Raw genomic sequence first — 57,671 nt, 5'->3', positions numbered from 1 at the left:
ACCAGCATGCTTTGCATGGTGCTCATTACGTGCAACAACACCATATTGTGTGATGCTCTTGCCATAATGATATAAAACTGTCCTAGCGCCTCAGCTTGGGCACGCTTGCTTTCGTGCGCTTTCGGCGTAGGTACGTCGTTCAATGCTTGCTTCAATGCTTCATAGTCTTCAGGTTGACCACGAAGTGCCGCGTAATAGGCCGCCATGCCTTCGAGGGCGTGACGAAATTCAAGCAAATCGAATTGAGTCTCAGGGCGCTGGCTTACAAGGTCCATAAGCGGGTCTTTCATGGCTGAATTCAAGTTGCGGTTAACAAATGTACCGCCGCCCTGCTTACGCTCTACCAGACCGCGCGCTTGCAAATTACCAATAGCTTCCCTTAAGGATGGACGCGACACATCAAACTGAAGCGCAAGTTCTCTTTCTGGCGGTAACTTTTGCCCAGCCAATAATGTACCGTCGAGTATCATTGACTCGAGTTGCTCGGTAATTACATCAGAGAGTTTTTTTCGCTGCTGACGCATGCGCTAAACGTATCCTTTTATTTAAACCATGCTCTTGTAACGATAATGGAGCTATAAGAGCCGTGAATGTGAAGAATAATCAGGAAAAATTTAAACACAAACACAATTGGTAATACCATTTTACCTATCTAGTTTAAGGCAGATCGATTTCGAGGTAAATACTCCCAAGCATAGCAAAGCCTACATGATTTGCTGGGTGTTAAGCTTTATTATTGAATTTGTTAAGAAAAGTATTTTTTAATGAACTGGTCTGATGAGAGATGTGCGGGAGAAATATCTAAGCAAAGCGTCTGATCTACATACAATTAATAAATAGACCAAACGCCTTTTTAAGCCAAGTAGACTAGTAAATGTTAAAAATAATGATTATGCCAGACTGCCTACAAGGGTTAGCGCTGCCGTTATTACAAGTAGAAAAATAACATTACGTTTTGCTAACTTTACAAGCACCTTTGGTTCAACTGCTGCATTATCAGACTGTAACAGCTGTTCCTCTGGTGTTAACACCTCTGCCTTCGAGGATATTTGCGTAAGTACATCGTATGCAGGTACATCGAACTGAAGCGCATGTTTCAGCCATTCGGGTAACGCTCTTGAGAAGTGTCCCATCATTAGCATGCCGAAGGCAGTAACGCGAACTGGAATGTAGTCAAGGGCAAACATCATTCTACCTGCTGCCCCCCTCAAAGGATGATTAGCGCCACACAAAGCCTCAGTAGTACTTCTACTTAGGCTGTAAAACACTGCGCCTGGGGCGCCGAATGCAATAAACCACAGCATAACTGCAGCGTAGTGCTGGTAGTTAAGCCAAGTAAGATGTTGACCAAAGCTTTTCCCTTCCGCACCTGCGCTTCCATCACTATCCGTTTGACTTTCACAGTGCCCTAATTGGTCTGTATACATACTGCACGCCTGGAGGTCGCCTCTGTCGGCAGCATTCAGGAAGTTTTTATAAATACCCCTTAATACCGGACAGCCAATGCATATAAACAAGACTAAACTTTGCTCAATAAAAGTAAGGAATGCGCCGAGCAACCAGTACTCGATAGCACCTAGCACGAGTGCGGGAAGTAAAAGGTAGAAATAAAGCGCAGTAGACGATGCCTTCTTACCCTCTCTTTCCTCATCTGTTTCTTGGAATTTGATTAAACTTTTATCTTGAAGAAAAGCTCGATATTGAGCGGCATATCTTTCAATATGCCAGTTAGGTGTTTTCGTTATCAGTCGCTCAAGACTGAGAACTAATAAGAGGCTCATTAACATCATAGGTATTGCGTTCCCTTTTTTCTTGGCGACCTGGATTAATCGGTCTTCTTAAACCCAGTAACGCGCATTCTGTATCTTGCCCAATCAAAAGCAACACCAGGGTCGGTTTTTCGCCCCGGCGCAATATCATTATGACCTACGATACGCCCTAAAGTGATCCGAGGATAGTGTCGTGTAATAAAATCAGTGAGTTCGCCGAGAGCCTGATACTGCGCATCGGTAAAAGGCAGCGTATCAGTGCCTTCCAATTCAATGCCGATTGCATAATCGTTACAGCGACTGCGGCCTTGAAATGAAGACAGGCCCGCGTGCCATGCCCGCTGATCAAAAGGTACAAATTGTTCTATTTCACCCGTTCGATAAATTACACAATGTGCTGAGACCCGCAAACCAGCTATTTCTTTGTAGAAAGGGTGATCATCTGAATTGAGTGTGCCGGTAAACAATTGTCGTATACCCGGCGTACCAAATTGTGAAGGCGGCAAAGAAATATTGTGAATCACCAATAGACTGACATCGGTATCGTCAGGACGAGCATCATAATGTGGACTTTGGGTGTACTTCGCTTTGTTATAAAGCACCATAGTATTTGCTTCGGTAATTGATTTTCTATTTTATAGCCTACATTGTATAGGTTTATAAGTGTATAGGGCCGCAAGCGCAATGTGGCGTTGCTAGCTCGATATTTTCTGCCACTGCTTTAATCGGCAGCTTTCACAAAAGCGTAATTGGAAAACAGTGCACCGCTGTTATGCATAAGGCAATTATTAATAAGGTAAAAACATGAATGAACAACAAGACCCGACAACATCAGCGGGCAAATGGATGGTTGCCCTTGCATGGATTTGCGGATTCGGTTTACTTGTTTTTGTCTTCTCTGACTTACTTGAAAAACAAATAAATCCGAACAGCGAGCCCACGTCAGAACGCATTGGTTCACAAACCGAGGTACGCCTTAAACAAAATCGCCAAGGCCATTATGTAACAACTGGCTATATCAATGGTGAGGAAGTGGTATTTCTTGTTGATACAGGGGCGACAGATGTAGCGGTCCCCGCACATTTAGCCAACAGGCTTCAACTAAAAGCCGGGCGAGAAGGTTTAGCCAGCACTGCCAATGGCGTAGTGAGGGTTGCCGAGTCAACGATTGATACCTTGCGCATTGGCGAAATAGTAGTGCGTAATGTAGACGCAAACTTGAACCCCGGTATGCAAGATGACCATATACTGCTTGGAATGAGTGTTCTTCGCCAATTAGAGTTTACTCAGCGCGGAGATTGGTTAATATTGCGTACCCTCTAAATACATAGATAGCATAGATTAAAGCGATGAAAATGACATCACCAGATATGCAAGCGATCCGAGAGCAAGTATCAAATGCGCTTGTTGAAGATCTAGGCGGCGAATTAAATGCTGCAAACGACATTACCGCAAACCTGATAGATGAAAGTGTTAACGCACAGGCCACTATTATTACTCGCGAGCCCTGTGTAGTTTGCGGCATAGCTTGGGCCAATCAAGCATTTGCGCTTATTGACGAGTCAGTATCGCTAACTTGGCATGTAAAAGATGGCGACAAGGTTGAGGCTGACACGGTGTTAGTGAGTTTGGAAGGCTCTGCTCGCGCGATATTGACGGCAGAACGTACGGCACTTAATTTCCTACAAACTCTGTCAGCAACCGCAACTATTACTGCCTTTTACGCTAAGTTTTTAAATGGCTCCAACACTAAAATTCTAGACACCCGCAAAACCTTGCCCGGCCTGCGCTATGCGCAAAAATACGCGGTACGTTGCGGGGGAGGTCAGAATCACCGCGTTGGTTTATTCGATGCGTTTCTAATAAAAGAAAACCACATATTTTCTTGTGGAAATATAGAAAAAGCGATAAGCCGCGCAAAGTCCATGATGCCAGGCAAACCTGTTGAAGTAGAGGTAGAGAATCTAGCTGAATTTGAGCAGGCTCTTTCAGCGGGTGCCGACATTGTCATGCTGGATAATTTTTCTAACGAACAGATCCAACAGGCAGTAGCGCTTAACAAAGGCCAATGTAAACTGGAAGTATCAGGGAACATTACTGATGAACGACTGGCATCACTTGCTCAACTAGGTGTAGATTACATTTCATCTGGCGCCTTAACTAAGCATGTTCAGGCAATTGATTTGTCGCTGCGAATTACTCTGTCGTAATAGAGTAATTATTAGAGTCATTGTAGACAGCTAATTCGGAGTCAACACCTTAGTTGGCCGCGAAGCAAAAAGCGTGAGCTGTGGTATCACTAAAGATACTAAAGCTCACGAATATCCCCAGTTATTTCTCGTCATGTTTTTCTGTGTATAGATAGCTATACGTAGATAAGTCATTAACTTTTATACGAAAGTACAAGTGCCCACGCCTGCCATGGCGCAGCAAACCATGGCATACTGCAAAAGCTAGACATACGTATATTTGCCTATACTTGTCAGTGACAAATAAAATTCTATACTGAGTATCAAGTACCAGGGGCGTTAACAAGGACGACTCGGGTATAAACGTCAATTTGAATTAGATTTTAAACTTTACGTGTTATACACGTCCCGGAGAAAAACCATGATGAACATGAATTCTAAAAACCAAAAAGGTTTCACCCTAATCGAGCTAATGATTGTTGTAGCAATCATCGGTATTCTTGCAGCAATCGCATTGCCTGCTTATCAGAACTACACGCAGAAAGCGAAGTTTACGGAAGTGACTAATGCTACTGCTGCTGCGAAGACTGCAGTTGAGATTTGTGCGCAGACCCTTGGTACTTTGGAAGGATGCTCTGGCGGTGCTAACGGTATTCCAGCAGACATCGCAGCTGACGGTGACGGAGTTACTGATAATACCGTTCTTATAACTACTGAAGATGGCGACATTACTGCTACTTCATCAGTTAACTCTGGTCTTGACGGAGCTACTTATACCTTAGATGCAACAATGGAAGGCAACCGTGTAGTTTGGAATGCATCGTGCGACCCAGCAACCATCTGCTAGAAGATTTCTATTCCGAAAGGCCCGGTTTTACTGGGCTTTTTTTGTTTTAATCAACAGAAGGTTCTGGGTATGGCAAAGGCAGCGACAGTATTCACTTGGCAAGGGAAAGATCGCCATGGCCAAGCTCGAAAAGGAGAAATTTCTGCAACCTCACTCTCAGAAGCCAAAAACCTTCTCCGTCGACAAGGCATTTCTGCAAATAAAGTTAAAAAGCTCGCTAAACCTTTGTTCGGCGGTGCACAAAAGATAAAACCTGCCGATATTTCTGTCATTTCTCGTCAAATCGCCACTATGCTCGCAGCAGGCGTTACTCTTATCCAATCTTTAGAAATGATAGCACAAGGCCATGCAAACTCGTCAATGCGCAAACTGCTTGGCGAAATAACCGAAGAAGTGAAGTCGGGTAATCCACTTTCTTCAGCACTCAGAAAACACCCCCTTTATTTTGACGACTTGTATTGTGACCTAGTTTATACTGGCGAGCAGTCGGGTGCCCTTGAAACCATTTACGACCGAATCGCCACCTATAAAGAAAAGGCTGAAGCACTAAAATCAAAGATCAAAAAAGCGATGTTTTACCCTATCGCCGTTTTGGTTGTTGCTTTTATTGTTACGACTATTCTTCTTATTTTCGTTGTGCCCCAGTTTGAAGAAATCTTTAGCAGCTTTGGCGCTGAGTTGCCAGCATTTACACAGTTGGTTCTGGCTATTTCCCGGTTTGTGCAGGACTACGGTATTTTTATCGCCATGGGTGTTGCTGCCGCCGGCTTTATGTTTGTGCGCGCACACAGACGCAGCCAGAAGCTGCGCGATAGCGTAGACCGCAATATTTTAAAAATTCCGGTTATTGGTGAAATACTTAAAAAAGCCAGTATTGCCCGCTTTACCCGTACCCTTGCAACTACCTTCGCGGCAGGCGTCCCGCTTATCGGCGCGCTAGAGTCCGCAGCAGGAGCCTCCGGTAACGCGGTTTACCGCGAAGCGATCTTGTATATACGAAAAGAAGTGGCGGGCGGTATGCCTATGCACGTGGCCATGCGAGCGACACAAGTATTCCCCGACATGGTAACCCAAATGATTGCCATTGGTGAGGAATCGGGTGCCGTTGACGAAATGCTGAGCAAAATAGCTACAATTTATGAAGCTGAAGTTGATGATATGGTAGACGGGTTAACCAGCTTGCTTGAACCTATGATCATGGCCGTACTAGGCGTAGTTATCGGCGGCTTAATTGTGGCTATGTACCTGCCTATATTCCAAATGGGTAACGTGGTATAACTTGTATATATTGCTAGCTTCGTGATTATTAGTTTTACGATTCCGAGCTCTATAAATGTGAACGATTTGGGCAACGCTTTTTAGTGGCGCCCATACACAAGACTTAACACCCGAATTTTTCCAGCCACTATTAAAACTAAAAAGACATGCACTTCATGGATGCCATAATAACACTTAGTCAGCTCTACCCTGCTGTATTTTATTCTCTTGTTTTTTTCATAAGCTTAATGGTGGGCAGTTTCCTAAACGTGGTGATTTATCGCCTGCCTATTATGATGGAGCGCAGTTGGCAGCAAGAGTATGAAAGCTATTTTAGTGATGGCGCAAGTGGCGGTGAAAATGATAGCGAAAATGATGTCTCCACTATATCTGCCGATGACAAGTCCCCGGTATCCACAGATACATTCAACCTCGTAAAGCCAGACAGTACCTGCCCTAGCTGCGGCCACAAAATTCGCGCATGGGAAAATGTACCTGTTATTAGCTATCTGTTCCTTAAAGGTAAATGCGCTAAATGCAAAGTTGGTATTTCAATACGCTATCCGCTCGTTGAGCTTTTCACAGCTATAGCCTGTACCTTCGCTGCTTATCAGTTTGGCGTGACGTCCCAGGCGCTGTGGGCCGTATTTTTCACCTATGTACTTGTTGCGCTGCTGTTTATCGACTTAGATAAAATGCTGCTACCCGACCAGTTAACCCTCCCCCTACTTTGGCTAGGCTTACTGTTAAGTACACAAAACATATTTGTTGGCACTACCGATGCCATTATCGGTGCAGCGGCCGGTTATTTAAGCTTATGGTCTGTCTATTGGCTATTTAAATTAGCTACGGGCAAGGAAGGCATGGGCTATGGCGATTTTAAACTGCTTGCAGCGCTTGGCGCATTTACTGGTTGGCAAGGCTTGCCTGTCATTATCTTACTGTCTTCATTTGTGGGTGCCATTGCAGGCATACTCATTATGGTTATTCAAAATAAGGGCAAGTCTTTAGCGATTCCTTTTGGCCCCTATTTGGCCGTGGCAGGCTGGCTAACGCTGCTTTACAAAGAAGAAATCATTACTGCCTATCTTAATGCAGTGCTTTAACTAAAAGACGTAACGATTATGGATAAACGACAGACGTTCGTAGTGGGCCTTACCGGCGGTATAGGCAGCGGTAAATCGGCTGCAACTGCCATTTTTGAAAACCTTGGTATTGACATTATTGATGCTGATGAAGTCGCACGAGAGGTAGTTGAAGTTGGTTCAGAAGGCTTACAGCAAATAGCCGCGCATTTTGGTGAAACCATTTTGCTAGAAGATGGTAGCCTTAATCGCGCCGCCCTTCGCGAAAAGGTGTTTGCCGCTGAAGAAGAAAAAATTTGGTTGAACAGCTTGCTGCACCCGCTTATCCGCTCTCGTATGCAGCAGCTTATTAGTGAGTCGACCTCATCCTATTGCATTTTGTCTGTGCCCTTACTTGTTGAGAACAAACTAACTGAAATGTGCAACCATGTTGTAGTGGTAGATTGTCCAGAAACATTGCAGCTTGAACGAGCATTAAAACGGGACGGCAGCACTGAGCAAACCATAAAAAGTATTATGGCTTCACAAGCTTCACGTAAAGAACGTGTTAGTGCTGCAGACGATGTGCTGGATAACAGTACAACGCTAGACGCGCTTGCCAGTCAAGTGTCAACGCTACACCGGAAGCTACTAAGCCTTGTTCCAGCTTAATCATAAGGGGTTTGCAAAATAGTAAACCCCTTTTTACATCTGTCTTAGTTATTTACCTTCCCTGTCTATCCTTCCTGTTTCATTTTTCGGTCTCCTTCTTCTTGCTTTCTTCGAGCCTTACCTTTCTTTGTTTAATCTTCCTTTTGTTAATCTTCCTTTTGTTAATCTTCCTTTTGTTAATCTTCCTTTTCTTAACCTCCTTTCTTTACAAAAAAGGGCTTCAAGGCCAACAGCACTGCTTTTTGAAACTTTTTTGACCAATTAGCGTCAAACTAAGCATTTGTCGAACAAGTAGACTTGGCTTAAATGCCTTGATGCTTTAGGCTTGCTGTTATTCGCCGCATTACAACTTCGTAGTGCAGTTTCTCTAAGTCTATGTGTTTTAAGAGGTTCCATGGGTAGCGCTGTATTCGAGTTTCCACTAAAGGAAAAAGTACGTAACTATTTACGTGTTGAGCAGCTGCTTGGGCAACTTAAAATTACGGCTAAATCAGAACATACTCATCTTCAGCTGGTTTTCTTTGAACAACTTTTTGAACTACTCGATCTCATTGAAAGACTGGATCTTCGTTCAGATTTAACCAAAGACCTCGAAGCCCACGAAAAGAATCTCGTGTACTGGTCAAAACATCCTAAAATAGACAGTACGGCGCTAGAGCAAGCGCTAAAAACGGTGCTTACCCTAAAGCAAAAGCTGAAAACAGACCGCCGCTTTGGTAGCACGCTAAAAGAGGACAAACTTTTAAGCGCCATAAGACAACGGTTTGCCATACCCGGCGGCGCATGCAGCTTTGACCTTCCTAATTTGCACTTTTGGTTACAACAGCCGCTTGAACAGCGTCAATCTGAAATTGAACAGTGGTTAGAGACTTTAGGGCTTCTTGACGATGCAATTGCGGTTAGCCTGTCGTTTATCCGCGAGCGAGGTCAGTTTATAAATGTGGTGGCCGAGAACGGCTTTTACCAAGGCGCAGCGGAAGATAAAAACGAACTGATACGCGTAAAGTGCAGTGTAGATGATGGCTACTACCCAACCTTAAGTGGCAACAAATATCGTTACGCACTGCGCTTTATGTTATTTTCCCCGCAAGAAGGCCAAAATAGCGCAGTAGAAAACGATATTCAGTTTCGTTTAGCAGCCTGCTAAACTTTAGTTCTCTTTATTACTTACCGTCTTAGGCTCGGTTAACTTTTCAACCTGTGCCGTTAAGACGTATTTCACTGGAGTCTATTATGGAAGTGAAATGCCCGATTTGTGCCAAACAGGTTGTTTGGGCACCTACTAGCGAGTATCGCCCTTTTTGCAGCAAGAAATGTCAGCTTATCGATTTAGGTGAATGGGCTGCAGAAGACAGAAAAATTGCCGGCAAGCCTGCAGAGGACGCCACGCCAAAACATATAGATGTAGAAGAAATCGAGGCTATGTTGGCACAGCAGTCTGATGACTTTTTTAAACACTAAATTTGTAGTCGCATTTTCATAATAGTAAAAAGGAATAGTAATGTTTAACTCTATCGCGCTTGTTGGTGGCACTCATGGCAATGAAACTAGTGGTATTCAGCTTATTCGAAACTGGCAGCAATTTGGGCTACCTTCGCGATTTAATGAGCTAAATATTTCGTTGAACATTGCCAATGAAGCGGCCCTTAATGCGAACATGCGCTTTGTAGAAGAAGACTTGAACAGGCAGTTTACTTTTGATCGTTTAGCCAGTAATAACCTGGCCAAAGAGGCAGTACTTGCCAAAACGTTGAATGAAAAATTTGGCCCAAAGGGCAACTCAAATACCGATTTTGTTATTGATATTCACAATACCACCAGCGAGATGGGTGCCACGCTAATTATTCTAGAAGCGGATGAATTTCACACTCAGCTAGCACGGTTTGTTAAGCAACAAATGCCAGAAGCGAATATTTTGGTGGAAGACGAGAAACCTTATCTTGAACACGGTTATTTGTGTACTACCGGTAAGAAAGGGGTAATGATTGAAGTGGGCGGTCAGCCTCAAGGCGTGTTGCGAGAGGATGTTTACCTTTTAACACAAACTATGGCCGAGGCCATTTTAGATTTTTGTATAGCTTATAATAACCAAGAGATAAAAACAGACGCATTGCCAGCGTGTGAAGCGTTTCGCTTGGGTGAAAACGTCGGCTTTCCTTTAGATAGAGATGGCGCACGTACCGCGATGATCCACCACTCATTGCAAGACAATGATTTTAAGCCGTTGCTACCAGGCTCTCCCATGTTTAGAACCTTTGATGGAAAAGATATCCCGTGGGGTGGGGAAAAGGAAACCTACCCGCATTTTATAAATGAAGCGGCGTACTTTAAGTTGGACGTTGCGTTTGCTACGTCTGAGCGTATTACCCTGTAGGCAATACAGGTTGGTCTCTCTGCAACTTTCAAACGTTAATGCCGAAACCAACTGACGATAACACGCAAAACGCTGAATCGCTTAAAGCGTTTAATAGCAAATGCCGGTCAGAGACCAACCGGCACTTTTGTTGTAGGTAGGCTCTTTCGCAGCTCAAACTAAGTTTCACGGCCGCTCACTTAGAGTAATGAACATAGGCAGCGCCTGAGTCAGAGTATGTTAAAAAAGCTCTATCTTAGGCTCTCGCGCCTCTTCAAACTCATTTTTTTCTTCTGGCGATGATTCATTAATATCGAAATGAATTTTGCGCTGGTCTTCCATTACATACTTTTCAAACATTTCTTTGGTGCTCAAGTTAAACGACTCATCAAAATGCTCTCTGTTATTAATGTATGACGAAAACTGCCCAAATAAACTTACAATAGCGTCTTGCTCTAATTTCACATGTTCGGTGCGCTGACGAATAATATCTTGGAACTGAATTTTCGCGATAGCTCCGCTTACTTTAAATGCAACCTCTGTTGCACTTTGTGAGAAGCACGCCAGCATCTCGGGGGTAAGATCTTCTAATACACGATAGTGTGTCGTTATATTTTCCAGCGATTCAGAAAACCCAGTTAATAATTCACACGTATCGTTCGCACGTGTTGAATTAAGCATTTTTTCACCTTGAACATGTGCAGCGTCCAGCGCTGATTTTATGCCCGACTCTATTTTTTCAGCCGCTTCTGAAGACTGTGACGATAATATACGTACCTGTTCAGCTACCACAGCAAATCCACGACCGTATTCGCCAGCACGCGCTGCTTCAATTGCCGCATTGAGCGCTAACAAGTTGGTTTGGGACGCAATATTTTTGACAAGTTCGGTAAGCTCTTTAAGATTTTCAACTTCACGCATTACCCCTTGAATAGCTTCAGTATCTGCAATTTGTTGCGCTCGCTGCGTGCTGATCATTTCTTTTATATTGGAGAGGCGCTGAGCTGCAATTTCAAATTCGTCCGCACTTTTTTCTTTACAGCTAATGGTATTTTTCTGACCTAATTCAACATTATCTATACTGTCTTGAATACTGCTTTCAATTTCGTACAGCGCTTTCATCAACTCCATTGAGGCGTCTTCGGTAATAGCGCTTATGCCGTCCATTTGCCCTTTGAGGATGGCTACATATTCGCTGACTTGAGTATGTGTTTCGTTGAGCTGCTCAGACGTTTCCTGTAAATAACTCTCCTGTTTATTCAGGCTAACGTTAAATACGTTTGTTTGCCTGTGCGAATACCACGTAATAAAACTCAAGAAACCCAGAATTGTGGCAACAGTACCAGCTTGCCCATTTAATAGTTGTGGCGATATGTTCAAGGAGATTGCCATTCCCAATGTAGACACACCAATCAAACCGCTCCAAAGTAAAAGTGAGTCCTGAACCTTTTTCATCTTATCCTTAAGCACTTTAAACTTCTCAGCGAGTACCAACTCATAATACTGCTTTGTTTTTTCAAGTACTTTCATATTTTTACCTTATGCAGTTGGTACCAACTGCTTTACTACACCTAACAATTGCTCTGGCTCAACGGGTTTGACGAGCCATCCTGTAGCGCCTGCCGCTTTCGCTTCTTGTCGACGACTTTGCTGCGATTCCGTTGTTAACATCAACATGGGGGTAAATCTAAATTTGGATTGCTGCTTTAATGTTTTTATTAACTCGATGCCATTCATACCTGGCATGTTTAAATCCGTAATAATCAACTTGGGCGATATTGATTCAAGTGCTGTCATAGCCGCTTCAGCACTTTCTGACTTTGTTACTGTATAGCCTGCCCGTTTAAGCAGCATTTCCATACTCATTAGCATGGTTGCTGAATCATCTACTAAGTGTATTGCGCTCATTGCATTACCTCTTGTTTTTAGCCGATTAATTGTTTACACAATTCAGTATAGTCGTGTGCGCCACGACTGTTAGGCGCATAGGCAAAAACCGGCTTTTTTTTTGCGAATGCTTCGGCTAATGTTATGTTTTTATGTATTGGACTAAGCACTTTATTTCGACCATAGCGGCCGTACCAGTTGCTCAATTCTTGGCGATGTAGCTTTAAGTTTTGCTCTACCATTACCGGCAAAATGGTTAAGCTTGTCGCTCTAAACTTGCGCTCTGCCATGGCCTTGCGACACGCATTTAACAGCTTTTGTACACCGTCGCTTGCAAGCGGCATTGGCGTAGCAGGTATAATGATATCCGTAGCGGCGGACAGTGCGGCCATTAGCTGAGAGCTTAACGTTGGCGGCGTGTCGATAATAACGATATCGAAATACGTCGATACTTGGTCGCTATCGCACCACAAACGGATAGCGTCTAACGCAATATCATCGTTAGTGTTTGCGCGCGTGGTGTCGACATTGGTGGCGTATATTTTTTCACTACATTTAACAATCGAAGTAAAAAAGCCTTCAAGAGGCATGGTGGTTATGATGTTTTGCGACTCAGTGCCAAGCGCCGTCAAGCCTTGCATCACGTGCCCTTGATTATCTAAATCCAGAACTAAAACACGGTTGCCATGTTGCGCCAAACCAAAAGCAAGATTGACCACTGTAGTAGTCTTTGCTGTCCCCCCTTTGCGATTTGCAACCGTGATAACTCTCATTCACACCACACCTTATTGTTGTCTGATTGAAGCATCTCTACTATCCAATATAGTTCTGATGATTCAGGCTGTACACTAACCTTTGGTCGTAAGCACAAAAGCACTTGGAAAACCGCGGTATGTGCGGTTTTTAACGTTTTTAAATTAAGCTGCCGCGAGGCGTCCTCTATCAGCCAACTAAATAAGGTTTCAGCCTCTTCAATTTCACAATGCCCGGTAAGCACTGCTACTTTTTTCTTGAACGTTACAGGCATGTGGATATGACCTCCTGCACATTGATAATGAGTAATACCCTTCCATCTCCAAGTAATGCTGTACCTGAGAAATGGGAATAGCCAGCAAGGACGCCTTCAAGGGGTTTTTGAATAACGTCAATACCTTCATGAAACTTATCAATAATAAGCCCGAACTCGCCCTGCGGCGTTGACACAACTAATACCGAGTGTTCCTCTTTACCGTAGTCAGGTTCGAACCCCAGCGCATTTCGCAAATTACAAAGCGGTATTAATTTATCGCGTATCACCAACACGTTTTCATTGCGAATTCGCTGAATGTCCTGTGTAGGAACTTTCACCGTCTCTACTACCGCATCCATACTTACGCCAAACATCTGATCGTTTACTTCAAACATCATGACGCGATTTACTGACATTGTCTGAGGAAGAAGCAGCTTGAACGTAGAGCCCACGCCAACCTCACTCTGCATTTCTATGCTACCGCCAGCCTGACTTACCATGGTTTTTACCGCATCCATGCCCACCCCACGGCCGGACAAATCCGACACTTGTTCACTGGTAGAAAACCCTGCGGCGAAAATCAGCTGAAGTGCCTCGTTATCGTCTATGCTCTCAAGCTGAGACTCTGTTATTACGCCTTTCTGAAAAGCGAGAAGCTTAATTTTATGGGGGTCAATGCCCTTGCCATCGTCACGTATTTCAATAATGACACTGTCATCAAGGGGAGTAGCGATTAAATCAATACGCCCAGTTTCTGGCTTGCCCGCCTCTATTCTGTCTTCGGGCGATTCAATACCATGATCAATGCTATTGCGCAGTAGATGAATGAGAGGCTCAGATAACGACTCAATTAAATTTTTATCGAACTCGGTGTCTTCACCCTGCATACAAAGTTCGATTTTCTTGTCGAGTTTTCTCGATAAATCTCTGACCAACCTTGGATAGCGCTGAAAAACATGAGAAACCGGCACCATTCGTATCTGCAGTACTGCGCTTTGTAATGATTCCGTTAAACGGTTAACAATTGAAAAATGCGCTTTTATCTGTTTGCTCAGCCTTTTACTTCCACCTTCTTCCTCAGCTTGCTTTGCCAAGTAAGGAAGTGAATTTTTTGCAACCGTTAGCTCGCCGACTATGTCCATTAAATAGTCAATTTTGCTTTGGTCGACTTTGAGCATCTTGACGGCTTGTCGTTCAGCTTTAGCCGGTTGAGAAGCCTCTTCTTCTGCTGTCTGCGTCTCTATTTCGTTTGTCGTGTCGGTAGTTTCAACAACAATGTCCTGCTCTTCAGCGGTGTCGTTTGACGCGTTTTCTAACGCAACATTAATTGCGCTTATTAGCTCCGCTTCATCGCTGTATGTTTGCTTTAGCACATTGCCGACAAGCATCGAAATTGAAGGAAACATAAATTCTGCGCTATAGCCTTCAGAGTTGATCAGTGCTAATTGTTGCGTTAATAACTCTTTTTCATGTGGTAATAAGCCCTCTTTACCAGGCTCAATAGCACCGCTGGCTGGGTCGCCCACAGAGTCCTCTGGACCGCCGACTTGTTTGTCGTCATCAAGAAACGTAAGATCGTGATCAGATGATAGAAATGACAACACCGCTTTTGTTGGCATAGCGTGTGTTTGCGACGCTAGTAAAAGCCCAGCGGTCGACTGCAGCATATTGGTATCACCAGTCTCACGAGCCGTTTTTAAAGCCTCATTTAACGCTTCATCATTAAGCTGCACCACGCTATCGAGAATCTTATCTTTACAGCGATATTTAAGCGCCTGCTGAGTAAGCTTATGTAATGTGTACTGACCTTCATAATAGGCCATATGCGTCACAATAGCGTCTTCGCTCGCCTCGCCAAGGGCCGTTATTTTTAAAACACATTGATAAACATCGGCATCAGCGGCCATCGCAGGGGCGTTGATTTCAAACGCGTGCAAACCCGGCAGCGCCAGTGCGACATTCACTGGGTCCTCACCGCGAAAAAAGCAACCTTCATCAGGCGTATATTCCATGACATACAGTTCCGATGATGCGCTTTTCGATAATAACGCTATATCCGCATTGTCATCGAACGCTTCAAGCGCAGTGGCTACTGAATCAACGATTTCGTTGGTACTGCTATCAGCGTGAGTGGCAGTGTCTTGCTCAGCTGTATTTGCACCAGCTTGAGATGGGTCGATGAAGGCTCTCAGTTGTGCACTTAAATCGCCAGAGATTGGCTGCCATTCAGCGAGCTTTTGAGTTCCATTTTCTAGCTCATCAAACCACATAGATATCTGGTCTAGCGCCTCGAGAAGTAGGTCACCAATTTCGTCGTTGTAATCAACCTCTTTAGCTCGCACGCTGTCTAGCAAATCTTCCGCGGCATGAGCCAAACGCGTTAGTGGTTTTATATCAAATAAGTCTGACGAGCCTTTGATAGTGTGTAAATCTCTGAAGATTTTGTCCACTTTGTCCGACGATGGGCCTGAAGCTTGAATCTCAATAAGCTCTTGACTTGCAGACTCTAGGTTCTCGCGAGACTCACCGATAAAGACGTCGAGTAGTTCACTCATTAGCTACCTCCCAAAACCGCACTGACCACAGACTTAAGTGCATCTGCGTCAACAGGCTTAGTCATGTAGAAGTTTGCACCACATTGATAGGCCCGCTGCGCGTCCTGGGTTGCAGACTCAGTGCTTATCATGATAATGGGAACAGCGCGCAGTAGCTCGTTTTGCCTGATTTCTTTACAGAGTCGGTAACCGTCCATTTTAGGCATATTTACATCGACCAAAAACAAATCGATAGGAGTGCCGATGGCTTTCTCCAGCGCTTCCACACCATTTTCAGCTTCTTCCACGACACGGTCGTCAGAAGATACCAACATTTTATGAAACATTCTGACTGTAGACGCGTCGTCGACTATCATTACTGTTTTCATGTTACGCCCCTCCTGCAAGTGGCTTTTGGTAGGCAATAACATCACCGAACTTACGCACTTTAAACATAGACGATATCCGGCTCATCGACTCACTATGCCCTAGAAAGATGTATCCACCTGGTTTCATCGCATCAAACAATACATGTGCTGCTTTTTTGCGCGACTCATCGTCAAAATAAATGAGCAAGTTTCGGCAGAATACCAAGTCAAAGTGTCGAAACCCCTTCATGTTTGCACCTGATAGAATGTTGGCTAGTGAAAATGAAACCGACTCTCGTATATCGTCACATAGCTGAAACTGACCGTTGGTCTCTATGAAATACTTTTTCACCAACGCGGTTGGAATGTTCTGCACCGAGCGCTTTGAATAAAGCCCTTTTTTAGCAGACGCTAGAACATTGCTGTCAATATCTGAAGACGCTATCTCTACATCTCGATGCGCTAGCCCTTTCCAGTTTTCTATAAGATGAATTGCTATAGAGTATGGCTCTTCGCCCGTACTTGAAGGCACCGACCAAACCCGTAAATCTTCTCCAGGAGGACGATAACTATCGAGTTCATCCATGATGTAGCGTGTCATTGCATCAAATTGGTATTCTTCGCGGAAAAAGTAAGTTTCATTCACTGTCATTGCGTTGACTAGGTTCTGAAACTCTTCCCCCGACGCTTGGAACCGCATAAAGGTAAAATAACTTTTGAAGTTAGTGTGCCCCGTAGCTTTCATTCGCTCGTGTAGACGTTTATCAACAAAATAACGTTTCGAATTTTCAAAATGGATCCCGGTTTTTCGGTAAAACATCGACCGAAAGCGCTCGAAATCAGCAACAGCAATTTTTTCCAACGTTTCTGGAGTCATTACGCACTCCCTAATTGATTTCGAATTAGGCTTATGACAAAGGCAATGTAGGCATGGTTGGGAAAGCGGCTCTCAACAGTTTGCAAAATGTCATAGGTAGAACTATCTGACACCTCTGCAAGCTTGTCTAAAGCTGTACCAACAACATTTTCATTGTCGTCATTAAGTGCAATGTGATGCAACCAATTCAACGCATCGGGATGTGCCACTGCGCCAATAATGTCAACACAAAAAATACGCGTATCTGGGTCATCATCTTGCATAAGTTTATGCACATTGTGTGCGAACAAATCAGGGTTTTGCTGCATAATTTCAATAGCACCGTTACGCAATTGTACTTGTTCGCTCTTCAACATGCCTATTAGTTGAGATGCATCGGCATCCGTCATATTGTGCTCAAGCGCACTAAATAATGCTTCGATAACTGTTGGGTCGTTTTCCGCTGGGAGTCGCTCTAAAAAAACCTTGTGCGCGTTCTCTTCACCACTTAAGTCACGTACGGCCCAGCGCCTTACACTGCTGTCTGGGGAGGCTAGATCGGCTACTAACTGCTCTGGCGTTCGTTCAGCACTGCGCTTTTCTTCTTGTTGAATTACTGTGTCGTCACTGGCATTTGATTTCTTTTTTAAACCCATAACACTTGCTCCTGTTATCGACAAAGTGCATTCAACTTTGACACTATTTTAGGACTGTCTAATACATGACTGGCGCAGCCGGCCTCAATTAGTTCTTTTGGCATACCAAATACAACAGATGTTGCTTCACTCTCAGCAATCGTTGTAGCACCACCTTTGTATGCTTTGCTCATTGCAGCTACACCATCGCTGCCCATTCCAGTTAGCTGTACACACAGCATGGCGAGTGGTTCATAGCAATTCAGTGCGCTATCTACCATACGATCGACACTGGGATGCCACAAAAAACTTGGGCTCGCTGGTACAGGTCGAACGTGAATATCAGCACCCGTTTTTGCAAAAGCTAAGTCAGCATCGCCCTTCGCCAAGTAGATTTTGCCCGCTTCAAGAACCATTCTTGAGTCAACTTCGACAACATTTAGTGGGCTTAATCCATCTAATCGCTTAGCCAATGCTTGGGTAAACGAAGCAGGCATATGCTGTGAAATAACGATGGGTGCTGGAAATGTGGGTGAAATATTGGTTACCAAGTGTTCAAGCTTCCGCGGTCCCCCGGTCGAAACCCCTATCATGACAATTTCAAAAGGCGTGCTTTTATTATTTCTCACCACACGCTGCTTCACGACGGGGGGCGGTTTGATAGTGGGCCGCTGTGCCCTTCCCGTCTTTGCTAACGCATTTATTTTGTTGATTAACGGCGTTTCTATATCAGAAATGTCTCGGCTTACAGTGCCCCCTGTTTTCAGTACAAAGTCGCTGGCGCCTAATGCTAATGCTTCAAGAGTAATAGCCGCACCTTTTTGCGTTAGCGAAGAAACCATAATAGTAGGACATGGATACAATTTTCTTAATAAAGCCAAACAGGTCATACCGTCCATCACAGGCATGTTAATATCAAGCGTGATACAGTCGGGTTTAAATTCGACCGCTTTAGAAAGCGCTTCTTCACCGTTTCTTGCAACCTGGACAGTGAACCCCTCTCTTTCAAACAATTGAGTAAAGAGTTTGCGCATTAGCGCAGAGTCATCCACTGCAAGCACTTTTACCGACATAGCATCTCCCATTAATCAACCAAGTAAGCTAGCCTACTTAACTAGAACTGCATTTGTGCTTGAGCCACCGCGTTGTCATTTAGCAAAACATTGGGCTCTATAATTTGAATAATGCGCTTTTCGTCGTTTAATTTTATTAATCGACTTAAAAATTCAGACTGCATTTCTGACAACGAAGGCGCTGTTTCAATGGTTTGTTTAACCACAGTTTTTACTTCTGCAACGCCATCAACAATAAAGCCTGTGCGCTGCTTATCTTTCGTTAGCACAACAATTCGCTGTCGTTCAGATGATTCACTGCTTGGTATGCCAAGGCGACATCTTAAGTCGATAACGGGCAGCACCGTGCCGCGCAGATTTACAATCCCTTTTAAATAATCAGGGGTACTTGGAATGCTCTCTAACTTTTCTGGTACACGGGTTATTTCTTGGGTGTCATCAATGCTTACCCCATATTCCTGACCATTAATCCAGAAAATGACGTACTGCTCGCAATCATCTTCGTTGATGGCGGCATCGTTATTCTCGTTCATCTGCGACTCCTGCTTTATGTCTTCATCTATTGAACTCAATGCTGTCATGAGCGCTCGACTGTAGACATTAGTTAGATTTATTATCGACACAAGACGCTTTCCACCGTCGCTTCTATATACCGCTTCGAGCAGCCCTGACTCCGCGCCGTCGTTGCAAACCGATGGCACAGCTTCAAGTTCACTTTCAGAGATTGAAACAACGTTACTCACTTTAGCGACCACAAATCCAACGCTGCCGAACTCGCTGTTTTGCGCTATGACAATACGAGAGGCTTCGTTAATATCGGTATGGACCATGCCAATGCAGTTTGCCAAATCGACAATGGGTATAATGCGGCCTCGTAAATTCACTAGTCCTAACACTGATGGTGCACTTTCTGGAAGCTGAGAAATTTCGCTGGGTACACGAACAATTTCTTCTACATCTTGCAAATGAAATGCGAACTCTTGATCTTCAAGAGAGAAGCAAACCAGTTGCTGTAGATTATGGTCATCTGATTCAGTAATCTCGTCGTCGCTGTCAATATGATGCATACCCGACAGCTGCATCGTATTACCATCCTGCTTTATTACGGCTTGTGCTCTGGCTAAAGACGATACATCGAGTATTTGTTCTACGGGTTGGTCATCTTGCTTGATAATGCCCTGCATGTATTCATAGGCTATAGATTCGGTCATCGATTTTTTATCAATTACCGTGTCATTGGGCACCCCAAATACTTTCAGCACCCTGTCAACCATAAATCCGACGCTACCGAGTTCCGATTCTACAACTACCACGCGAGTCACATCGGTAATTCGTGAGCTGACACCCAGCAAAATCATGCTTAGATCATAGACAGGTAAAACATTGCCTCTTAAGTTGGCTAATCCAATCATTTGAGCAGGTCCGAGTGGCACCGATACCACAGTAGGGACACGTATGATTTCGCCTACAGAATGCATCGGAAATGTGAATCGCTCCTCGTTTACAAGAAAGGAAACGAATTGCTGTTCACCGTCACCCGTGTCGTCCTGAAGATTTTCAGCACTTTCTATATTTGAAACATCAGTCATAAGAAAGACTCCTCTGACAAGGTGGATAATTAACCGTTTTGCATTTCGTCTGCCACTGATGCAATTTCTTCAATCGATTTTGCAAGGATCTCCATGCCTTTGCTCTGTTGCTCAGCAGCATTAAGCGCTTGCTGGCAGTTGCTGCTTGCCTGCTCGTTGGCGGCTGCAATCTGCTCAAGGCCTTTCTGCGCTTGTGTAACACCTGCGGCAATTTCCTCACCCCGGTCTTTCATGGCTTGGTTGTACTCCACCACCTCAGAGATATCGGCTGCTATCTTTTCAACGTCTTTGGTTGTTTGTACCGCCTTCATCACTTCTCGTGATGCGCTCTCGGCTACGTTGGTAAGGTCAGTTTTAACACTCACTGTTTGATCTTGAATGGCTTTGATGAGGTCTTTTATTTGTTCCACATTTTCAGCTGCTTCGTCAGCTAAGCTTTGAATGTCAGCTGAAACAACCGCAAAACCTTTACCATATTCACCCGCTCTTGCCGCTTCGACTGCGCCATTTACCGCAAGCATGCTAGTTTTAACTGAAACGGTTGTAATGGTGTCGATGACCTTGTCGATTTGACGTGTCATGGTTTCCATCTCATTAATGGCACTTACGTTCTCTTTACTCGTTTCAAGTGCCAAGTTAATGCCACTTACCATGCCTTCTATAAGGGCGCGGTTCTCTTTCAAGAGTGCCGTTATTGCACTACCTTTTTCTAGTGTCACATCGCACTGAGATGACGCCTTATCAACGCCCTCTCGCAATAAGTCAATATTACCAACGGCTTGATCTACCGAACTCGCTGCCTGTTGCGACCCATTGTTCACCTGAGTTAGCGCTGTCATAATCTCGCCAGACGAGCGATTAATCTCTTCTAGGGTTGCCGATAATTCCTCAGCCGAAGATGCGACTTCTTCGGCACTTTTATTGATATCAGTGCTATTTTTCAACTCTTCAGTGATAAGCTCTAGCGATTGTGCAGCTTGTTCTGCTTGCGATAAGGCAACGCTCTGTTCAGATACGTTGGAAGATACTTCTTGCGCTGCTGTAGATTGTTCATCTGCTGCGCAAGAGATGGCTTCCGAACCCTGCTGGATCTCTTTAGCGGCGCCATCCATCGATTTAACTTGCGATTGTAATTCATCTGCACCATCTGCAATCGACTTCATATCATCTTTAATAGTGACTAACTGCTCGGTAACGGCCTCACCTTTTGTTACTTCTTCTAGTGCGGCTTCGGAAGACGCTTTAACTGCATCGGATACCTGATTAGATTGCTCCTGAATTTTTTCGATTTGCTTGGCAATATCAGCGGCACTTTTGTCAGACACTTCTGCAAGGGCACGAACCGTGTCAGCCACTACAGCAAAACCTTTACCATGTTTACCGGCTCGGCCGGCTTCGATAGCAGCATTAAGAGCGAGAAGATTGGTTTGATCAGCAATACGAGTGACTTGTTTAACAGCCTCGCCAATGTTAGATGCCTGTTGTTCTAACTCGCTCATCATCACGACCGAACGAGATTGATGTTCTGAAGCGGTCTTAACACTGGTCATCATCGTACCTAGATCTCCGACAACGCGTTCTAAGTACGTTTGGAGCTCATTGGTTTTATCCATGGTTGCGCCCGCAAGCTCAAGCTGCGCAACCAGGCCGCCCGATATTTGCGTCACAGCCGCTAAGCTTTCTTGGCTGGCACTACTTGATTCTTCGGCACCCGCTGCAATTTCATTTACCGCCGTAGATAGTTGATCTGTTGCGCTAGAAGCTTGATTCACACCGCTAACTAATTCGGTCGTAGCGGATGCCACACGCTCCGCGGCTTGTTGCTGCCTTGCCAGCGTTCGTGCTTTTCGGCGCTGCTCTTCAGCTTCTTTTCTCATTTTCGCATCCACTTGAACGGTAGGTGCAGCGACTGGGTCTGATGTTTTCTTGAGCGCCATAGTTAACCTCGATATATAGATGGCAATAAATCACCTGTTAAATATCGGTTAAAATTCAGCCCAAAAAAGTATAAATCCACATACGTTTATATGAAGTTAAGTACCCAAAACTCTTGCTAACACACGCAGCCCTTAAAATGTCGCCATTGTCGCAAATGACACAAATAAAAAATTGCCGTATAAAAACAAAAGCTTATATATAAGATAATACACAAGGTGAGAATGACAATTTTGTCAAAGTACAAAAGTCTAACAGTCTAATTAAAGGAATATTTTTTTATAAAGAAAATATTTGAAAATGAAGAGCTTATACTTAGGTATAATAAAAAACGGCCGAATTGGCCGCTTATTTTATTTACTACGTTGGTTACAATGACTGAAGTGCGGTTATGATCGGAACGTTCGCTTCCGGGAAGTCTTCGGGGTTAAGCGCCTGTACACTAACCCACCGCGATTGTTGCCCTTCTTTACCATGAGGTTGTCCAGCAAAGTCATAGACGCGATGAACGTCTAGTTTAACTTGCTTGTCGCCGTAATCATGGGTTATCACTATTACCGGCTCGCTGTGGTTTACAAGAATCCCCACTTCTTCAGCAAGCTCTCGCGTTAGTGCCTGTAGAACGGTTTCACCTTCTTCTACTTTGCCGCCAGGGAACTCCCATTTTCCGCCTTGATGAACATCGTCAGGACGAAGGGTAATAAATATGTCATTGCCGCGGGCGATAACGCCCACAGCAACGTGTACAACTTTCATTACTTAAGCTTACCGTGACACTGCTTATACTTTTTACCAGAGCCACAAGGACATGGGTCGTTACGGCCTACTTTCGCACCTTCGCGCACTTGGGTACGCACTTTGTCACTTGCTTCTTCTGGCGTCGCGTTCGCTTCTTCGTGCTCGAAGTTCTTAGGCACATCGTCAGCTTGACGACGTTGCTCTTCTACTTTTTGCACGTCTTCTTCAGCTTGTACTTTTACACGCGCAAGAATGGTGATCACTTCAACTTTAAGCGCTTCTAGCATTTGAGAGAACAAGGCAAACGACTCACGCTTGTATTCTTGCTTAGGATTTTTCTGCGCGTAGCCGCGTAGATGGATACCTTGGCGCAGGTGATCCATCGCTGCCAAATGCTCTTTCCAGTGGCTGTCTAGGTTTTGTAGCATTACCGCTTTTTCAAACTGGCGCAGTACCTGCTCCCCCACTACCGCTTCTTTCTGCTTGTAGGCATCAACGACTTCGCCAAGAATGCGCTCTCGAAGCTTCTCTTCGTAAAGTTTGTCGTCATTTTCAAGCCAGGTCTTGATTGGCAAGTCTACGGCGAAATCGGCACGCATGCGCTCTTCAAGTCCGCTTACATCCCACATTTCTTCAAGAGACTGAGGTGGAATGTATTCATCGACAACACTTGAAATAACATCTTCACGAATAGCTGCGATAGTCTCGCTAATATCACCTTCATCAAGAAGTTCATTACGCTGCTCGTAAATAACTTTACGCTGATCGTTGGCTACATCATCGTACTCAAGCAACTGCTTACGAATGTCGAAGTTACGCCCTTCTACTTTGCGCTGCGCATTTTCGATAGCACGCGTCACCCAGGGGTGCTCAATAGCTTCACCGCGCTCCATACCAAGGCGCTTCATCATATTGCCCATTTTTTCAGAGGCAAAGATACGCATTAGCGCGTCGTCTAATGACAGGTAGAAACGGCTTGAACCTGGGTCACCCTGACGGCCTGAACGACCGCGAAGCTGGTTATCAATACGGCGGGACTCGTGACGCTCTGTACCAATAATGTGTAAACCACCAGATTCAAGTACTGCGTCGTGGCTCTTCTTCCACTCAGCCTTGATCTTTTCGATTTGCGCTTCAGTTGGATTTTCAATTTTCTCAACTTCCGCTTGCCAGTTACCACCTAACACGATGTCGGTACCACGACCTGCCATGTTAGTCGCAATCGTAACCGCGCCTGGTTTACCTGCTTGAGCAACAATATCGGCTTCGTGTTCGTGGAACTTAGCGTTTAGGACCTTATGAGGGATTTTCGATTTCTTAAGAATACGAGAAATCAGTTCTGAGTTTTCGATAGAAACTGTACCTACAAGCGTAGGCTGACCGCGCTTAACACATTCCTTAATGTCTTCAACAATGGCTTCGTATTTTTCTTCTGCAGTAAGATAGATTAAGTCTGCATTGTCTTTACGCTGCATAGGACGGTTTGTTGGAATAACAACCGTCTCTAAGCCGTAGATATGATTAAATTCAAAGGCTTCTGTATCGGCTGTACCCGTCATACCCGCAAGCTTGTTGTACAAGCGGAAGTAGTTCTGGAAAGTAATAGATGCAAGAGTTTGGTTTTCGTTTTGAATACGAACGCCTTCTTTTGCCTCTACTGCTTGGTGAAGACCTTCAGACCAGCGACGGCCTTCCATAGTACGACCAGTGTGCTCGTCAACAATAACAATTTGGTCTTCTTTAACAATGTAATCTACGTCTTTAGAAAACAGTTTGTGCGCGCGAAGTGCAGCGTTAATATGGTGGAGCAAGGATATGTTGCCCGCATCAAACAATGACTCACCTTCTGGCAATAACCCTTCTTCGTGTAGAATTTCTTCAACATGAATTTGACCGCGTTCTGTTAGATGAATTTGTTTAGCTTTAAGGTCGATAGTGTAATCACCGTCACCTTCTTGGCCTTCCTCATCTTCCTTTTCTTGCTGAATAAGCTTAGGGATGATGATGTTGATACGGCGATAGAGCTCTGAGCTGTCTTCTGCCTGACCAGAGATAATTAGTGGCGTACGAGCTTCGTCGATAAGAATAGAGTCAACCTCATCCACTACAGCATAGTTAAGCGGGCGCTGAACCCGATCCTGAGGGCTAAACGCCATATTGTCGCGGAGGTAGTCGAAACCAAATTCGTTATTGGTACCGTAGGTAACATCTGCTTGGTAAGCGTCGCGCTTTTGCTCGGGTGACATGCCCGGTACGTTGCAACCTACGCGCATACCTAAAAACATGAATAATTGATTACTCCACTCAGCATCACGACGTGCCAAGTAGTCATTCACGGTAACAACGTGAACACCTTTGCCCGATAGAGCGTTAAGGTAAGTTGGCAAAGTAGCAGTAAGGGTTTTACCTTCACCGGTACGCATTTCTGAGATTTTACCTTCGTGAAGTACTTGGCCACCTAGCATTTGAACGTCGAAGTGACGCATACCGTAAACCCGTTTACTGGCTTCACGCACCGTAGCAAAGGCTTCAATCAGAATGCTATCTAGGCTTTCGCCTTTTTCGACACGCGCTTTAAATTCGTCAGTTTTTGCCTTTAGCGCCTCATCGGAAAGCTTTTCAAATTCTGCTTCCAGTGCATTAATGGCATCTACGTTTTTGCGTAATTTTTTTAATAGTCGGTCGTTTCTACTACCGAATACTTTTCGAAGGATGCTTGAAAACATTAGCTTTTATATTCCACTACTTGTCGAGGCGCCGCACATCGTGCACAGCTAAATTAAACGTATAAAACACAATATTAAATGCATTGTGTTTTGCGATGTTCTTAAATTATGCTTCTTCGCTTCAAATGACCTTAATTAATAAGACATTATCAACGAGAATTACCTGGCTGCTACCTATACTATTTTTTGTAAACGAAAGGCAGAGGATCGATTGGTTTTCCGTTTCTTATTACTTCGTAGTGGACATGAACGCCAGTTGAGCGCCCCGTATTGCCCATTTTTGCAATTGGCTTCCCTTTAGTCACCACATCGCCTATTGAAACAGTAAGGGTGTCGTTGTGCCCATAACGGGTAACAAAGCCATCACCGTGATCAATTTCTACTAGTTGGCCATAACCGTAGCGCTCACCAGCCCAGGTGACAATACCTGCGGCAGTTGCCACTACGTTTTCCCCTGCTTTACCTGCGAAGTCTAGCCCTTTGTGCATGGTAGGTTCGCCAGTAAACGGGTCGGCCCGCATACCATAATAAGAAGACAACCACCCTGACTCTATCGGACGACCAGATAATTGGCTCTGTTCGTTGATATGGTGACCCCTTACCAAACTTTCAAGCATAGACAACTGTTGAGACTTTAAATCAAGAGATTGCTCTAGTTTGGCTATTTCATGAAGGATGGGATCGTCTTGGAGGTTTTCCGGTATCGATACCGGTACGAAAGCGTCCAGGTCAGCCGCTGACATACCTAATTCTGTTGCGATTTGCTTGCCCTTCTCGTCAAGTAACGAGGCCTGTGCAGATAATTCGGCTACATGAGAAAGCAAAGCTTTTAATTTTACTGTGGTTTGTTGTTTTAGCGCTTCAACGTCTTTTTGTTTTTCGCTGACTTCAGTTTGCGCCAAACGAACCCGTGCAACATCTTCCGACACAGATTCAGTAGAACGGCTCGACACTAGCATAAAAATAGACGAAAGCACGGTTGCGCTCACGAGCGTACGGACACTAATGCTGTGCCTGTAACGTTTGTTTTTACCTGCTAGTGTGATTGTTAATTTCATACCACGAAGAAAATTGCTGTTTCACGCCATTCTTTTTCATATTACTTCATAACACTATGAATGTATTTTTAGCCAAAGGCGACAACCTTCAACTTATAGTTTTTTGTCGGATGGGTGAAATTTATATTAATTATTCGGCTACTGTATCATTTATTACAGTAATTGCCATATGAAAAAAAGCCGCCCGTTAGGCGGCTTTTCTAAATTTTTACGCTAACGCCGGTTGAGCGTAACGAATTGGTGCCGTTTCCTGCGAGTCGTAGGTTACAAACTCCCAACACTCTTTTTGCGCCAAAACTGCGTTTAATAGCTTGTTGTTCAGACCATGGCCTGTTTTGTACGCACGTAATTCACCAATTAGACTGTGGCCGCCAAGGTATAAGTCGCCAATAGCATCCAAAATCTTATGCTTTAAAAATTCATCGTCGTAGCGCAACCCTTCAGGGTTAAGTACGCGGAACTCATCTAGCGCTACAGCATTTTCCATGCTTCCACCAAGCGCTAGATTATTAGCGTTCATATACTCTAAATCGCTCATGAAACCGAAAGTACGAGCGCGGCTCACCTCATTAACATATGAGCATGAATCAAAGTCCATAACCATGTGCTGACGAGTTTGACTGATCACAGGGTGGTCAAAGTCGATTTGAAAATCAACACGGAAACCATCGTAAGGTACTAATTCGGCCCACTTGTCGCCATCTTCAACGCGAACTGGCTTTTTAATACGAATGAATTGCTTAGGCGCGTTTAGTTCTTCAACACCGGCAGATTGAAGCAAGAATACGAACGGGCTAGCACTTCCGTCCATAATTGGCAGCTCGTTACTGTCTACTTCAACAATAATGTTGTCGATACCTAAACCCGCAAGCGCAGATGCTAAGTGCTCTACCGTTTGTATAGTTACACCGTCTTCATTATTTAGACACGTACACAGCATAGTATTACCTACCGCGTTCGCACGCGAAGGTATGTCAACATGTGGTTCAAGGTCAACACGCCTAAACACGATACCCGTGTTTGCTGGCGCAGGTCGGAGAGTCATTGTGACCTTTTCCCCTTTATGAAGCCCAATTCCGGTCTCTTGTACCGATTGCTTGATTGTACGTTGTCTAATCATCTGCTTAAGCTTTTACCTATTAAAAAAGCGGGCGCGAATTATAGTGAGTTATTACTCACATGTCAAAAAACACCCGTTCTGGCAAGTTTTACCTCGTCAGATTACGCATTTTTTCGTCCTATTCACGCGAATTTTCTACGCTGTGTAAATACACCTTACGAAGTAAGACAACACAAACGTAAAATAATTCCCTTCGTTTTCAGGCAGCTAAATTAGTCTGCCTGCTTGCGAAGAAACGCAGGAATATCTAAATACTCCAAATCGTTGTCTGGCTGAGCACTATCGTCAGCTTTCAGCGCCTGGTTGCCTTCTGTACCACCTACTGCAGAACGCGGCTCACTTGTTTGTGAATTGCCGTATTCTTTAGCTGGCTGTGTAAGGCGAGAGCCTTCTGCGCTTACTAATGAAATGTCAGGTTTGCGCTCTGCGCCAATACCGGTCGCAACAACCGTTACGCGAAGCTCATCTGTCATTTCCATATCGATAACGGTACCAACAACCACGGTCGCGTTTTCAGATGCGAATGCTTTAACTGCGTTACCCACAGTTTCGAACTCATCGATAGCGAAATCAGGACCCGCGGTGATGTTTACAAGAATACCGCGTGCACCTGACAGATCGATATCTTCAAGGAGTGGGCTAGCAATTGCTGCTTCGGCAGCTTCTTCAGCGCGGTCTGGACCGCTTGCTGCACCGCTACCCATCATGGCTTTACCCATCTCAGACATAACAGTACGTACGTCTGCAAAGTCAACGTTGATCAGACCCGGGCGAGTAATAAGCTCCGCAATACCTTGAACTGCGCCGCGTAGAACATCGTTTGCTGCGCTAAAAGCTTGCAGAAGCGGCGTACCTGGGCCCATTACTTTTAATAGTTTTTCGTTAGGAATGGTAATTAACGAGTCAACGTTGTTAGCAAGCTCTACAGTGCCTTGCTCAGCAAAAGAAGTCCGCTTTTTACCTTCAAACGGGAACGGCTTAGTCACTACCGCTACCGTAAGAATACCCATTTCGCGAGCAATCTTCGCTACTTCAGGTGCTGCACCTGTACCTGTACCACCGCCCATTCCGGCCGTGATGAAAACCATATCGGCACCGTCTAGCGCCTGACGAATGGTTTCTCTGTCTTCTTGCGCTGCTTCGCGACCAATATTTGGATCGGCACCTGCACCTAAGCCTTTGGTTACGCTTGAGCCAATTTGAAGTGTTACATCTGCACTTGAGCTACGAAGCACCTGTGCGTCAGTATTCACTGCGATAAATTCTACGCCTTCAATGCTTTGAGACACCATGTGCTCAACCGCATTACCACCGCCGCCACCGACACCGATGACTTTTATTACGGCTTCTTCGCCGTGACTATCCATTAATTCGAACATACTTACTCTCCGGTTGTACGTCTTTTTCAACACTACGCCAGGTCATTCCCTTAGGCTAATTGCTTCCTGCTAGCCTTAATGCCGTAGCTATAGCGCCCCCAAATAAAATTAAAATTCACCTTTAAACCAGCTTTGCACTCGATGAAATATGCTTTCACCGGTCTTCTGCGTACTGGACTTCTTATTATCAGATTGTACTTTGCCATATTGCAGCAGCCCTACGACTGTCGCAAAGCCAGCATCATCAACATATTCAGACAAGCCTTTTACGTCGATAGGTTTGCCCACGCGCACGGGCATCTGGAAAAGTTCTTCGGCAAATTCCACAGCACCTTCCATCTTAGCGGTACCGCCAGTAAGTACAAGACCTGCTGCAATTTGCTCTTCCAGACCGCTGGCACGAATTTCATCATGTACCAGCTCAAAAAGCTCTTGATAGCGAGGTTCAATGACCTCAGCTAACGTATGACGAGACATGACTCTAGCCGGGCGCCCGCCCACGCTAGGCACTTCAATACTGTCTTCCATACTCACCATATCTTTCAATGCACAGGCGTAATTCACCTTAATTTCTTCTGCATTGCTAATAGGCGTTCTAAATATTTTAGCGATGTCGCTGGTAATTTGATTACCCGCAACCGGTATAACTGCTGTGTGGCGAATCGCACCATCTGTGAATATAACCATATCCATAGTGCCGCCACCAATGTCGACCACGCACACGCCAAGCTCTCGCTCGTCGTCAGTTAACACTGCATAGCTTGACGCTAACGCTGAGAAAATCAGCTGATCAGCATTAAGTTCACAGCGCTCAACACACTTCACCATGTTTTTGGCCATATCGTCGGCGCAAGTGATAATGTGAGCATCGGCTTCCATTCTTACTCCTGACATACCGATAGGGTTTTTAATGCCTTCCTGCACATCAATAGTAAATTCTTGCGGTAGCACGTGAAGTAAACGACGTTCCGCTGCAATTGGCACACTGCGCGCCGCATGGATAACGTTATCTACATCTTCTTGTGTTACTTCTTGGTTGTTAATCGGTACCATGCCATTTTCATTTTGGCACTTAACGTGGCGACCCGAGATAGACATGAAAACTGAAGACACACGGCAATCTGCCATTAACTCCATCTCGTTTACCGCACGCTGTACCGACTTAACGACTAGGTTTAAATCGTTAACGCCGCCCTTATCCATGCCTTTCGAAGCATGGGTGCCCACGCCAACAATACTGATTTGATCGTCCTCTAGTAATTCACCCACCACGGCCTTTACTTGGCTGGTGCCGATATCTAGTCCTACAATCAAATTGCGTTCAGCAGGTTTTGACATGGTTTCCTTAACTCTCTTCATCTGTGGCGCTGTCATCTTTCCATCCGACTGCAACGCCCGTGTCATAACGAAGGTCGACGTATTTCACCGCCTTCTCTTGTTGCGCCAAAAGTGGATAAACATCAATAAACCGTTGTAGCCTATCGATAAACTCCTGACGCCCTAAATTCAATTTAATGCCGTTTTCCAACTGCACTTGCCACGCAAACCGCTCACTCAACGACAATTCATCTATCGCCATATCAGTCGTTGCAATTAACGCATGCATGGCGTTGTAGCCTTCTAAGGCAGTTTTTTCACTACCGCCCGGGCCGTACAAACGCGGCAAGTCAAGCTTTACACCTTCGTCGTTAAACGTATCCCCATAAGGGTTTAACAACAAATCTTCATTCCATTGCGCAACAGGCTGCTGCTCAACCAAATATATTTTTAATGTATTCGGCCACTTCTTTCTCACTGATGCGCGATAAACCCAAGGCTGCGCTTCAACAAGCTCAAATACTTCGTTGACGTCAAGCGCGAAAAAGCTTCCAGGCTGCGCCTTGCGTATTAACCGCTCCAGCTTGGTAATATCGATGTGCTGATAATCACCAGAGAAATCGATAACCTGAACCGGCATTTGCTGTTCGTCTTGCAAATACTGATTTGCTTTAAGCCCGCCAAATACTAACCCAGCAATTACAAACAGTAAGAAAGCGACGCCGCCCCACACTGCCGTCTTGCTTTTGCCGCCCTTTACAGAAGCTGACTTACCTTGATTAGTATTGGTATCCGCCACGTTTACGCCTTGTTTGCAACGTCATCAAAACTGGTAGAAAGAATACTTAGTACCAGCTCGTCAAATGTTAGTCCTGCAACTTTGGCTGCCTTCGGCACCAAACTTTTTTCTGTCATGCCAGGTACCGTGTTCGCCTCTAGCAAATAAAATTGCCTTTGGTTGTCCTGCATAACATCAATTCTTCCCCAGCCGCTGCCAGAAATAGCGTCAAAAGCACGAGATGCTAATTTCGCTAACTGTGCCTCTTGCTCTTCAGACAAGCCACTTGGGCAATAGTATTCTGTTGTATTATCCTGATATTTCGCAGCATAATCATAGAATGTATGTGGAGTAGACATGCGAATAGACGGCAACGCCTGCCCCTGTAATACAGAAACGGTGAATTCAGGGCCGTCTATATACTGCTCTAACAGGACTTGATTATCGTATTTAAAGGCGTCCTGAATGGCAGTTTCGAGTTGTTTAGCGCTTGTCACTCTCGCCATGCCAATACTCGACCCTTCTCTGGCCGGTTTTACCATGACTTCATTCCCCAATTTATCCATTATAGCGCTGCACTTACCAGCTTCAAAGTGCCTTTTATCAGCAATTTCATATTTTGCAGTGGGTAAACCTAAACTTTGCCACACTTGCTTAGTATGAATTTTATCCATTGCCAGCGCAGAGCCTAAAACTGGGCTCCCCGTATAGGGAATTTTTAGGAACTGAAGGGCCCCTTGCATCGAGCCATCTTCACCGCCACGACCGTGAAGCATAATTAGCGCTCGGTCGACTTTTAATTCAAGAAGATCAGTAAGCGGTCGCTCCGCTGGGTCAAACCCAAAGGCATCTACGCCTTGCCTTAATAGCGCCTTTAATACCGCGTTACCTGAATTAAGAGATACTTCACGCTCTGCAGAGTCACCGCCAAGCAGCACTGCTACTTTACCGTACTCACTGGGCGAATGGGTTTTCTGCGAGCGAGCACTTACCGAAGGACTAATCATGTTATTCCCCTTCCTTAGCAAGTGTGGCAGGCTCTAACTCATGGCGTGCTAGAAGCTTAGCAATTTGTCCGATGTTACCGGCACCTTGAGTCATGACGATATCGCCGTCCTGCATGATATTCGCCAAAATCCCTGGCAGTGCGTCTTTATCGCCCACATATACAGGTTCGATTTGACCACGCTGACGAATTGAACGACATAGCGCTTTGCTGTCAGCGCCTTCAATAGGCTGTTCACTGGCGGCATAAACATCCAGAAGCAACAGCGCATCAACGCTAGATAGTACTTCAACGAAATCTTCATAGAGGTCACGGGTACGCGTGAAACGGTGGGGCTGATAAACCATAACTAAGCGCTCATCTGGCCAGTTTGCCCGAGCAGCAGCTATAGTTGCTCTAACTTCCGTTGGGTGGTGACCATAGTCATCCACCAGACACACTTCACCTTTACTGGTAGTAAACGTACCTAACTGCTCGAATCGACGGCCTATCCCGCCAAAGCTAGCAAGTGCACGAATGATAGCATCGTCATCCACTCCTTCATCGCAAGCCACTGCAATAGCAGCTAGCGCATTAAGCACATTGTGGTTGCCAGTAAGATTCAACGTAATATCTAGCGGTTCACGCTCTGGTCGAATAACGGTAAAACTCGCTTTACCAAATGACAGTGAAATACTCTCTGCACGATAGTCGTTGTGAGACTCAAAACCGTAGGTAAGAATGCTTCTGCCTATGCGAGGGCGGATCTCTTGAATATTCGCATCGTCACCGCACACAATGGCTTGGCCGTAAAACGGTAGGTTCGACAAGAAATCGACAAAGGTGTCTTTTACCTTTGAGAAATCGCCACCATAAGTATCCATATGGTCGGCTTCAATATTGGTTACCACAGAAACCATCGGCTGCAAATGAAGGAAGGACGCATCGCTCTCGTCAGCCTCTGCGATCAGATAGCGGCTCTTACCCAAACGCGCATTTGTACCAGCACTGTTAAGCAAGCCACCGATAACAAACGTAGGGTCATACTCAGCTTCTGCGAAAATCGTTGAAATCAAACTGGTAGTGGTCGTTTTGCCGTGGGTACCCGCCACCGCAATACCGTGGCGGAATCGCATCAATTCTGCCAGCATTTCTGCACGGCGAATGATCGGAATGCGCTTTTCACGAGCCACGATAATCTCTGGGTTTTGCTCGTTGATGGCGCTAGACACCACAATAACGTCCATGCCTTCAACATTTTCCGCACGGTGGCCTATTTTCACATCAGCACCTAATTCGCTTAGCCGCTGTGTCATTGGCCCTTCTTGAATGTCAGAGCCAGCAATAGCATAACCTTCGTTCAGTAATACTTCGGCAATACCACCCATACCGGCACCGCCGATACCAATAAAGAATATATTTTTCACCCTGCGCATTTGCGGGCTTTCAAATGGGGTTTTAAAAACCATTAGTCCCCTACTCCTACCACGCTTTTAACGTGGCTTACTACATTTTCCGTGGCATGAGTGCTTGCACATGTTTTTGCAACACGCCCCATATTCAAGCAGTCTTCAGGGTGTTGTAACCACTGACGTACCGCCTGCCCTAAATTTTCTTTTAATACTGATTGAGCAATCATCAGTGCCGCATTGTGCTTCACTAACGATTGCGCATTTTTTGTTTGGTGATCGTCAACCGCAAAAGGTAGCGGAACAAAAATAGCTGCACGCCCCGCAGCTGCAACCTCACTGACCGTAAGCGCACCTGCTCTGCAGACAATAAAATCTGCCCATTCGTACGCTGCGGCCATGTCATCAATAAAATCACTGACATCGATTTTCGACATATCTGCGCCCACCGACGTGTAGGCTTTGATGACACCTTCACTGTTACCTTTACCGCACTGGTGTTTTATTGATAACCCATCGAGTACACCGCAAGTATTGGGCACGGTTTCATTTAAAATTTGTGCACCTAGGCTTCCACCAACGACAAGCATATTCAGGCTATCCGTTCGCTCATTGGTGTTTTCAAGGGTGTTTTCGCTATTATCTGCGTTAACGTCTACAGGCTTTGGCTTGACCTGCCAAATTTCATCACGAACAGGATTGCCGACTGTGTGTACTTTCGCTGCTTCAACTGAAAATTGTTCTTTGGCATCGTTAAAGCCAAGCAATACGCGGCTTGCAATTTTACTAAGAAGCTTATTGGTCATGCCCGCTGCTGCATTTTGTTCGTGTACAATAACGGGAATACCTAAGCTTTTTGCGGCAACGCCGCCTGGGCCGCTGGCATAGCCGCCAAACCCAATAACAATATCCGGCTTAAGACGTTTTATAATTCGTCTTGCAGAAAATAAGCTTTTTACTAAAGCAACAGCACCTTGAAGACGTGCCGAAACACCTTTGCCACGAAGCCCTTTTACGGGAATGAAGTGAAGAGGAATGTCGTGTTTAGGCACAACTTGCGCTTCCATTCGCTCGGCGGTGCCAAGCCAATGAATATCCCAACCTTCATTTCGAAGCGCGTTAGCTACTGCAAGGCCTGGGAAAACATGTCCGCCTGTACCACCAGCCATAATTAAACAACGCTTAGCCATTATCCGCCTCCTGCGCCACGCGAGCGAGAATAGCTTTAATGCCGGCTTTGCCTTCATCTTCTGCTGTTGATTTTTTTGTCGCAGGCTTAGCTTCCACTGTGGATGATGAAAAGTCTTCATCATCGGTGTTTTTTTCTAATTTAGCCGTTTCCTTAGCCTGAACTTCGTTTGAGGAAAAAGGCTTTTTGCGCCGGGTCCTTTTCTTGCCGTCCTTACCATCGCCTCGGCCAATTGCCTGTACGCCATCAACACGTAATTCAAAATCAATACGTAGTAATATGGCTACCGCCACTGACATCACAATAAGTGACGAGCCGCCGTAGCTAACTAACGGCAGTGTTAACCCTTTTGTTGGCAGAATACCGGCGCTTGCACCAATATTTACCGCGGTCTGGAAACTAAACCAAATACCAATGCTGTACGCCAGATAACCGTCAAACGCACGCCCTTTTTCTAGTGCTTTGTTACCAATACTTAACGCACGCAATACCATCCATAAAATGAGTCCTAGTACGGCAAGTACGCCAGCAAAGCCAAGTTCTTCTGCCAAGATGGCCATAACAAAGTCGGTGTGTGCTTCAGGCAAAAATTCAAGTTTTTGTAAGCTATTACCCAAACCTTGACCGAACCAGTTACCGCGGCCATAGGCCATTAAGGATTGGGTTAACTGATAACCAGCACCGAAAGGGTCGGCCCAAGGGTCTAAAAAGGAGGTAACACGCTTCATACGATATTCTTCAAACACGATAAGCGCTACAACCGCCAATATGCCTGCAAACACCAGTGCAAAGAACTGCCAAAGCCGTGCACCCGCTAAAAATAACAAGCCGATTGTGGTCGCAAACATCACAACAACTGTACCTAAGTCAGGTTGAAGAAGAAGTAACATTGCAAGTGCAAAGAACACGACAAGGGGCTTTATGAAGCCTTTTAAGTTCTCCGTAACCTCTTCGTAGCGGCGAACCAGATAACCCGCTAAATAGGCAAAGAAAAAGAGTTTAGCGGGCTCGGCCGCTTGAATGGTTATAGGCCCAATTGCTAACCAACGGGTACTACCATTCACGGTTCTTCCCACCACCAGTACTGCTAGTAATAGTGCGATAGCCGCTAGCAGAAGGTAGGGGTTTGTCATGCGCCAAAACTGCATAGGCAAATTAAGAACTACCATTGCGGCAATGATGGCACCAACAATATAAATACCGTGGCGAATAGCAAAGTAAAACGGATTGTCGTGTAGCCTATCTGCCACCGGCATTGATGCTGACGTAACAATAACAACACCAATACTCATCAAGGCCAGCGCAATCAAAATCAAGGTGACATCATAGGGATGCGTTGCCGATGGTTGTCCGTCGTGCTTCGCGGCAAATAATGCGCTAAGTTTGGAAGAGGCAGTCATCATGATGTAACCTCCACAGCGCGGTCATTCTGACTATGTAGATTATGTAGGTCGTATACATCTTGTTTAAACACGTCACCGCGATGCATATAGTTCTTAAACATATCTAAACTTGCACACGCAGGCGAAAGCAATACCACATCACCAGAGGCTGCTAGCCTTGTTGCCGCTTTTACCGCGTCTTTCATGGTTGCCACACGAGTAGTATGCGTGAAACTTTTTCCAAACAAGTGTGCATCTTTACCCACAGCAAACACGTGCGATACATATTTTGTTAGATAAGGCGACAGGCTCGCTATATCAGCGCCTTTAGCGTCACCACCTGCAATAAGAATTAGCTTCCCCTGTATAGTCGGGGCTAACCCTTCAAGGGCCGCTACCGTGGCGCCAATATTGGTTGCTTTGGAGTCGTCGATATAGCGTATGTCGTTTACACGGGCTATTTCCACACACCGATGTGGTGCAGATTTAAAACTGTGTAGATGCTTAACCGCGAGCTCAGGCGAAACACCTAGCTTAAGGCAGATGCCTAATGCAGCCATGATGTTTAGTACGTTATGCATGCCCGCTAGATGGATTTCGCTTAACGCAATAAGGCTTTCACCGTTAAACGTAATAAACAGGCTTTGTTTATCGCTTGAACCATCATTTTTATCTTCAAAAGCGGCAATTGCAAACCCTGTAGACGACTCCCCTAAACCATATTCAATGAGCTCTTGTGATGCTAGCGGTTCTTCAGGCGCCACAAACTCACCGTCTCGCCATACAACCGCAGATTTAGCGTTATCAAAAATGCGATGCTTGGCGTCAATATAGGCCTCAAGGGTACCGTGACGGTCTAGGTGATCATCGGAAATATTAAGCACAGTAGCGGCTTCAAGCACCAGGCTAGACGTAGTTTCAAGTTGAAAACTTGATAACTCCATCACCACTACATCTGCATCACTTTGAAGCGCTTCAAGCACAGGGCGGCCTACGTTACCCGCTTCAATACTTTTTACGCCACAGGCCTTAAGCAAATGGTTCACTAATAAAGTAACCGTGGTTTTACCGTTAGAACCGGTTATGCCTACTACGCGCTTTGCTGGCGTAGCGCCGTTTTTGGTGGCATTTAAACGGGCGAACAATTCCACGTCGCCGATCACCTCAACACCACACTTTTGCGCTAAAGCCACTTGTTCAATATTAAGTGCAAGACCTGGGCTTAACACCAAGGTGTCTACGCCATCAAAGTAATCTTCACTTAGTGTATTGCAAGTGACCTTCTCTGCCATAAACGCTTGCATGTCAGTATCAAGATCAGAATCAGGGTTGGTAACTAGAGTAAAATTAGCACGTGTATCAAACGCTTTAACCGTTGCCTTTTGTTGCAACAAAAAGCGCACGCAAGCCTGACCTGTAACACCTAGGCCACCGACTACATAACTATGCTCACGTACGTTATATGTCATTAGTATTTATCTCTTAACCGCTTATCTTAGTTTTAGGGTAGCTAAACCCACTAAAACTAAAATGATCGAAATGATCCAAAAACGCACGATAACGCGCGGCTCTGGCCAGCCCTTTAATTCATAGTGATGGTGAATAGGCGCCATACGGAAAATTCGCTGACCACGTAATTTGTAAGAGCCCACCTGAAGGATGACCGACAGAGTTTCCATTACAAAAACACCGCCCATGATGATTAACACGAGTTCTTGGCGCACTAATACAGCCAGCACGCCTAATGTGCCGCCTAACGCTAATGAACCAACGTCACCCATAAATACTTGTGCCGGATACGTGTTAAACCATAAAAAGCCTAAGCCAGCCCCGACCATGGCGGTGCACACAATTACCAGTTCACTGGTGAGCGGAATATGAGGAATATTCAGGTATTCGGCAAAGTTCGCATTTCCTGTTACATAGGCAAAAATAGCGAATGCACCTGCTACCAAAATGGTGGGCACTATAGCGAGTCCGTCCAATCCATCAGTAAGGTTTACCGCATTACTGGTGCCTACAATGGCAAAATAAGTAATGATGATGAAAAAGGCCCCTAGCTGCGGGAACACTTCTTTAAAGAAGGGTACCAGTAAGGAGGTTTCGGCACTTATCGTTGCACTGCTGTATAAATAGAACGCAACGCCCAACGCTACTACCGATTGCCAGAAATACTTCCAGCGCGCGATAAGCCCTTTTGAGTCTTTACGGATGACTTTTCTATAGTCGTCAACAAACCCAATAATACCGTAGGCCACAACCACAGTGAGAGTTACCAGTACATAGCGATTAGTGAGGTCAGCCCAAAGCAGGCCGCTTACTACGATTGCTGCGAGTATGAGTAACCCGCCCATGGTAGGCGTGCCTGATTTTGACAAGTGACTTTCAGGGCCATCGTCGCGCACAGTTTGACCAATTTGCATACGCTGCAGATAACGAATCATCTTAGGGCCAATAAGAATCGCAATAAGTAACGCAGTTAACGTACTTAAAATCGCGCGAAGGGTAAGGTATGAAAATACGTTAAACCCTGAATCGAATTGTGTCAGCCAGTCGGCTAGCCAAATTAACATGCTATTCGCTCCCGACGGCTATCGTGCTTTCCCAGCGCAGAGGCCTCGACCGCCTCTACCACGCGTTCCATTTTTGAACTGCGTGAACCTTTAACTAAAATTGAAATATCGCGCTGCTGCACTAACAAATCACTCTCCATAGCGGCCAACAGACTCTCAACATCGCTGAAATGGCCACCGTTTTCATTAAACACAGCGCTGGCTGATTGACTCAATACACCCATGGTATAAAGATAATCGATGCCTTTTTGTTTAGCGTATTCCCCTACCTGCTCGTGGTAGAAACGCGCTTTTTCACCCAACTCTTTCATGTCACCTAGCACAAGAACGCGAATACCTGAAAAGCTACTAAGCGTATCAATTGCCGCATTTACAGATGCTACGTTAGCGTTATAGCTATCATCTAAAAGGCGAACCTGCTCAGTAAGCTGCTTCACATTTAGACGACCACTTACCTGCTGCATAGCTAATAGACCGTCGCGTACATTTTCTAACGTTGCACCAACTTGTAGAGTTAGCGCAGCAGCCACAAGGGCATTACCCACGTTGTGGACACCAGGTATTGTTAGCTGGATTGCCATTTCACCGTGTGGGCAAACCAAATGGAATGCAGCGCAGCCATCTAATCCAATAGTGATATCTTCTGCTTTAAAGTCAGCGTCGTTTTTCTGCTGGGGCGAAAATGTTAGCGTTTTGGTTTGTTTAAGCTTACCTTGCCAAAATTCGGCAAACTGACTGTCGACATTGACTATTGCCACGCCGTCACTGCCCAAACCTTTAAAAATTTCGCTTTTAGCACGTGCAACGCCAAGCAAGCTTCCAAACCCCTCTAGATGAGAGGCAGCAGCGTTTACGATAGTTGCTACATCTGGCTTAACTAGTCCCGTGGTATAGGCGATTTCACCCATGTGATTTGCGCCGAGCTCCATCACTGCGTATTCATGCTGAGGTTCAAGGCGCAAAAGGGTTAGCGGCACACCTATATCATTATTGAAGTTACCCTTTGTAGCTAATACATTGCCTCTTCGCTCCAAAATAGCGGCGCACATTTCCTTTACGGTGGTTTTACCGCTGCTTCCGGTGATGGCAATTGTCTTTGGCGCCACATGTACTTTTACGGCAGCACCTAACAGGCCAAGTGCTTCTTTGGTATCTTCAACCATGATGACAGGTAACGAGGTCGCTACGTCTTCACTGGCAATAACCGCGCTTGCTCCGGCTTTTTCTGCCGTTGAGATAAAGTCGTGGCCGTTAAAATTCGGGCCTTTCAAGGCTAGATACACTGCACCACCTTCAAGGGTCCGGGTATCGGTACTTACCGCTGACACTTCAACGTCGGCAACACCTTTTGATAATTTTCCGTTAACCTTTTCGGCTATCCATGACAGCGTTGTTGTTATCATTTGCTGTACTCCTGTTGCAGTCGCGCCACAACTGCACGTTCGTTATAGTTAGTCTTTTTGTCACCAATAATTTGGTAGTCTTCATGGCCTTTTCCGGCCACGATGATGATGTCGCTTTCATGCGCATGCTCAAGGCAGTGACGAATAGCTTGTTCGCGGTCGGGAATAGACACTGCCAGCTTAGAATTTTTTAAGCCTGCAATGATGTCTTTGGCGATAGACTCAGGGCTTTCGCTTCGGCTGTTGTCGGTGGTGATCACAATAGCGTCAGCGCCTGACTCAGCAGCCTGCCCCATTAATGGTCGCTTACCTTTGTCTCTGTCGCCACCACAACCAAACACACACCATACTTTGCCTGTGGTGTGGAATTTGGCACTTAACAGCACCTTTTCTAGTGCATCAGGTGTATGCGCGTAGTCCACTACCACATTAGCAGCACCCCTAACAGGGAATACTTCCATACGGCCGGGTACTGGAGTGATAGCATTGACCGCATTAACCACGTCATCAAAACGCTCACCCTCAGCGAGTAACGTACCTATAGCGCTAAGTACATTGCTAATATTGAACTTTCCAAATAGTGGCAGCGAAATAGCAGCACTTCCCCACGAACTCACCAGTTCAAAGCTACATCCACCTGCATGATAAGAAGCATTTGTGGCGAAACAATGGCGACTTTGAGGATTGTTATGCTCGCGCATGAACTCACTTTCATCGCTTATATCCGAACCACTTTCGTCTATACCTGTCCAAATACGCGTAATCGTCTTATCTGCTGCACCATCCCACTTCTTACTTTCATCATCATTAGCGTTTAATACCACAGCCTTTAAACCTGGCTGCTGAAGCAGCAAGCGCTTGGCTTTGCCGTACTCTTCCATAGTGCCGTGATAATCGAGATGATCTCGAGTAAGGTTGGTGAAAACAGCGATATCAGTTTTTACTGTACCAAGCCGCCCCTGAACCAATGCGTGAGAACTTGCTTCGAAGGCCGTATGGCGCACTTCACTTTGCACAAAGTCTGCCAACAAGTACTGCATACGTATGGCATCGGGCGTCGTGTTTGCTGCCGGCGTGTTCGACCACTGGGTTTCATCGCCTTCAAACACACTGCTGCCTAAGGTTCCTATGCTTGCGCTACGTGTACCCAAAGCATCTTTTAACTGGGTAAGCACTTGAACTGTAGAGGTTTTTCCGTTAGTCCCTGTCACTGCCACCGTGGTCATTTTCTGAGCAGGGTAGTCATAAAATGCAGCAGCTAATGCAGAAAGCATTTGCGGTAGTTCATATAGCGAAATGATGACGCTGTGATCGCGCATTTCCATTTGACCGTGAGCGCTACTGTCTTCAGTTTGCGCCAGAATTACACGGGCCCCTAAACTTATTGCCTGTGGAATAAAATCACGACCATCACGTTCGTGGCCCTTAATTGCCAAAAACGCTAAACGCGTGTTCACTTCACGGCTATCCAATGTTAGACCTTCAATGCGAATATCGGGCGCATCTACTCCAAATTTTGCTAACAAGGCTTTAATACTTTGAATAAAGGCACTAACTACCACTTTGACCTCCCATCAATAAGCGACTTGAAGTAACTTGTTTATCATCTGGCGTTACGTTGAGCATGTGCAGTGCACCGCCCATAATTGAAGAAAATACAGGTGCTGCGGTATCACCTGCGTGATACAAATCGCCGCCGGGTTCGTTGATCAAAACAATAGTTACTAGTCTTGGGTCAGACACTGGTGCAATACCGGCAAAAATGTTGACGTACTCTTCCCCGTAACCACCGGCCACCGCTTTGCGGCTTGTTCCTGTTTTCCCAGCGACTCGATAGCCTGGAACTGCAGCTTTGGTTGCCGTGCCGCCGCGCTGGGTGACGCTTTCCATCATTTGAACAATGGATTTTGCGTTTTCTTCGCTAATCACACGCTCTGATTGAGCTTGCCACGAAGGTTGCTCAGGCGATTTAATGATATTAAGAGGTGTTTTAACGCCTCCATTTGCCAAGGTAGCGTAAAGACGCCCCAACTGTGCCGTAGTTACAGAGATACCGTACCCAAACGACAGCGTGGCTAATTCAAATTCAGACCAGCGACTGCGTTCATGAAAAATACCGCTACTTTCCCCAGCCATGTTAAGCCCGGTATCGCTCATTAAGCCCATGTTGTAGTAAGTATCCAGCAGGAACTGCTTAGGCACTGAAAGTGCCAGCTTCGATGTGCCCATATTGGAGGAATGCTGGATAATTTCTTCTAGCGTTAGCTCGCCATAGTTGCGCGAATCTTTTACTAGGCTGCCACCCAAACGCATCCAACCTGGATGGGTGTTTACTGAATCTTCAGGCTCGACTTCACCGAATTCCAATGCAGTGAGGACAGCAAGAGGCTTCAATGCTGAGCCCGGCTCGAACGCATCAGTAATAACCCGGTTACGCATTCTGTGTGCGGACAATTTGCTTCTGTCGTTTGGGTTGAATGACGGTGCATTCACCATAGCTAATACGTCGCCGTTTTTTACATCAATAACAATGGCTGAAGCCGAACTCGATTGATAATAAAGCATGGCTTCTTTGATTTCTTTGTAAGCAAGCGCTTGTATGCGCTGATCGATAGTCAGCTGCAGGTCGCCGGCTTCTTCACCCGACTTTGTTTCTAAAATTTCGACCTGACGCCCTTTTGCATCGCGGCGTATTTTTCGAGAGCCAGGCGTGCCCGTCAGCCACTCGTTATACATACGTTCTAGGCCTTCAACACCCGTATCATCAACATCGGTTACACCAATTAACTGTGCTGAAACTTCACCCGTAGGATAATAACGGCGGCTTTCACGACGAAGATAAATACCTGGAATATCCAGTTTATCAACGTACTCTGCCATGGCGGGCGAAACCTGACGCTGCAAATAAACAAAGCGGCGTTTGGGGTTTGCCACTTTTTCTTTTAGTTCATTTACGTCTTGGCGCAGTACATCCGCCAGTGCTTCCCAGCGGCGTTCTTCTTTGAAGCCTTCATTTTCATGAATAATTTTGGGGTCTGCGTAAATAGCGCGAACAGGAACACTTACTGCTAGCTCTACACCGTTTCTATCGGTGATAAGACCGCGGTAGGTCGGCATATCACGGGTTCTAAGAGTGCGGTTATCGCCTTGTTGAATAAGCTCATCAGGTTCAATAACTTGAATGTAAGCTGCGCGTGCGGCTAACACGCCAAACACTAGCATGATAACAACAAGCACAACCACAAAGCGCCAGTGCACTAAGCTTGGCGTTACATTTTGTTTTGCGCCTGTCTTTTTGTGCTTACGAGAAGGTGCAGATGTACTCACTTTAGCCTCACCACTACTTCGTCGTCTGCCGTGGCACGGTACATTTCTAACTGCTTTTCAACCAGATTTTCTATGCGGTTATGCTCGGTCAACGCTCGCTGTTCGAGCACTAGGTTACGCCACTCAACATCAAGCTCATCTTTTTCTTGCATGAGGTCTTCAAGAGCTATCACTTGCTGTCTATTGTGATGGCTACTAAGGGTCACAGCCATGGCACTTGTGATAACCATTAAATACAACAAAACCCGCAACTTGTTGCGGGTCAAATCTGAAACAATAATGAGCAGTAATTTAAAATTAGTGCTTGCCTTGTTTGGTGTGGCTTTGGTCATAACTTTTCTGCCACACGTAATACGGAACTGCGGGAGCGAACGTTGTTCGCAATCTCCTGTTCTGAAGGTTTTATTGCTTTACCCAGAGCTTTTAGCACTTTATCTGCATCTATTTCAGCTTGGGTAATCGGTAAATTGTGCGGTACAACTTTACCTTTACTTTGATCCTTGATGAAGCGCTTTACTAAGCGGTCTTCTAACGAATGAAATGAAATAACGGCTAAACGGCCTTCTTTTGCTAATACTTGAGTGGCAGCTTTGAGACCCACGCGAAGTTGCTCCAACTCAGCATTAATATATATGCGAATACCTTGGAATGCGCGGGTTGCAGGGTGCTTGAATTTGTCTTTTACGGGTACGGCTGCATCAATGATTTTGGCAAGCTGTGCAGTACGCGTGATAGGCGTTTCTTTGCGTGTGTTTACAATAGCATGGGCAATACGCTTGCCGAACTTTTCTTCACCAAACTCTTTAATGACCTGTGTAATATCTTGCTCTTCTGCACTAGCCAACCAATCAGCGGCACTTTGACCGCGAGAGGTGTCCATGCGCATGTCCAGCGGGCCGTCGCGCAGAAAGCTAAATCCGCGTTCAGCATCGTCAAGTTGAGGTGAAGATACACCCAAATCCATAAGCACACCGTCAATCTTGCCAGTTAACCCTAGCGCATCTATTTCCTCTGCCATATCCCCAAACGGTGAGTGGATAATGCTAAAGCGCTTGTCATCGGCAAAGCGTTCGGCCGCTTTGATAGCTTGAAGGTCACGGTCAAAGGCGATAAGACGCCCGTTTTCACCTAGAGCCTTTAAAATATGTGCTGAATGCCCACCACGTCCAAACGTAGCATCGATATAAATGCCGTCAGGTTTAATCGCCAGCGCTTCAATGCATTCGTCAAGCAATACTGAAATATGTTTAAATTCGCTAGACTGCGTCATAGAGAAAAGTCCTGTAATCGTTCGGTAAGTTCAAATTCGCCTTTGCGTTCGGTGTCTATATCAGCTTCAACTTGTTGTGCCCAAATATCGGCATCCCAAATTTCGAATTTGTTTAACTGACCAACTAACATGACTTCTTTTGAGAGTTTTGCGAAACTTCGCAGTGGAGTAGGAATAAGAATGCGCCCGCTTTTATCCATCTCACCTTCTGAAGCATAACCTAGTAGCAATCGCTGCAAGCGACGCTCGGCTGGGATCATGCTTGAAAGTTTAGAGAGTTTTAGCTCAATCTCTTCCCATTCGGGAAGTGGGTAAAGCAGCAAACAACTTTGTTGTGTATCGACTGTGCAGACCAGTTGTCCCTGACAATCATCCAGCAGCGACTGACGATACTTCGTCGGTATAGCCAGTCTGCCTTTTGTATCCAGATTGATTGCGTTAGCGCCGCGGAACATTCCCCTAGCCTTTTATTATTTGCTCTTGGTTTTCTTGTTTTTTGAGTACTAATCTGCAAAGTGATGATGATTTGATCCACAATTCGCCACATTTACCCACTGAGATACAGTTTAGGTACCAATGATCCCCACTGTCAAGTAGAAAAAAGGCGTGAAAGCCGCATAAACACTGGGGTTAAACTGGCTTTATATACAGTTGTTTTAGGAAGTGTATGATTAGGCATGTAAAAAAGATTAAAAATTATTCAGCGGAATAAGATTAAACTTAAAATTTATCGATGAACGGCGGTTTTCATCTAAATTGAGCCGGGTTGTTACCTAAAAACGGCTTAAATGAATAAATGCAAAAAATGAACTACCAACCGAAGTTGATAGTTCATTGTTGATTATTGCTAGTTATCAATAGTTGATGGCTGAATTGCTTTAGAAACGATAAGAAGCTGTAAGCGACGCTACATCACTTTCGATATCGCTATCAATATCGGTTTCATAGCTGGCCGATACTGAGAATTGTTCATTTACCCAGTAGTCTAAAGCCACCCCTGCTGTTTTTAAGTTGTCAAAGCCGTCTGGTGCATTGGTGTAGCTATAGCTGCCTTGAAGACTTAAGCCTGGGCTAAAGAAGTAACGCGCACTTCCAGATAATACATCAACATCATCGGCAATATATTGGGCGGTGAAGTCCCAGCCCGTTCCCTCGTTCCCTACTGTGGTATAGCGCGTAAAAACTAGAGGTGAAGTTTCATTCTCGCTTTCGCTGTAGCTATTTGTACCATCATTAATATCGTAAGTAGCGCGCTGATAAATTACCCCTGCGCCTATCTGCCATTGACGTGACAAGTTAAACCCTACTTTTAAATCAATATTGGTGTAATCCTCATCGCCAAAATCGTCGTCAAATTTACTATGGGCACCTTCAATGGCTAGCATCCACGTATTGTCGAAATAAAAAGTAGTACCTAAATTAAACACGTCGATACCGTCTAAATTAGCGTACCCACCAGATAGACTTGATACGCGCTGTAGATAAGGGTTTATAAGGTAAGCGCCGCTGTTGCCGCTAACTTCGTCAAGGTAGCGCACATATCTAGCACCGTAGAGATTGTCATCTACCCCTTCAAAATCGACAGCGGTAACTTGTAATTCGTTTTGTGTAGCGGCATGTGCTGCTGAAACTGAAAATGCTGAAGCCGTGATAAGTGATAGTGCGGTTAGCGTTGTTGAAAGTTTATTAGATTTAATATTCATGTCTTTTGTCCTTAAAAAATGTGTTGGGAACGACGAGTAGAATCACTACGCATAAGATAAGGCATTAAAACTTAACGGATTCTGAACGAAACCTGACGAAATCTGAACGTTATATTTAGGCATTAAAAAACCCGCGAAATCGCGGGTTTTTACTTTTAAATTTAAGACTTGTTTACGCGCTTGGCGCCGCTTCGGCTGGCGCTTCTTCTGCTTTAACTGCAGAAAGCTGCATGTTGCGAATTGGGTTATCTGTACTGTTTGAAAGCTCAACAAGACGATTAAGCTGACCAACTGACATCATTACCGCATAAATTGCACCTAGGAAGCCCTGTTTATGTAGCTCAAGTACTTGCTCTTCAGGTAGCTCAAGAAGTTTCTTCTCGTTGATGCTCATCATGCCAGTAACATTGCGCTGCTTACCATCTTGGTAAGTAAGGCGAATTTGAATAGGATCAAGTAGGTCTAGCTCAACAACTTTGGCTACAAAACGCTGTGTCAGCATTTCGCTATTAGCTAAGTCTGCTAGGAATTTTTGACGGTTTTCAAGAAACTCACTAGCTTCACCGGCATCAGTAAACAGAGGCTGACCTTCGTCAGAGATAAGATCAGAATTTTCATCAATGTAAACCCCAAGCTTGTCGCCGTCTGGACGCACGTCAAACGGATAGCGAAGGATGTTCATTGGAACGTGAGGGCCTTTCCAACTATCGCCAGTTAGGAAAAGGTTTTGACCTTGCTCCATACCAAGCATAGTCACAACGTGGTGACGCTTAGATGCAGTGTCTTCGATAAACACTAGCGGCATTGTTGCTGCAAGTTGTGCGAATTCACGGATAGTCGCTGCTGCTAGGTGTGTATTTTTAGCAAAGCTGAAAGATGTATTTACCGCAACCTTTAGGTCTTTATGCTTTTCTTTATCTAGCGGTACAAAATTAATAGCCATATTTATTTCTCATACTTGTTAGCTGTGGCCCCGGCTTGATTATGTGAGAAGAGCGGGTGCCACTAAAAAAATTACGTCGGCCGCGCTGATGCATAGTAGTCATCGATAATTGGCGGAGCGCTTGGGAGTATCCCGTATTCGCGCAATGAAGTCACGCAGTCTTCACCATAACAAGTTTTAAATTTTTATTGCAATGTAAACTTGAAGTAAACAAGCACAAGCGCTCTAAAATTGAGCAATTTTGATCAATTTGAAGGTTCATATGCGCAATCTGAAGTAAAAAGGAAGCGAGTGACACCTATTGTCGCGGTATGCATTATCCTTTAGTCTCTTCTAATCCAAGCGATAAAAAAACAAAATAAGGATTTTCTATGAAGGGGCGCTTCCCACTCTCATCTTGCGCATTAGTAATTTCTGCGCTTATTACCTCACATTCAGTAATTGCTGACACCCCCGCGTATTCAGCATCTGAAAAAGCTATCAAGATCGCACAGGAAACCATAATTGTAGACGGGCACATTGATGTGCCTTATCGCGTAAAGGAAAAGTGGGTGGATGTCACTAAAGCCACCGAGGGTGGAGACTTTGATTATCCACGCGCAGTATCTGGCGGTCTGAACGCCCCTTTTATGAGTATTTATGTACCTGCCAGCTTGGATAACTCTCCAGAATCTACGCAGCTCGCCCATGAGCTCATCGATTCAGTGGAAGCGATTGTTGCCCGCGCACCGGATAAATTTGCCATTGCTAAGAGCCCTTCTGACGTAATGTCCCAATTTGAAAAGGGGCTTATTTCATTGCCTATGGGGATGGAAAATGGTTCTCCTATTCAAGGGGATTTAGCAAATTTATCGGCTTTTTACGAGCGTGGGATCCGTTACATTACTCTTGCTCACAGCCAGGCTAATCACATATCTGACTCTTCGTATGATCTGCGTAGAAAATGGAAAGGCTTAAGCCCGTTTGGCAAAACCCTAGTGGGCGAGATGAATAATATCGGTATCATGTTAGATATTTCTCATGTGTCTGATGACGCCTTTTACCAGGTTATTGAGTTAACAAAGGTACCAGTTATAGCATCCCACTCTTCACTGCGCCGATTTACACCTGGCTTTGAACGCAACATGGACGACGAGATGATCAAGAAGCTCGGCGAAAATGGCGGTGTGATCTTGATTAACTTTGGCTCTAGTTTTGTATCTAAAGAAGCCGGCAAGTGGCGCAGCGGTCTTACCGCAGCGCGTAAAGCGTTGGTTGGAAAAGAAGGTGAAGACAGCCCTAAGCTAGAGAACTTTGAAGAGAATTATCGCAAAGAAGTGCCTTACCCTTATTCAACGCTTGATGAAGTGCTTGACCATATTGACCACGTTGTAAAACTGATTGGTGTTGAGCATGTGGGTATTGGTTCAGACTACGACGGCGTAGGTGACTCACTCCCCATTGGACTTAAAGACGTGGCGAGTTTTCCAAACTTAGTTCAAGGGTTGCTCGATAGAGGCTATAACCGTAGCGACATTGAAAAGATACTAAGTGGTAACCTTTTACGCGTTTGGCAGCAGGTAGAAGACTATGCGGAAGGTTATACAGAAGATCACGCGGCAGCGCATTAGTTACCTCACGTATTATGAATAAATGCTGGGGAAGCGTGTGCTCGCCTCCCCATGCTTTTCTGCTCTATTGAACTTTCTATTCTGTTACGCTTTACGTGAAAGAATTAGGTAATACGCACATGGTAATACCAAAAGCGTTAATACTAGGGCACTCGCCATACCGCCTACCATAGGCGCAGCTATTCGCTGCATTACCTCGCTGCCTGTTCCCGTAGCATTAAGCACAGGTAGTAGGCCAGCAATGATAGAAAGCGATGTCATCATGACAGGGCGAAGTCTTGCCAATGCTGCCTGCACAATAGCTTTTTTAACAAGTGCATCTTTTTTAGTGTGGCCATTCTCTGTTGCGTGCTCAGTAAGTATTTCCGATACATATTGGTTTAAATACACCAACATGATCACGCCTATTTCCACCGCTACACCGGCAAGGGCAATGAAACCTACACCCACCGCAACGGATAGATTGAAATCAACAAAGTAAAGCAACCACACACTGCCCACCAATGCCAGAGGCAAAGTAGCAAGTATAAGTGCCACATCGCGAAGGCGTTTAAACGCCAGATAAAGTAAAAGACAAATAATGGCTAAGGTTAGAGGTATAACTACCGACAGTTTTGCCTTTGCGCGCTCTAGGTAAGTAAACTGCCCAGCCCAAGAGATTGAGTAGCCAGTGGGTAAATCAAGGTGCTGTGACAAATGACGTTTCGCGCTATCTACATAGCCTCCTAAGTCAATACCTGTGGCTGAGTCTGACGAGATATCAATGTATACCCATCCATTTAATCGTGCATTTTCGCTCTTAATCCCAGCTGGCCCGTCTTCAATACGCACGGCTGCGACGTCTCCAAGTGTAATGTGAACACCGCTTGGCGTGACGAAAGGCATGGATGCTAAAGACTCAGGCGTATCGCGGTAGTGCTGTAAAAAACGCATGGAAATAGGAAAACGCTCACGCCCTTCCACTGACTGTGTAACCACTCTGCCGCCCACTGCAGACGCTAAAATACTGTGAACATCATCTATTGTCATAGCGTAGCGCGCAGCCAGTTTTCTGTCGATATCGATAGTCACGTAACGACCGCCCACCACGCGTTCAGCGTACACTGATGCGGTGTTGGGTAAGTCTTGAAGAAGTACTTCAATTTTTTTTCCAATGGCTTCGATACCGGCTAAGTCGGGCCCCGCGATTTTAATGCCCACAGGCGTTTTTATGCCCGTGGCTAACATGTCGATGCGGGTTTTAATTGGCATGACCCACGCATTAGTTAGCCCGGGGAACTGCACTAGAGCATTAAGCTCTTCTTTGAGCTGTTCTGTGGTCATGCCCTCTCTCCACTGCGCTTTAGGTTTAAGCTGAATGAAGGTTTCAATCATGGTCAATGGTGCTGGGTCCGTGGCCGTATCCGCCCGTCCAATTTTTCCAAATACCGTTTTAACCTCTGGCAAGGTTGCAATGAGTTTATCTGTTTGTTGCAAAAGTTCTCTAGCTTTACCCACTGAAATACCTGGGTAGGTTGTGGGCATATACATCAAATCACCTTCATCCAATTCAGGCATAAATTCACTACCGAGATGGCTTAACGGCCAGTACATGGAAAGCAACAAGCAAAACGCCCCCACCAAGGTAAGCAGTGGGTAGTTAAGCAACCACGTCAGTAATCGCTGATACACACGTTCCAACACTCGGTTTACCGGATTTTGGGCTTCGGAACGTATTTTTCCGCGTACAAAATAACCTGCTAGCACAGGAACCAAGGTAATTGCCAGCGCGGCAGCTGCTGCCATGGCGTAGGTTTTGGTGAAGGCGAGAGGTGCAAAAAGACGCCCTTCCTGTGCTTCTAACGCAAAAACAGGAATAAAGGATACGGTTATAATGAGGAGAGAAAAGAATAATGCTGGGCCAACTTCTGTGGTTGACTTAACCACCAGCTCCCAACGTTTGGCTGTTGAAAGCTTTGCAGATGTTGGCGCAGTGATTGGTATTGATGTTCGCGTTTGGGCACTCCCTGAAACCTTTTGACTTGCTGCCTCCCCCTGACTAGCTAAAACACCCTGACTTGAAGAAACAGCGTGCTGATGAATGTGCTTGTGTAAATTTTCAACCACAACAATAGCGCCATCCACCATTGCACCAATAGCTATAGCAATGCCGCCCAGTGACATGATGTTGGCGTTCAGCCCCTGTAGCTTCATCACGATAAAGGCGGTGAGTATGCCAATAGGCAAACTGATTAGCGCCACCATTGAGGAACGTAAGTGGAACAAAAAGATTGCGCATACCACACCTACTACTAATAGCTCCTCTAAAAGCTTATCAAAGAGGGTATTGATAGCGTTGTCGATTAATGTCGAGCGGTCGTAAACCTGAACGATATCCACCCCTTCAGGCAAGCTCGCTTTTAGCGTTTTCAATTTAGCTTTCACCGCATCGATAGTGGCTTTCGCGTTTTCGCCGTAGCGCATCACAATGATGCCGCCAACGGTTTCTCCTTTTCCGTTTAGCTCGGCAATACCGCGGCGCATTATCGGACTTTCAATAACTTGGGCTACATCATTTATGGTTATACTTACCCCATCCTTTATAACGCCGGTTGGCAAGGTTTGTATATCGTCAATACCTTGAATGTAGCTTTGCGCAGTGACCATATACTCGGCTTCCGCCATTTCGATAACCGAAGCACCAGAGGCGCGATTACCTCGTTTAAGCGCAATTTCAATCATAGAGGGCTCAATGTTATAGGCACGCAGCTTTTCGGGATCGACGACAACCTGGTACTGCTTAACCATTCCCCCTACGGTAGCCACTTCAGATACGCCCTCAACCGACTGAAGCTCAAACTTTAAGAACCAGTCTTGCAGTGCTCTTAATTCTCCAGCATCAAGCGCATTGGGATGACTGGCATCATTTTCTAAGGCATAAATGTAGACCCACCCTACCCCAGTGGCATCTGGGCCTAGCTGAGGTATAACGCCTTGAGGTAGCTGAGAGGATGCCTGGCTAAGATATTCCAATACTCTGCTTCGCGCCCAGTACATGTCGGTATCGTCATCGAAAATGACATAAACGTACGCGTCGCCGAAGAACGAATACCCGCGCACTGTTTGTGCTCCGGGCACAGACATAAGTGCTGATGTAAGTGGAAAGGTCACCTGATCTTCAACCACTTGTGGCGACTGGCCCGGATAGCTAACTTTGACAATTACCTGGACATCGGACAAATCAGGAATAGCATCCACAGGCGTGTTTTTCACTGCCCAAATCCCTGAGATACTGAGCAAAATCGCGCTCAAAAGCACCAGAATTCTATTGTTTATCGACCAGCGAATTACCGATTCAATCATGGTGCATATGCTCCTTATGATTTGTCGACTCGTGCTCTACTGACTTATGAACCATCGATTCGTGAGCATGGCTGTGGTCTTCATCGCCTTCCAGGTCGTCCGCATTGTGTTTATGATTACTGTGATCTGAGCCATGCATCGTGTCCTTACTCACCTTATGTTCGCTGTGTTTCCCCATATCAATTACTGTAAACTCTTCGCCAGTCACAAAGGTGAAAACTATGTTGTCGCCTTCTTTGAAACTAGATAAGTCAATATGCTTTGAAACTGCAAAAGACATGGTCGCAGGGCCCCGCCCCCATTTTTCAATCGGCCCGCGAGCGATTACTAACTTTGCGTTATTCGAAGCGCCATTCGTTTCGGTGTCAGCTGGCAATTCAATTGCCTCAATAGCACCTGTCGTCGTAGCCTGATGATCGGGCGCTTCCATTCGCTCAAAGTCACTGCTTTTTGACGACTCTGAATCAATCAAAAATTGTGCTGATACCACAACGTTATCCTCTGGCAGCAAACCTTCTATAACTTCAAAATGCGTACTATCACTTTGCCCCAGTTTGACGCGTACCGATTTAAAGTTGCCGTTACCATCACTCAACACCACCTTTGTGCCTTTAGACGTGCGAATAACCGCGCTACGCGGCACTAGCAAAGCGGGCTTGCGCTGCACAGGTTTTAGCGAAACCTGCGTGAACATATTAGGCTTTAATGTGTGGCTCTCATTAGCCAAAGGAATGCGCACCTTCAAGGTTCGCGTTACCTCAGATAAAGAGGGATAAATATACTCAACATGACTTTCCCAGTTTGCCGTTGAAGCATGTGCCATTTCATCAAGAGTGACCACAGCGCGGTCATGCGGCGCAATCAATTGCGCATATTTTTCTGCTACTTCAGCAATCACCCACACCGTATCAAGTTGCGCGATGCTCATTAGCGTAGTTCCAGGCTGAACGTAAAACCCTTCACGAATGTTTAGCGCTTCTACTACACCACTTTGTGGCGCATGAAAGGTTACCGTTTGAACAACCTGTCTGCCTTTTCTAAGTTCGGCGATAGCGCTCTGTGACATACCTAAGGTTTTGAGACGTTCAGCAGCCCCTAATATCAAACGAGAGTCTTTTCGCTTAAGGGCCAAAACGTATTCTTCTTGTGCACTAACTAGTTCTGGGGAGTACAAGGTGTAGAGCGCTTGGCCTTTTTCGACCTGCTCACCCTGAGACTTGATAAATAGCCTATCTACCCAACCCGATACTCGGGGGTGAATGTGTACAATACTGTCTTCATCATAGGCTACATTGCCCACCGCCGTTACGGTCTGTTGAAGTGTTCCAATGGTAACGGGCGCGACTTTAACACCTATATTGTGCTGTACATTTGGCGCAATCATTACGGTACCAGGCGTACGCTCATTACTTTTCGCAGATGTTGCTTCGTCATTGGCGTATACTGGCACCAAGTCCATTCCCATTGGGGACTTTCCTGGTTTATCTCGGCGATAGCTGTCATCCATAGGGGCTACCCAATATAGAGGTTTTTCCTCGTCGCTAACGGCGCTGTCTTTATTGTCTAGCGCCATAGAAATAGACGCGCTAGACGGCAATAGCCTGGCTAGGCCAAAAGCAAGGAGGCCGCCAACTAGCAGACCTACTAGCAAACCTTTTATTAGCGTGCTTTTTGTATCTGGAGCAGGGTGAGTTGCAGAAGTCATATTAACTACTCTTTATTCGAAAAATGGGCGTGAGTGGGCAGGTACAAGTAAGTAAGTGACGCCAGTGTTCTGGCGCGCTCGATGTCGATTTTGAGTAAATCATCCTGTACCTGTACTTGCTTGAGGTTAGCATTGACAACATCACTAATATCACCGGTGTCTGTAGTGTAAGCTGTCAGTTCAGCTTCAGAAAGTTGCTGTGTTTCACCAATTAACGCCGTTTCATAAAGCGCTTTGCGCTCACTTAGCGCTGACAAGCGTGATTTAAGCACCTCTGCATTCGCGGCAAGCTCGTTCACTTTCAAGCGGAAGTCCGTTTCAGACGCACTCATTTTGGAAGCCGCCGCGGCTATTGAAGCGTCTTGACGAGATTTATTGAAAAACGGAAGGTCTACTTGAACACCCAATGACACAAAATCAGCTCGGCTTGCGCCATTTTGCGCGTCTTGTCTGTATCCATAACTTGCTTCAAATGCCCACTGAGACTTAGTTTGCTCTCGCGCTATGTTCACATTTTGCGCTTCTATCTGGGTCTGAATTTGAAGCAGCATAGCCTCAGGATGATGCTGTAGTATTGAAAAAGGCTCACTGTTCTCAATAACCGTTAAGAACGAAGAAAGGCTGAGCTTGCTGTCGTTTAAGATAGCATCGAGTTCGATACGCTTTGGATAAGAAGGCGTTGATTCTTGCGTTGATTGAGCCAGCGGTGCGCTTACAGAGTCATCTAGCGGCGCACCAAACCATTTTGAAAGTGCCGATCTCGCTTCATTTTTTTGCTGGTAGGCCTGCACATATTTGTCGTCTAGTGACAACAATGCCAAGCGCACTTGCAGTATGTCTTGCTGCGCCGCTGCACCAACGCCTTGACTGTATCTGGAGTCAGTAAAATCGAGTAGCTGTGTAAGCAATGATTTCTCTTTGTCCAATAATCCAATGCGACGTGTTGCATAGACCCAATCTAACCAAGTAAGGGTAACTTCACGTTTAAGCCACGCCTTTCTAGCTTGGCTCTCTACCGACATTTGATCAGCCATAACCTGATACTTTTGCTGGCTGTAGAGGTTTTCATCGCCTCGCGGTAACTGCTGCTTCAAACCAACTTTAAATTGCGTCATAGGCTCTTGATCAAATGCGAAGCCGTCGGTAGGCAAGTTTTGTACAGACGCTGAAACTTGAGGATTTGCCCAATATGATGACGCATCAGCTTCTGCATTAAAGCGATCCTTTCGATGCGCATTCCCCTTAAGCAAAGGGTCGTATTGAATAGCTAACTGCAGCGCTTGCTCTAGGCTTAGGGTTTGCGCCACAACAGGCTTATTAGCCATCAAAAAAGAAGAAAGCACAAAAATTAAGGCGAACAAGGCGCTTGCTTTACAAGGTCTGTCAGCGCATTCGTTCACTTTTTTGGGTACCGAATAGTTGCTCATGTATAACATCACTTTTCAGGTGTAAGGCGTGTTGACGTTGCCCCGCTCTTCGCTAAATTCGACAAAGGGGATTAGCAAAAAGGCTTACCACGCGTTACATAGATAAAAGATCAGAGACATCTCAAAACGACTAGACGACGTCGTGACATAAAAACGTCTCTGCTGCGAAATAAATCCGCGAGATAGATCTATGCTGTGAAAAGTGACTTAGGTGGGCGAAACTGCCCGAAGTGAGGAGATGAGCGCTACCCCAGTATAGGTGCAGTGGCAGCCATTCTGGCTACCGATATTTCGGTTTCAACGGTAGGCTGAATAAGCGCACTCGCGCTAAAATTAAAACAGTGATCGGCTGGGCAATTACATTCATCCTTGCAGCAAGACATGTCGCTCATCTGCGATGCTTTCACGCTATTCACGCCTGCATCGCTAACTTGTACGCCGTCGAACTGTGCGGGTTTGCTCTTGCTGTTTTTAGCACTTAAATCCGCAAGTTGTGATGACAATTCTTGGTGCTGACAATGTGTATTAGCAGACTCAGGGATTCGAACCTGATGGTTAGCATGAGCAGCATCCGACTGCGGTGTCATCACCGACATTGAATGGGCATGTTCGTATGAATGTTCGATAGATACAGCGCTACCTGACGACACGAGGGCCACCATTAAAAACAGTGTAAGGATAAACGAACTTGCATTCGCCGACCTATACCGTTTGCGCGTTAAACTAATCCGAAACTTTCTCAAATACTGTACTCAAAATATTGCTGTCTATTGTACAACGAAATAATAGCGTGATCTAACCAAGCAGTAAAGCCAGCCTTTAATGTCGCTAAGCTAGGGCCTTTTGACCTTTGTTGTACACCAAATGTCAACAGGCCCCCGTAGCTTATTCAAACTGAGACAGGTAATCACGCAACATAAGTCCCATGGTTGAAAATAGCGGGTTTGCTTCAGGTACCGCACACTCTTCTTGCTGATTAACCATGTTTGCGTTGAAATTCATTTTATTGAGCAAGCTTGTATTCACGACTAAATCTGCGTGGCACAACCCGTACGATTCATCGATAACGAAAAAGGTATTCGGACCTTTACTTGCTTCCATTAACTGCTCTATGCCGCGAATTGGCGTGGTTTCATCAGCTTGAGAGTGAGCGGCAAATAGCGGCACTTCAATTTGCTGTCCTTCCTCGACTTTGTCCCGAATGATGTTTATTAAATCCATCAATTCCAACCCTGCTAAACCTGCCACATTTGGATATTTGTAAGGGTTGGGGCCATGAGTTTGATAGGTTCCATCAATAATTCTGGCTAAAAGTTTAATGCCCCAAATTCGAGACATACTTTCAGCATTATCAGACAGCGCTAGCGCGCCAGAAAATAGCATAAGACCATCAATATTATTTACTTCGCTTCCTGTACTATCCAGATAATGTTCAACCGCCAGTGCACCACCTGTAGAGAATCCACCTACTAGCAAAGTATCACCCATGCTATCAGCCAATTTAATGACTTCATCAACGTGTGACTGCCAGCGCTCTGCTAAATCCCAGTCAGACATGTCATCATCGGCATCTCGTTTACCATGACCAGGTAAAAGGGGCACAACTACGGTAAAACCCTGTTCAAATAAGATGTTAGCGATTTCACGCATAAAGAAAGGTGAGTCGCTTAAGCCGTGGATAAGCACTGCCACCTTGCTGCTTGATTTGTTGGTCAGCATGAAAGGCGAATTGCCTTCATTTCGCAATACGTTGCTGCATACCGAAAAACGATTAAGTGCCGTTTCTCTACACGGCTGGGTTTGGCCCCATTCTTTTTCGTAAAATGCTTTGAACTGATTTTGAAGATCTGAAAAACTTCTGCTTTTCATTTCGCTAGTATCGGGTATCGACACATTTGCGGCCATAGCCATATTTACACCTAAAAGCGCAACAATACCTATGAGCAATTTTACAAAAAACTTCGATGACACCATTATTCTCCGCTACGGATAATTAATAAAAAACGGGAGCAGTTTACCATGCTCCCGTTTCTTGTGACGATTAATACGTATATTACGTTAGCTAAAGTACACCTCTAGATCATCAGAACCACCAATATGCTTACCGCCAATAAAAACTTGCGGCACGGTTTCGCGACCACTAATCGCCATTAAGCTGGTCAGTGAAGCATCTTTGCCCAACACAATTTCTTCGTACTCGTAGCCTTTTTCATCAAGCAGTTTTTTCGCTTTAGCACAGAAAGGACAACC

51 protein-coding genes (2 of these 51 only partly in view) are annotated in these 57,671 nt (G+C 45.4%); 10 read left to right on the top strand and 41 right to left on the bottom strand.

All coding sequences use genetic code 11. From position 1 onward, the window contains the following. From pdhR to ampD, 3 genes are all read right to left on the bottom strand, one after another. A protein-coding gene (gene pdhR, locus V7R55_RS01705; protein WP_334056781.1) for a pyruvate dehydrogenase complex transcriptional repressor PdhR crosses the window boundary here: on the bottom strand, window positions 1-524 show its 5' portion. 223 nt of this gene lie to the left of the window's left edge; only the first 524 of its 747 coding nucleotides appear in the window; its start codon is at window positions 522-524; the stop codon falls past the left edge of the window. Window positions 525-890: 366 nt separating this feature from the next. Beyond that, window positions 891-1,790 carry a beta-lactamase regulator AmpE gene (gene ampE, locus V7R55_RS01700; protein WP_334056780.1) on the bottom strand — a complete coding sequence of 300 codons (900 nt, stop codon included), beginning with the start codon at window positions 1,788-1,790 and terminating at the stop codon, window positions 891-893. 35 nt (window positions 1,791-1,825) lie between these two features. Then, window positions 1,826-2,374, bottom strand: a complete 549-nt coding sequence (gene ampD, locus V7R55_RS01695) for a 1,6-anhydro-N-acetylmuramyl-L-alanine amidase AmpD (RefSeq protein WP_334056779.1) — start codon at window positions 2,372-2,374, stop codon at window positions 1,826-1,828. Between the two features lie 199 nt (window positions 2,375-2,573). On the opposite strand from ampD, the gene V7R55_RS01690 reads away from it, so the two are divergent. The 9 genes from V7R55_RS01690 to V7R55_RS01650 all read left to right on the top strand — a co-directional run bounded on the left by V7R55_RS01690 (window position 2,574) and on the right by V7R55_RS01650 (window position 10,172). Then, window positions 2,574-3,092, top strand: a complete 519-nt coding sequence (locus tag V7R55_RS01690; RefSeq protein WP_334056778.1) for a retropepsin-like aspartic protease family protein — start codon at window positions 2,574-2,576, stop codon at window positions 3,090-3,092. Between the two features lie 32 nt (window positions 3,093-3,124). Beyond that, complete coding sequence (gene nadC, locus V7R55_RS01685) at window positions 3,125-3,979, top strand: carboxylating nicotinate-nucleotide diphosphorylase (protein WP_334056776.1); 855 nt, start codon at window positions 3,125-3,127, stop codon at window positions 3,977-3,979. Window positions 3,980-4,379: 400 nt separating this feature from the next. Continuing rightward, window positions 4,380-4,805, top strand: coding sequence for a pilin (locus V7R55_RS01680; RefSeq protein WP_334056774.1), 426 nt, complete (start codon window positions 4,380-4,382; stop codon window positions 4,803-4,805). 69 nt (window positions 4,806-4,874) lie between these two features. Then, window positions 4,875-6,083 (top strand): type II secretion system F family protein, encoded by a 1,209-nt coding sequence (locus V7R55_RS01675; protein WP_334056772.1) that lies wholly within the window; start codon window positions 4,875-4,877, stop codon window positions 6,081-6,083. A gap of 155 nt (window positions 6,084-6,238) precedes the next feature. Further along, window positions 6,239-7,168 (top strand): prepilin peptidase, encoded by a 930-nt coding sequence (locus V7R55_RS01670; RefSeq protein WP_334056771.1) that lies wholly within the window; start codon window positions 6,239-6,241, stop codon window positions 7,166-7,168. Between the two features lie 18 nt (window positions 7,169-7,186). Continuing rightward, window positions 7,187-7,798 (top strand): dephospho-CoA kinase, encoded by a 612-nt coding sequence (gene coaE, locus V7R55_RS01665; protein WP_334056769.1) that lies wholly within the window; start codon window positions 7,187-7,189, stop codon window positions 7,796-7,798. 394 nt (window positions 7,799-8,192) lie between these two features. Further along, window positions 8,193-8,945, top strand: a complete 753-nt coding sequence (gene zapD / locus V7R55_RS01660; RefSeq protein WP_334056767.1) for a cell division protein ZapD — start codon at window positions 8,193-8,195, stop codon at window positions 8,943-8,945. A gap of 86 nt (window positions 8,946-9,031) precedes the next feature. Beyond that, entirely contained in the window at window positions 9,032-9,259 is a 228-nt protein-coding gene (yacG, locus tag V7R55_RS01655) for a DNA gyrase inhibitor YacG (protein WP_014950407.1), read from the top strand. A 40-nt stretch (window positions 9,260-9,299) separates the two neighbouring features. Then, window positions 9,300-10,172 carry an aspartoacylase gene (locus tag V7R55_RS01650; protein WP_334056765.1) on the top strand — a complete coding sequence of 291 codons (873 nt, stop codon included), beginning with the start codon at window positions 9,300-9,302 and terminating at the stop codon, window positions 10,170-10,172. Window positions 10,173-10,391: 219 nt separating this feature from the next. Here V7R55_RS01650 and V7R55_RS01645 read toward each other — a convergent pair whose 3' ends face one another. The 32 genes from V7R55_RS01645 to V7R55_RS01490 all read right to left on the bottom strand — a co-directional run bounded on the left by V7R55_RS01645 (window position 10,392) and on the right by V7R55_RS01490 (window position 47,337). Further along, the gene (locus tag V7R55_RS01645; protein WP_334056763.1) at window positions 10,392-11,681 is read right to left on the bottom strand and encodes a methyl-accepting chemotaxis protein; all 1,290 of its coding nucleotides are present in this window, start codon (window positions 11,679-11,681) and stop codon (window positions 10,392-10,394) included. Between the two features lie 9 nt (window positions 11,682-11,690). Then, on the bottom strand, window positions 11,691-12,059 hold the full coding sequence (locus tag V7R55_RS01640; RefSeq protein WP_105929607.1) for a response regulator: 369 nt from the start codon (window positions 12,057-12,059) through the stop codon (window positions 11,691-11,693). A gap of 17 nt (window positions 12,060-12,076) precedes the next feature. Further along, entirely contained in the window at window positions 12,077-12,811 is a 735-nt protein-coding gene (locus V7R55_RS01635; RefSeq protein ID WP_334049719.1) for a ParA family protein, read from the bottom strand. Next, window positions 12,808-13,065, bottom strand: a complete 258-nt coding sequence (locus tag V7R55_RS01630) for a hypothetical protein (protein ID WP_334049718.1) — start codon at window positions 13,063-13,065, stop codon at window positions 12,808-12,810. Before V7R55_RS01630 ends, V7R55_RS01635 begins: the two co-directional genes overlap by 4 nt. Further along, complete coding sequence (locus V7R55_RS01625; RefSeq protein WP_334056761.1) at window positions 13,056-15,602, bottom strand: chemotaxis protein CheA; 2,547 nt, start codon at window positions 15,600-15,602, stop codon at window positions 13,056-13,058. Before V7R55_RS01625 ends, V7R55_RS01630 begins: the two co-directional genes overlap by 10 nt. Beyond that, a complete protein-coding gene (locus tag V7R55_RS01620; protein WP_071815690.1) occupies window positions 15,602-15,970 on the bottom strand; it encodes a response regulator in 369 nt (122 codons plus the stop codon). Before V7R55_RS01620 ends, V7R55_RS01625 begins: the two co-directional genes overlap by 1 nt. 1 nt (window position 15,971) lies before the next feature. Further along, window positions 15,972-16,826, bottom strand: a complete 855-nt coding sequence (locus tag V7R55_RS01615; RefSeq protein WP_334056760.1) for a CheR family methyltransferase — start codon at window positions 16,824-16,826, stop codon at window positions 15,972-15,974. Beyond that, complete coding sequence (locus V7R55_RS01610; protein ID WP_334056758.1) at window positions 16,826-17,461, bottom strand: HEAT repeat domain-containing protein; 636 nt, start codon at window positions 17,459-17,461, stop codon at window positions 16,826-16,828. Before V7R55_RS01610 ends, V7R55_RS01615 begins: the two co-directional genes overlap by 1 nt. A gap of 14 nt (window positions 17,462-17,475) precedes the next feature. Further along, window positions 17,476-18,513 (bottom strand): chemotaxis-specific protein-glutamate methyltransferase CheB, encoded by a 1,038-nt coding sequence (gene cheB, locus V7R55_RS01605; protein ID WP_071815693.1) that lies wholly within the window; start codon window positions 18,511-18,513, stop codon window positions 17,476-17,478. 41 nt (window positions 18,514-18,554) lie between these two features. Next, a complete protein-coding gene (locus tag V7R55_RS01600; RefSeq protein WP_334056755.1) occupies window positions 18,555-20,102 on the bottom strand; it encodes a chemotaxis protein CheW in 1,548 nt (515 codons plus the stop codon). A 29-nt stretch (window positions 20,103-20,131) separates the two neighbouring features. Then, window positions 20,132-22,039 carry a methyl-accepting chemotaxis protein gene (locus V7R55_RS01595; RefSeq protein ID WP_334056753.1) on the bottom strand — a complete coding sequence of 636 codons (1,908 nt, stop codon included), beginning with the start codon at window positions 22,037-22,039 and terminating at the stop codon, window positions 20,132-20,134. 367 nt (window positions 22,040-22,406) lie between these two features. After that, complete coding sequence (gene mutT, locus V7R55_RS01590; protein WP_334056751.1) at window positions 22,407-22,793, bottom strand: 8-oxo-dGTP diphosphatase MutT; 387 nt, start codon at window positions 22,791-22,793, stop codon at window positions 22,407-22,409. After that, the gene (secA, locus tag V7R55_RS01585; protein ID WP_334056749.1) at window positions 22,793-25,501 is read right to left on the bottom strand and encodes a preprotein translocase subunit SecA; all 2,709 of its coding nucleotides are present in this window, start codon (window positions 25,499-25,501) and stop codon (window positions 22,793-22,795) included. Before secA ends, mutT begins: the two co-directional genes overlap by 1 nt. A 179-nt stretch (window positions 25,502-25,680) precedes the next feature. Further along, window positions 25,681-26,559, bottom strand: a complete 879-nt coding sequence (locus V7R55_RS01580; protein ID WP_334056748.1) for a M23 family metallopeptidase — start codon at window positions 26,557-26,559, stop codon at window positions 25,681-25,683. A gap of 208 nt (window positions 26,560-26,767) precedes the next feature. After that, entirely contained in the window at window positions 26,768-27,679 is a 912-nt protein-coding gene (gene lpxC / locus V7R55_RS01575; protein WP_334056746.1) for a UDP-3-O-acyl-N-acetylglucosamine deacetylase, read from the bottom strand. Between the two features lie 212 nt (window positions 27,680-27,891). Then, window positions 27,892-29,058 (bottom strand): cell division protein FtsZ, encoded by a 1,167-nt coding sequence (ftsZ, locus tag V7R55_RS01570; RefSeq protein ID WP_118492812.1) that lies wholly within the window; start codon window positions 29,056-29,058, stop codon window positions 27,892-27,894. A 108-nt stretch (window positions 29,059-29,166) separates the two neighbouring features. Then, window positions 29,167-30,396, bottom strand: coding sequence for a cell division protein FtsA (gene ftsA, locus V7R55_RS01565; RefSeq protein ID WP_334056742.1), 1,230 nt, complete (start codon window positions 30,394-30,396; stop codon window positions 29,167-29,169). Between the two features lie 7 nt (window positions 30,397-30,403). Further along, window positions 30,404-31,174 carry a cell division protein FtsQ/DivIB gene (locus tag V7R55_RS01560; protein WP_334056740.1) on the bottom strand — a complete coding sequence of 257 codons (771 nt, stop codon included), beginning with the start codon at window positions 31,172-31,174 and terminating at the stop codon, window positions 30,404-30,406. A gap of 2 nt (window positions 31,175-31,176) precedes the next feature. Continuing rightward, window positions 31,177-32,160 (bottom strand): D-alanine--D-alanine ligase, encoded by a 984-nt coding sequence (locus V7R55_RS01555; protein ID WP_334056738.1) that lies wholly within the window; start codon window positions 32,158-32,160, stop codon window positions 31,177-31,179. Window position 32,161: 1 nt separating this feature from the next. Beyond that, on the bottom strand, window positions 32,162-33,607 hold the full coding sequence (gene murC, locus V7R55_RS01550) for a UDP-N-acetylmuramate--L-alanine ligase (RefSeq protein ID WP_334056736.1): 1,446 nt from the start codon (window positions 33,605-33,607) through the stop codon (window positions 32,162-32,164). Then, window positions 33,607-34,737 (bottom strand): undecaprenyldiphospho-muramoylpentapeptide beta-N-acetylglucosaminyltransferase, encoded by a 1,131-nt coding sequence (murG, locus tag V7R55_RS01545; RefSeq protein ID WP_334056734.1) that lies wholly within the window; start codon window positions 34,735-34,737, stop codon window positions 33,607-33,609. The genes murC and murG overlap by 1 nt, the downstream gene beginning before the upstream one ends. Further along, on the bottom strand, window positions 34,730-36,139 hold the full coding sequence (gene ftsW, locus V7R55_RS01540; RefSeq protein WP_334056732.1) for a cell division protein FtsW: 1,410 nt from the start codon (window positions 36,137-36,139) through the stop codon (window positions 34,730-34,732). The genes murG and ftsW overlap by 8 nt, the downstream gene beginning before the upstream one ends. Next, complete coding sequence (murD, locus tag V7R55_RS01535) at window positions 36,136-37,587, bottom strand: UDP-N-acetylmuramoyl-L-alanine--D-glutamate ligase (RefSeq protein WP_334056729.1); 1,452 nt, start codon at window positions 37,585-37,587, stop codon at window positions 36,136-36,138. The genes ftsW and murD overlap by 4 nt, the downstream gene beginning before the upstream one ends. Before the next feature lie 21 nt (window positions 37,588-37,608). After that, window positions 37,609-38,691, bottom strand: a complete 1,083-nt coding sequence (mraY, locus tag V7R55_RS01530) for a phospho-N-acetylmuramoyl-pentapeptide-transferase (RefSeq protein ID WP_334056727.1) — start codon at window positions 38,689-38,691, stop codon at window positions 37,609-37,611. Further along, a complete protein-coding gene (locus tag V7R55_RS01525; RefSeq protein ID WP_334056725.1) occupies window positions 38,685-40,094 on the bottom strand; it encodes a UDP-N-acetylmuramoyl-tripeptide--D-alanyl-D-alanine ligase in 1,410 nt (469 codons plus the stop codon). The genes mraY and V7R55_RS01525 overlap by 7 nt, the downstream gene beginning before the upstream one ends. Beyond that, complete coding sequence (locus V7R55_RS01520) at window positions 40,091-41,656, bottom strand: UDP-N-acetylmuramoyl-L-alanyl-D-glutamate--2,6-diaminopimelate ligase (protein ID WP_334056723.1); 1,566 nt, start codon at window positions 41,654-41,656, stop codon at window positions 40,091-40,093. Before V7R55_RS01520 ends, V7R55_RS01525 begins: the two co-directional genes overlap by 4 nt. Beyond that, a complete protein-coding gene (locus tag V7R55_RS01515; protein ID WP_334056721.1) occupies window positions 41,646-43,421 on the bottom strand; it encodes a peptidoglycan D,D-transpeptidase FtsI family protein in 1,776 nt (591 codons plus the stop codon). Before V7R55_RS01515 ends, V7R55_RS01520 begins: the two co-directional genes overlap by 11 nt. After that, entirely contained in the window at window positions 43,418-43,753 is a 336-nt protein-coding gene (gene ftsL / locus V7R55_RS01510) for a cell division protein FtsL (RefSeq protein WP_334056719.1), read from the bottom strand. The genes V7R55_RS01515 and ftsL overlap by 4 nt, the downstream gene beginning before the upstream one ends. Further along, window positions 43,750-44,691 carry a 16S rRNA (cytosine(1402)-N(4))-methyltransferase RsmH gene (gene rsmH / locus V7R55_RS01505; RefSeq protein ID WP_334056717.1) on the bottom strand — a complete coding sequence of 314 codons (942 nt, stop codon included), beginning with the start codon at window positions 44,689-44,691 and terminating at the stop codon, window positions 43,750-43,752. The genes ftsL and rsmH overlap by 4 nt, the downstream gene beginning before the upstream one ends. Continuing rightward, window positions 44,688-45,146 (bottom strand): division/cell wall cluster transcriptional repressor MraZ, encoded by a 459-nt coding sequence (gene mraZ / locus V7R55_RS01500; RefSeq protein ID WP_024016783.1) that lies wholly within the window; start codon window positions 45,144-45,146, stop codon window positions 44,688-44,690. Before mraZ ends, rsmH begins: the two co-directional genes overlap by 4 nt. A gap of 423 nt (window positions 45,147-45,569) precedes the next feature. Beyond that, window positions 45,570-46,394 carry a DUF5777 family beta-barrel protein gene (locus tag V7R55_RS01495; RefSeq protein ID WP_334056714.1) on the bottom strand — a complete coding sequence of 275 codons (825 nt, stop codon included), beginning with the start codon at window positions 46,392-46,394 and terminating at the stop codon, window positions 45,570-45,572. A gap of 172 nt (window positions 46,395-46,566) precedes the next feature. Further along, entirely contained in the window at window positions 46,567-47,337 is a 771-nt protein-coding gene (locus V7R55_RS01490; protein ID WP_334056712.1) for a SapC family protein, read from the bottom strand. 371 nt (window positions 47,338-47,708) lie between these two features. Between V7R55_RS01490 and V7R55_RS01485 the strand changes: the two genes are divergently transcribed. Next, the gene (locus V7R55_RS01485) at window positions 47,709-48,947 is read left to right on the top strand and encodes a dipeptidase (RefSeq protein ID WP_334056710.1); all 1,239 of its coding nucleotides are present in this window, start codon (window positions 47,709-47,711) and stop codon (window positions 48,945-48,947) included. An 84-nt stretch (window positions 48,948-49,031) separates the two neighbouring features. Here V7R55_RS01485 and V7R55_RS01480 read toward each other — a convergent pair whose 3' ends face one another. From V7R55_RS01480 to V7R55_RS01455, 6 genes are all read right to left on the bottom strand, one after another. Continuing rightward, complete coding sequence (locus V7R55_RS01480) at window positions 49,032-52,289, bottom strand: efflux RND transporter permease subunit (protein WP_334056708.1); 3,258 nt, start codon at window positions 52,287-52,289, stop codon at window positions 49,032-49,034. After that, on the bottom strand, window positions 52,282-53,994 hold the full coding sequence (locus V7R55_RS01475) for an efflux RND transporter periplasmic adaptor subunit (RefSeq protein ID WP_334056707.1): 1,713 nt from the start codon (window positions 53,992-53,994) through the stop codon (window positions 52,282-52,284). Before V7R55_RS01475 ends, V7R55_RS01480 begins: the two co-directional genes overlap by 8 nt. Before the next feature lie 5 nt (window positions 53,995-53,999). Next, window positions 54,000-55,421 (bottom strand): TolC family protein, encoded by a 1,422-nt coding sequence (locus tag V7R55_RS01470; protein ID WP_334056706.1) that lies wholly within the window; start codon window positions 55,419-55,421, stop codon window positions 54,000-54,002. A gap of 245 nt (window positions 55,422-55,666) precedes the next feature. Next, window positions 55,667-56,071, bottom strand: a complete 405-nt coding sequence (locus tag V7R55_RS01465) for a hypothetical protein (RefSeq protein WP_334056704.1) — start codon at window positions 56,069-56,071, stop codon at window positions 55,667-55,669. 235 nt (window positions 56,072-56,306) lie between these two features. Beyond that, complete coding sequence (locus tag V7R55_RS01460) at window positions 56,307-57,395, bottom strand: alpha/beta hydrolase (RefSeq protein ID WP_334056702.1); 1,089 nt, start codon at window positions 57,393-57,395, stop codon at window positions 56,307-56,309. Between the two features lie 84 nt (window positions 57,396-57,479). Then, a protein-coding gene (locus tag V7R55_RS01455; RefSeq protein WP_202942066.1) for a glutathione peroxidase crosses the window boundary here: on the bottom strand, window positions 57,480-57,671 show its end. Its footprint extends 549 nt past the window's final position; only the last 192 of its 741 coding nucleotides appear in the window; the start codon falls outside the window, past its right edge; it ends in the stop codon at window positions 57,480-57,482.

It is taken from the genome of Alteromonas sp. S005, assembly GCF_036864475.1.
Classification (GTDB): domain Bacteria; phylum Pseudomonadota; class Gammaproteobacteria; order Enterobacterales; family Alteromonadaceae; genus Alteromonas.
Note: the sequence above shows the minus strand (reverse complement) of the source record. Positions and strands in the feature narration are given on the sequence as shown.

What these genes read in the sequence shown, in the direction of transcription:
- ampE (WP_334056780.1), bottom strand. Translation starts at nt 1,790, where the DNA reads ATGATGTTAATGAGCCTCTTATTAGTTCTCAGTCTTGAGCGACTGATA.
- ampD (WP_334056779.1), bottom strand. Translation starts at nt 2,374, where the DNA reads ATGGTGCTTTATAACAAAGCGAAGTACACCCAAAGTCCACATTATGAT.
- V7R55_RS01690 (WP_334056778.1), top strand. Translation starts at nt 2,574, where the DNA reads ATGAATGAACAACAAGACCCGACAACATCAGCGGGCAAATGGATGGTT.
- nadC (WP_334056776.1), top strand. Translation starts at nt 3,125, where the DNA reads ATGACATCACCAGATATGCAAGCGATCCGAGAGCAAGTATCAAATGCG.
- V7R55_RS01680 (WP_334056774.1), top strand. Translation starts at nt 4,380, where the DNA reads ATGATGAACATGAATTCTAAAAACCAAAAAGGTTTCACCCTAATCGAG.
- V7R55_RS01675 (WP_334056772.1), top strand. Translation starts at nt 4,875, where the DNA reads ATGGCAAAGGCAGCGACAGTATTCACTTGGCAAGGGAAAGATCGCCAT.
- V7R55_RS01670 (WP_334056771.1), top strand. Translation starts at nt 6,239, where the DNA reads ATGGATGCCATAATAACACTTAGTCAGCTCTACCCTGCTGTATTTTAT.
- coaE (WP_334056769.1), top strand. Translation starts at nt 7,187, where the DNA reads ATGGATAAACGACAGACGTTCGTAGTGGGCCTTACCGGCGGTATAGGC.
- zapD (WP_334056767.1), top strand. Translation starts at nt 8,193, where the DNA reads ATGGGTAGCGCTGTATTCGAGTTTCCACTAAAGGAAAAAGTACGTAAC.
- yacG (WP_014950407.1), top strand. Translation starts at nt 9,032, where the DNA reads ATGGAAGTGAAATGCCCGATTTGTGCCAAACAGGTTGTTTGGGCACCT.
- V7R55_RS01650 (WP_334056765.1), top strand. Translation starts at nt 9,300, where the DNA reads ATGTTTAACTCTATCGCGCTTGTTGGTGGCACTCATGGCAATGAAACT.
- V7R55_RS01645 (WP_334056763.1), bottom strand. Translation starts at nt 11,681, where the DNA reads ATGAAAGTACTTGAAAAAACAAAGCAGTATTATGAGTTGGTACTCGCT.
- V7R55_RS01640 (WP_105929607.1), bottom strand. Translation starts at nt 12,059, where the DNA reads ATGAGCGCAATACACTTAGTAGATGATTCAGCAACCATGCTAATGAGT.
- V7R55_RS01635 (WP_334049719.1), bottom strand. Translation starts at nt 12,811, where the DNA reads ATGAGAGTTATCACGGTTGCAAATCGCAAAGGGGGGACAGCAAAGACT.
- V7R55_RS01630 (WP_334049718.1), bottom strand. Translation starts at nt 13,065, where the DNA reads ATGCCTGTAACGTTCAAGAAAAAAGTAGCAGTGCTTACCGGGCATTGT.
- V7R55_RS01625 (WP_334056761.1), bottom strand. Translation starts at nt 15,602, where the DNA reads ATGAGTGAACTACTCGACGTCTTTATCGGTGAGTCTCGCGAGAACCTA.
- V7R55_RS01620 (WP_071815690.1), bottom strand. Translation starts at nt 15,970, where the DNA reads ATGAAAACAGTAATGATAGTCGACGACGCGTCTACAGTCAGAATGTTT.
- V7R55_RS01615 (WP_334056760.1), bottom strand. Translation starts at nt 16,826, where the DNA reads ATGACTCCAGAAACGTTGGAAAAAATTGCTGTTGCTGATTTCGAGCGC.
- V7R55_RS01610 (WP_334056758.1), bottom strand. Translation starts at nt 17,461, where the DNA reads ATGGGTTTAAAAAAGAAATCAAATGCCAGTGACGACACAGTAATTCAA.
- cheB (WP_071815693.1), bottom strand. Translation starts at nt 18,513, where the DNA reads ATGTCGGTAAAAGTGCTTGCAGTGGATGACTCTGCGCTAATGCGCAAA.
- V7R55_RS01600 (WP_334056755.1), bottom strand. Translation starts at nt 20,102, where the DNA reads ATGACTGATGTTTCAAATATAGAAAGTGCTGAAAATCTTCAGGACGAC.
- V7R55_RS01595 (WP_334056753.1), bottom strand. Translation starts at nt 22,039, where the DNA reads ATGGCGCTCAAGAAAACATCAGACCCAGTCGCTGCACCTACCGTTCAA.
- mutT (WP_334056751.1), bottom strand. Translation starts at nt 22,793, where the DNA reads ATGAAAGTTGTACACGTTGCTGTGGGCGTTATCGCCCGCGGCAATGAC.
- secA (WP_334056749.1), bottom strand. Translation starts at nt 25,501, where the DNA reads ATGTTTTCAAGCATCCTTCGAAAAGTATTCGGTAGTAGAAACGACCGA.
- V7R55_RS01580 (WP_334056748.1), bottom strand. Translation starts at nt 26,559, where the DNA reads ATGAAATTAACAATCACACTAGCAGGTAAAAACAAACGTTACAGGCAC.
- lpxC (WP_334056746.1), bottom strand. Translation starts at nt 27,679, where the DNA reads ATGATTAGACAACGTACAATCAAGCAATCGGTACAAGAGACCGGAATT.
- ftsZ (WP_118492812.1), bottom strand. Translation starts at nt 29,058, where the DNA reads ATGTTCGAATTAATGGATAGTCACGGCGAAGAAGCCGTAATAAAAGTC.
- ftsA (WP_334056742.1), bottom strand. Translation starts at nt 30,396, where the DNA reads ATGTCAAAACCTGCTGAACGCAATTTGATTGTAGGACTAGATATCGGC.
- V7R55_RS01555 (WP_334056738.1), bottom strand. Translation starts at nt 32,160, where the DNA reads ATGATTAGTCCTTCGGTAAGTGCTCGCTCGCAGAAAACCCATTCGCCC.
- murC (WP_334056736.1), bottom strand. Translation starts at nt 33,607, where the DNA reads ATGGTTTTTAAAACCCCATTTGAAAGCCCGCAAATGCGCAGGGTGAAA.
- murG (WP_334056734.1), bottom strand. Translation starts at nt 34,737, where the DNA reads ATGGCTAAGCGTTGTTTAATTATGGCTGGTGGTACAGGCGGACATGTT.
- ftsW (WP_334056732.1), bottom strand. Translation starts at nt 36,139, where the DNA reads ATGATGACTGCCTCTTCCAAACTTAGCGCATTATTTGCCGCGAAGCAC.
- murD (WP_334056729.1), bottom strand. Translation starts at nt 37,587, where the DNA reads ATGACATATAACGTACGTGAGCATAGTTATGTAGTCGGTGGCCTAGGT.
- mraY (WP_334056727.1), bottom strand. Translation starts at nt 38,691, where the DNA reads ATGTTAATTTGGCTAGCCGACTGGCTGACACAATTCGATTCAGGGTTT.
- V7R55_RS01525 (WP_334056725.1), bottom strand. Translation starts at nt 40,094, where the DNA reads ATGATAACAACAACGCTGTCATGGATAGCCGAAAAGGTTAACGGAAAA.
- ftsL (WP_334056719.1), bottom strand. Translation starts at nt 43,753, where the DNA reads ATGACCAAAGCCACACCAAACAAGGCAAGCACTAATTTTAAATTACTG.
- rsmH (WP_334056717.1), bottom strand. Translation starts at nt 44,691, where the DNA reads ATGACGCAGTCTAGCGAATTTAAACATATTTCAGTATTGCTTGACGAA.
- mraZ (WP_024016783.1), bottom strand. Translation starts at nt 45,146, where the DNA reads ATGTTCCGCGGCGCTAACGCAATCAATCTGGATACAAAAGGCAGACTG.
- V7R55_RS01495 (WP_334056714.1), bottom strand. Translation starts at nt 46,394, where the DNA reads ATGAATATTAAATCTAATAAACTTTCAACAACGCTAACCGCACTATCA.
- V7R55_RS01490 (WP_334056712.1), bottom strand. Translation starts at nt 47,337, where the DNA reads ATGGCTATTAATTTTGTACCGCTAGATAAAGAAAAGCATAAAGACCTA.
- V7R55_RS01485 (WP_334056710.1), top strand. Translation starts at nt 47,709, where the DNA reads ATGAAGGGGCGCTTCCCACTCTCATCTTGCGCATTAGTAATTTCTGCG.
- V7R55_RS01480 (WP_334056708.1), bottom strand. Translation starts at nt 52,289, where the DNA reads ATGATTGAATCGGTAATTCGCTGGTCGATAAACAATAGAATTCTGGTG.
- V7R55_RS01475 (WP_334056707.1), bottom strand. Translation starts at nt 53,994, where the DNA reads ATGACTTCTGCAACTCACCCTGCTCCAGATACAAAAAGCACGCTAATA.
- V7R55_RS01470 (WP_334056706.1), bottom strand. Translation starts at nt 55,421, where the DNA reads ATGAGCAACTATTCGGTACCCAAAAAAGTGAACGAATGCGCTGACAGA.
- V7R55_RS01460 (WP_334056702.1), bottom strand. Translation starts at nt 57,395, where the DNA reads ATGGTGTCATCGAAGTTTTTTGTAAAATTGCTCATAGGTATTGTTGCG.